Source organism: Thioclava sp. F1Mire-8, assembly GCF_002213165.1.
Taxonomy (GTDB): domain Bacteria; phylum Pseudomonadota; class Alphaproteobacteria; order Rhodobacterales; family Rhodobacteraceae; genus Thioclava; species Thioclava nitratireducens.
The window spans coordinates 1-54,274 of the sequence record NZ_NBNY01000008.1; the positions used below are offsets into that span (position 1 = coordinate 1).

49 protein-coding genes and 3 pseudogenes are annotated in these 54,274 nt (G+C 60.0%); 24 read left to right on the plus strand and 28 right to left on the minus strand.

The genetic code is table 11. The annotated features are described in order from the left end of the window. From B6V75_RS18895 to B6V75_RS18020, 4 genes and pseudogenes are all read left to right on the plus strand, one after another. Positions 1-105: pseudogene (locus tag B6V75_RS18895) on the plus strand (sugar ABC transporter ATP-binding protein); the annotation flags it as partial. 3 nt (positions 106-108) lie between these two features. Then, complete coding sequence (locus tag B6V75_RS18010) at positions 109-753, plus strand: uridine kinase (protein WP_088720616.1); 645 nt, start codon at positions 109-111, stop codon at positions 751-753. Positions 754-788: 35 nt separating this feature from the next. Beyond that, positions 789-1,445: a fructose-6-phosphate aldolase gene (gene fsa, locus B6V75_RS18015; protein ID WP_088720617.1), complete on the plus strand. Its 657-nt coding sequence runs from the start codon at positions 789-791 to the stop codon at positions 1,443-1,445. Between the two features lie 392 nt (positions 1,446-1,837). After that, positions 1,838-2,257, plus strand: a complete 420-nt coding sequence (locus B6V75_RS18020; RefSeq protein ID WP_088720618.1) for a CBS domain-containing protein — start codon at positions 1,838-1,840, stop codon at positions 2,255-2,257. A gap of 41 nt (positions 2,258-2,298) precedes the next feature. Here the strand turns inward: B6V75_RS18020 and B6V75_RS18025 are convergent, their stop codons facing one another. Then, complete coding sequence (locus B6V75_RS18025; protein ID WP_088720619.1) at positions 2,299-2,580, minus strand: glucose-6-phosphate isomerase; 282 nt, start codon at positions 2,578-2,580, stop codon at positions 2,299-2,301. Between the two features lie 401 nt (positions 2,581-2,981). Here B6V75_RS18025 and B6V75_RS18030 point away from each other — a divergent pair, with 401 nt between their 5' ends. Both B6V75_RS18030 and B6V75_RS18760 read left to right on the plus strand, forming a co-directional pair. Beyond that, positions 2,982-3,728: a redoxin domain-containing protein gene (locus B6V75_RS18030; protein ID WP_088728323.1), complete on the plus strand. Its 747-nt coding sequence runs from the start codon at positions 2,982-2,984 to the stop codon at positions 3,726-3,728. A gap of 318 nt (positions 3,729-4,046) precedes the next feature. Beyond that, positions 4,047-4,472, plus strand: a complete 426-nt coding sequence (locus tag B6V75_RS18760; RefSeq protein WP_168174513.1) for a BLUF domain-containing protein — start codon at positions 4,047-4,049, stop codon at positions 4,470-4,472. Positions 4,473-4,491: 19 nt separating this feature from the next. Here the strand turns inward: B6V75_RS18760 and B6V75_RS18040 are convergent, their stop codons facing one another. The 9 genes from B6V75_RS18040 to B6V75_RS18080 form a co-directional block, all read right to left on the minus strand. Further along, on the minus strand, positions 4,492-6,942 hold the full coding sequence (locus B6V75_RS18040; protein ID WP_088720622.1) for a PAS domain-containing sensor histidine kinase: 2,451 nt from the start codon (positions 6,940-6,942) through the stop codon (positions 4,492-4,494). Positions 6,943-7,206: 264 nt separating this feature from the next. Further along, a complete protein-coding gene (locus tag B6V75_RS18045) occupies positions 7,207-7,926 on the minus strand; it encodes a response regulator transcription factor (protein WP_146735152.1) in 720 nt (239 codons plus the stop codon). 309 nt (positions 7,927-8,235) lie between these two features. After that, positions 8,236-9,684 (minus strand): aldehyde dehydrogenase, encoded by a 1,449-nt coding sequence (locus tag B6V75_RS18050; RefSeq protein ID WP_088720624.1) that lies wholly within the window; start codon positions 9,682-9,684, stop codon positions 8,236-8,238. 81 nt (positions 9,685-9,765) lie between these two features. Next, positions 9,766-11,064 (minus strand): TRAP transporter large permease, encoded by a 1,299-nt coding sequence (locus B6V75_RS18055; protein WP_075777396.1) that lies wholly within the window; start codon positions 11,062-11,064, stop codon positions 9,766-9,768. After that, positions 11,061-11,573, minus strand: a complete 513-nt coding sequence (locus B6V75_RS18060) for a TRAP transporter small permease (RefSeq protein WP_088720625.1) — start codon at positions 11,571-11,573, stop codon at positions 11,061-11,063. The genes B6V75_RS18055 and B6V75_RS18060 overlap by 4 nt, the downstream gene beginning before the upstream one ends. Further along, positions 11,573-12,562, minus strand: coding sequence for a TRAP transporter substrate-binding protein (locus tag B6V75_RS18065; protein ID WP_075777398.1), 990 nt, complete (start codon positions 12,560-12,562; stop codon positions 11,573-11,575). The genes B6V75_RS18060 and B6V75_RS18065 overlap by 1 nt, the downstream gene beginning before the upstream one ends. A 63-nt stretch (positions 12,563-12,625) precedes the next feature. Then, the gene (locus B6V75_RS18070) at positions 12,626-13,801 is read right to left on the minus strand and encodes an FAD-dependent oxidoreductase (protein ID WP_088720626.1); all 1,176 of its coding nucleotides are present in this window, start codon (positions 13,799-13,801) and stop codon (positions 12,626-12,628) included. After that, a complete protein-coding gene (locus B6V75_RS18075) occupies positions 13,798-14,121 on the minus strand; it encodes a 2Fe-2S iron-sulfur cluster-binding protein (protein ID WP_075777400.1) in 324 nt (107 codons plus the stop codon). The genes B6V75_RS18070 and B6V75_RS18075 overlap by 4 nt, the downstream gene beginning before the upstream one ends. Before the next feature lie 37 nt (positions 14,122-14,158). Next, on the minus strand, positions 14,159-15,334 hold the full coding sequence (locus B6V75_RS18080) for a cytochrome P450 (RefSeq protein WP_088720627.1): 1,176 nt from the start codon (positions 15,332-15,334) through the stop codon (positions 14,159-14,161). Positions 15,335-15,438: 104 nt separating this feature from the next. Between B6V75_RS18080 and B6V75_RS18085 the strand changes: the two genes are divergently transcribed. The 3 genes from B6V75_RS18085 (at position 15,439) to B6V75_RS18095 (ending at position 19,506) form a co-directional block, all read left to right on the plus strand. After that, entirely contained in the window at positions 15,439-16,338 is a 900-nt protein-coding gene (locus tag B6V75_RS18085) for a LysR family transcriptional regulator (RefSeq protein ID WP_088720628.1), read from the plus strand. 63 nt (positions 16,339-16,401) lie between these two features. Beyond that, positions 16,402-17,814 (plus strand): amidase family protein, encoded by a 1,413-nt coding sequence (locus B6V75_RS18090; protein ID WP_088720629.1) that lies wholly within the window; start codon positions 16,402-16,404, stop codon positions 17,812-17,814. Between the two features lie 630 nt (positions 17,815-18,444). Continuing rightward, positions 18,445-19,506 (plus strand): dipeptidase, encoded by a 1,062-nt coding sequence (locus B6V75_RS18095; RefSeq protein WP_088720630.1) that lies wholly within the window; start codon positions 18,445-18,447, stop codon positions 19,504-19,506. A 195-nt stretch (positions 19,507-19,701) separates the two neighbouring features. Here B6V75_RS18095 and B6V75_RS18100 read toward each other — a convergent pair whose 3' ends face one another. Then, positions 19,702-20,244, minus strand: coding sequence for a phosphatase PAP2 family protein (locus tag B6V75_RS18100; RefSeq protein WP_088720631.1), 543 nt, complete (start codon positions 20,242-20,244; stop codon positions 19,702-19,704). A gap of 112 nt (positions 20,245-20,356) precedes the next feature. Between B6V75_RS18100 and B6V75_RS18105 the strand changes: the two genes are divergently transcribed. From B6V75_RS18105 to B6V75_RS18115, 3 genes are all read left to right on the plus strand, one after another. Then, complete coding sequence (locus B6V75_RS18105) at positions 20,357-20,617, plus strand: hypothetical protein (protein ID WP_146735153.1); 261 nt, start codon at positions 20,357-20,359, stop codon at positions 20,615-20,617. 206 nt (positions 20,618-20,823) lie between these two features. Then, on the plus strand, positions 20,824-22,266 hold the full coding sequence (locus tag B6V75_RS18110; RefSeq protein ID WP_088720633.1) for an ATPase domain-containing protein: 1,443 nt from the start codon (positions 20,824-20,826) through the stop codon (positions 22,264-22,266). A gap of 4 nt (positions 22,267-22,270) precedes the next feature. Continuing rightward, complete coding sequence (locus B6V75_RS18115) at positions 22,271-23,350, plus strand: sensor histidine kinase (protein ID WP_168174514.1); 1,080 nt, start codon at positions 22,271-22,273, stop codon at positions 23,348-23,350. A 243-nt stretch (positions 23,351-23,593) separates the two neighbouring features. On the opposite strand, the gene B6V75_RS18120 is transcribed toward B6V75_RS18115, so the two are convergent. Continuing rightward, a complete protein-coding gene (locus B6V75_RS18120; protein WP_088720635.1) occupies positions 23,594-24,082 on the minus strand; it encodes a hypothetical protein in 489 nt (162 codons plus the stop codon). Positions 24,083-24,283: 201 nt separating this feature from the next. On the opposite strand from B6V75_RS18120, the gene B6V75_RS18125 reads away from it, so the two are divergent. From B6V75_RS18125 to B6V75_RS18165, 9 genes are all read left to right on the plus strand, one after another. Beyond that, complete coding sequence (locus B6V75_RS18125; protein ID WP_240497004.1) at positions 24,284-25,678, plus strand: alginate export family protein; 1,395 nt, start codon at positions 24,284-24,286, stop codon at positions 25,676-25,678. After that, positions 25,659-26,996: a serine hydrolase gene (locus tag B6V75_RS18130; RefSeq protein WP_088720637.1), complete on the plus strand. Its 1,338-nt coding sequence runs from the start codon at positions 25,659-25,661 to the stop codon at positions 26,994-26,996. Before B6V75_RS18125 ends, B6V75_RS18130 begins: the two co-directional genes overlap by 20 nt. A 410-nt stretch (positions 26,997-27,406) precedes the next feature. Beyond that, positions 27,407-28,288, plus strand: a complete 882-nt coding sequence (locus B6V75_RS18135) for a LysR family transcriptional regulator (RefSeq protein ID WP_075777411.1) — start codon at positions 27,407-27,409, stop codon at positions 28,286-28,288. Positions 28,289-28,375: 87 nt separating this feature from the next. Further along, complete coding sequence (locus B6V75_RS18140) at positions 28,376-29,191, plus strand: putative hydro-lyase (RefSeq protein WP_088720638.1); 816 nt, start codon at positions 28,376-28,378, stop codon at positions 29,189-29,191. Positions 29,192-29,235: 44 nt separating this feature from the next. Continuing rightward, positions 29,236-30,279: a TRAP transporter substrate-binding protein gene (locus B6V75_RS18145; protein WP_088720639.1), complete on the plus strand. Its 1,044-nt coding sequence runs from the start codon at positions 29,236-29,238 to the stop codon at positions 30,277-30,279. Positions 30,280-30,290: 11 nt separating this feature from the next. After that, complete coding sequence (locus B6V75_RS18150) at positions 30,291-30,842, plus strand: TRAP transporter small permease (RefSeq protein ID WP_088720640.1); 552 nt, start codon at positions 30,291-30,293, stop codon at positions 30,840-30,842. Continuing rightward, positions 30,839-32,122, plus strand: coding sequence for a TRAP transporter large permease (locus B6V75_RS18155; RefSeq protein WP_075777415.1), 1,284 nt, complete (start codon positions 30,839-30,841; stop codon positions 32,120-32,122). Before B6V75_RS18150 ends, B6V75_RS18155 begins: the two co-directional genes overlap by 4 nt. Before the next feature lie 11 nt (positions 32,123-32,133). Next, a complete protein-coding gene (locus tag B6V75_RS18160; protein WP_088720641.1) occupies positions 32,134-32,808 on the plus strand; it encodes a DUF2848 domain-containing protein in 675 nt (224 codons plus the stop codon). Further along, the gene (locus tag B6V75_RS18165) at positions 32,805-34,067 is read left to right on the plus strand and encodes an amidase family protein (protein WP_088720642.1); all 1,263 of its coding nucleotides are present in this window, start codon (positions 32,805-32,807) and stop codon (positions 34,065-34,067) included. The genes B6V75_RS18160 and B6V75_RS18165 overlap by 4 nt, the downstream gene beginning before the upstream one ends. A gap of 863 nt (positions 34,068-34,930) precedes the next feature. Here the strand turns inward: B6V75_RS18165 and B6V75_RS18520 are convergent. The 5 genes from B6V75_RS18520 to B6V75_RS18530 form a co-directional block, all read right to left on the minus strand. Continuing rightward, complete coding sequence (locus tag B6V75_RS18520; protein ID WP_146194503.1) at positions 34,931-35,833, minus strand: hypothetical protein; 903 nt, start codon at positions 35,831-35,833, stop codon at positions 34,931-34,933. 44 nt (positions 35,834-35,877) lie between these two features. After that, positions 35,878-36,669: a glycosyltransferase family 25 protein gene (locus B6V75_RS18180; RefSeq protein ID WP_088720644.1), complete on the minus strand. Its 792-nt coding sequence runs from the start codon at positions 36,667-36,669 to the stop codon at positions 35,878-35,880. Then, positions 36,659-37,636, minus strand: a complete 978-nt coding sequence (locus B6V75_RS18185; protein ID WP_146735156.1) for a glycosyltransferase — start codon at positions 37,634-37,636, stop codon at positions 36,659-36,661. The genes B6V75_RS18180 and B6V75_RS18185 overlap by 11 nt, the downstream gene beginning before the upstream one ends. A 1,307-nt stretch (positions 37,637-38,943) precedes the next feature. Then, positions 38,944-39,744 carry an FkbM family methyltransferase gene (locus tag B6V75_RS18195; protein ID WP_088720647.1) on the minus strand — a complete coding sequence of 267 codons (801 nt, stop codon included), beginning with the start codon at positions 39,742-39,744 and terminating at the stop codon, positions 38,944-38,946. A 35-nt stretch (positions 39,745-39,779) separates the two neighbouring features. Continuing rightward, entirely contained in the window at positions 39,780-40,532 is a 753-nt protein-coding gene (locus tag B6V75_RS18530) for a hypothetical protein (protein WP_146735157.1), read from the minus strand. Positions 40,533-40,754: 222 nt separating this feature from the next. Between B6V75_RS18530 and B6V75_RS18900 the strand changes: the two are divergent. Beyond that, positions 40,755-41,195, plus strand: a pseudogene (locus B6V75_RS18900) (transposase); the annotation flags it as partial. Between the two features lie 247 nt (positions 41,196-41,442). Here the strand turns inward: B6V75_RS18900 and B6V75_RS18205 are convergent. Next, a pseudogene (locus tag B6V75_RS18205) lies at positions 41,443-41,661 on the minus strand (transposase); the annotation flags it as partial. A gap of 444 nt (positions 41,662-42,105) precedes the next feature. On the opposite strand from B6V75_RS18205, the gene B6V75_RS18210 reads away from it, so the two are divergent. Next, positions 42,106-43,374, plus strand: coding sequence for a DUF6538 domain-containing protein (locus B6V75_RS18210; RefSeq protein WP_088720648.1), 1,269 nt, complete (start codon positions 42,106-42,108; stop codon positions 43,372-43,374). Between the two features lie 13 nt (positions 43,375-43,387). On the opposite strand, the gene B6V75_RS18215 is transcribed toward B6V75_RS18210, so the two are convergent. Next, on the minus strand, positions 43,388-43,624 hold the full coding sequence (locus tag B6V75_RS18215; protein WP_088720660.1) for a helix-turn-helix transcriptional regulator: 237 nt from the start codon (positions 43,622-43,624) through the stop codon (positions 43,388-43,390). A gap of 93 nt (positions 43,625-43,717) precedes the next feature. Between B6V75_RS18215 and B6V75_RS18220 the strand changes: the two genes are divergently transcribed. After that, positions 43,718-44,368, plus strand: coding sequence for a hypothetical protein (locus B6V75_RS18220; protein ID WP_146735159.1), 651 nt, complete (start codon positions 43,718-43,720; stop codon positions 44,366-44,368). A 189-nt stretch (positions 44,369-44,557) separates the two neighbouring features. On the opposite strand, the gene B6V75_RS18225 is transcribed toward B6V75_RS18220, so the two are convergent. From B6V75_RS18225 to B6V75_RS18260, 9 genes are all read right to left on the minus strand, one after another. After that, positions 44,558-46,006 carry a mannose-1-phosphate guanylyltransferase/mannose-6-phosphate isomerase gene (locus B6V75_RS18225; protein WP_088720650.1) on the minus strand — a complete coding sequence of 483 codons (1,449 nt, stop codon included), beginning with the start codon at positions 46,004-46,006 and terminating at the stop codon, positions 44,558-44,560. 9 nt (positions 46,007-46,015) lie between these two features. Beyond that, positions 46,016-46,987, minus strand: coding sequence for a GDP-L-fucose synthase (locus tag B6V75_RS18230; protein ID WP_088720651.1), 972 nt, complete (start codon positions 46,985-46,987; stop codon positions 46,016-46,018). Between the two features lie 8 nt (positions 46,988-46,995). After that, positions 46,996-48,111: a GDP-mannose 4,6-dehydratase gene (gene gmd / locus B6V75_RS18235; RefSeq protein WP_088720652.1), complete on the minus strand. Its 1,116-nt coding sequence runs from the start codon at positions 48,109-48,111 to the stop codon at positions 46,996-46,998. Between the two features lie 237 nt (positions 48,112-48,348). Then, entirely contained in the window at positions 48,349-49,263 is a 915-nt protein-coding gene (locus B6V75_RS18240) for a glycosyltransferase family 2 protein (protein ID WP_088720653.1), read from the minus strand. A gap of 18 nt (positions 49,264-49,281) precedes the next feature. Next, a complete protein-coding gene (locus B6V75_RS18540; RefSeq protein ID WP_146735160.1) occupies positions 49,282-50,376 on the minus strand; it encodes a hypothetical protein in 1,095 nt (364 codons plus the stop codon). Between the two features lie 62 nt (positions 50,377-50,438). Beyond that, positions 50,439-50,999, minus strand: a complete 561-nt coding sequence (locus tag B6V75_RS18245; RefSeq protein WP_088720654.1) for a hypothetical protein — start codon at positions 50,997-50,999, stop codon at positions 50,439-50,441. Beyond that, positions 50,996-52,147 carry a glycosyltransferase gene (locus B6V75_RS18250; RefSeq protein ID WP_088720655.1) on the minus strand — a complete coding sequence of 384 codons (1,152 nt, stop codon included), beginning with the start codon at positions 52,145-52,147 and terminating at the stop codon, positions 50,996-50,998. The genes B6V75_RS18245 and B6V75_RS18250 overlap by 4 nt, the downstream gene beginning before the upstream one ends. Before the next feature lie 7 nt (positions 52,148-52,154). Next, a complete protein-coding gene (locus B6V75_RS18255; RefSeq protein WP_168174515.1) occupies positions 52,155-52,559 on the minus strand; it encodes an acyltransferase in 405 nt (134 codons plus the stop codon). A 239-nt stretch (positions 52,560-52,798) separates the two neighbouring features. Then, positions 52,799-54,031: a glycosyltransferase family 4 protein gene (locus B6V75_RS18260; RefSeq protein ID WP_088720657.1), complete on the minus strand. Its 1,233-nt coding sequence runs from the start codon at positions 54,029-54,031 to the stop codon at positions 52,799-52,801. Positions 54,032-54,274 lie beyond the last annotated feature (243 nt).

A 54,274-nucleotide genomic window follows, 5' to 3' on the forward strand; every position in this document is an offset into this window, starting at 1 on the left:
GGCAAACGGCTCTGCGTCATCGACCCGAAGCAACACTCGATGTCGGACGCCGTCGCCTTCATGACAGGCGCCAAAACACCCGACGGCGCGACAGAGGCGGCCTGAGCGATGAGCACGACCGAGGCACAGCTGGAGGCCATTCTCGATCTGGTGGACAGGCAGCCCCGCGACCACGGGCGAGTTCTGATTGGCATCGCGGGGCCGCCCGGTTCGGGGAAATCGACGATGGCCGAAGCCGTGACCGCGGCGCTGAACGCCCGCGGGCGGGCGGCGGATGCGGCGGCGCTGGTGCCGATGGACGGGTTCCATCTCGACAATGAAGAACTCGACAGACGGAACTTGCGCGCGGTGAAAGGCGCGCCCGAGACCTTCGATGTCGCCGGGTTCAAGGCATTGGTGCGCCGGTTGCGCGATGACGGGAGGGAGATCCGCTACCCGCTGTTCAGCCGCGCGCAGGACCGGACGCTTCCGGAGGCCGGCGTGTTGAGCCCGGACCGGCGGATCGTGATCGTCGAGGGGAATTACCTGCTGTTCGGCGGCGGCGACTGGGCCGGGCTCGCGCCGTTGTTCGACGCGACGGTGATGCTCGCGCCGCCCATGGAGGTGCTCAAGGCCCGGCTCGTCGCGCGCTGGATCGAGCACGGGCTATCCCCCGAGGACGCGCTTGCCCGGGCGAGCCGGAACGACCTCGAAAACGCGCGCCGCGTGCTTGAGCAGAGCGTCGAGGCCGACCTCATCCTCACCGGTCACTGAACCGTCCAGCCGAGTTGACGACGAAAGGAAACGACATGAAGATTTTCGCTGACACCGCCGATATCGAGGCGATCCGCGCGCTTGCGGAGGCGCATCTGATCGACGGGGTGACCACCAATCCGAGCCTGATCGCCAAGAGCGGTGCGCATATCCGCGACGCGATCGCCGAGATCGCCGCGATGGTCGACGGCCCGGTTTCCGCCGAAGTCGCGGGCACCGATTACGAGACGATGATGCGCGAGGCGGAAGTGCTCGGGAAGATTGCGCCCAATGTCTGCATCAAGGTGCCGCTCACGATGGCGGGGCTCCGGGCTTGCCGCACGCTGCGGGAAGAGGGCCGTGAGACCAACGTGACGCTGTGCTTCTCGGTGAACCAGGCGCTCCTCGCGGCGAAGGCAGGCGCGACCTATGTCTCGCCCTTCGTCGGGCGCCTCGACGACATCAACCTCGACGGCACCCAGCTGCTGCGCGATATCCGGCAGGTCTTCGATGCCTACCCCACGCTCGATACGCAGATACTGGCGGCGTCCCTGCGATCCGCAAACCACGTCACCGGCGCCTTGCTGGCCGGGGCGGATGCCGGTACGATGCCGCCCGGCTTGATCGGGGCGCTCGTCAAGCATCCGCTGACCGACAAGGGGCTCGAAACCTTCACCGCGGACTGGGCTGCGACGGGGCAGAGCATCCTCTGATCCGGGTCGGGGTTATCGCGACGCAAGCGCGGCTGCTACCAGACGTCTCCCGTGAGCGACGCCCGGCTTCGCGCGCCGACAATGACGAAGGACCATCCCGCAAACTGCGAGCTCCGCACGTGGGCGCCTGAGTTCGCATAGCCGAGATGGCCCTTCGATCGACAGATCTCCTTGTGTCCACGGATCGACCATCTGCGGTTTGCATCTCTCGATGCCTCTCCCGGATGGCGTTCCGTTTCCACTCCTCCCATCGATGTCTTCACTCTCGCGGATTCGCGGCGCCCCGGCATTGACGCTCGACAAGGCGCGGGGCTGTGGAGTGCTGATCGCGGTCAATGCGCGCCGCCCCGGGTGGGGCAAGCTGCGGGTCTGACTCGGTTCAGGAGGATGCCATGAAAATCAGTGACGCGATGCACGAGCCCGCCGCATGGGCCGATGCCGACACCCCGGTCAAGGAAATCGCCCTGCAGATGGAGAAGGACGATATTGGCGCCGTGCCGATCGGCAAGGACGACAAGCTCATCGGCATGATCACCGATCGGGATCTCGCGCTGCGCGTGGTCGCGAAGGGGCTCGACCCGGCGAAGACCCGTGCCGAAGAGGTGATGACGCCCGGGGTCGTCTATTGCCGCACCGACGAGACGATCGAGGACGCGGTGCACCTGATGGATCAGCGCAAGATCCGCAGGCTGCCGGTGCTGGACGACAAGAAGCGGCTGGTCGGGATGTTGAGCCTCGGAGACGTGGCGCACGGGACGTCGTTGCAGATCGTGGGCGAGATGACCCGCGCCGTCGCCAATCACCACAAGTGAGTGCGACAGGGCGGCCTGAACGCCGTGCCCCTTGGCCTGTCTCAGCGCGGGCAATCGGCGACGTAATAGGTGTCGTCGCCGTTCGAATAGGCGCAGCGATCGGTGACGCTGTTCTGCGCCACCAGAACACCGGCCGCGGCTCCCGCAAGCGCCGCGATGATCCGCCAGTCCCGGTTCGCCTCCAGCGCGTCGGCGGTGATCAACCCGGCCGCGGCCCCCGCGGTCAGCCCGACCGCCGTGCGCTGCTGCGGCGTCAAGGTTTCGCAGCCCGGCAAAAGCGTCAGAACGACCAGCGTGGCGGGCAGAAATCTACGGCACGTCATCGGAGATGTCCTTTCGTTGCAAACAAGCCCCGCGAGGGTCGCGTGCCGCCGCGCGCCGGTCATTGTCGAGCGTCAAGCCTTCGCGGGCGGTGCGGGCCCCGTGTCGAAAGGCCGCTGCTCGGGCGTCGTCAATGCTTGCCTCCGCCCAGATCGGAAGCCGGAGCCTTCACGAGCGGTCCGCGGTGGGCCGCCTCTTGCGTTCACGGGATCGAAGATCACCTGAGCGTCTGCCGCGACCGCCCAGCCGGTCGAAAAAGCGAACGTTTTCCAATTTTTCGCCACAATCTGCAAAAAATCACAAGTTTCCGAAAACGCGACGCAAACCCCGGCCTCAACCACCGGAGATACCGGGTGACGTCGTGGTGAAGACCGGCTGCGACGTTGAACGAGGAGGAGGTTCGATGAGTCAGCAATTCTTCGCCCCCAAGGACAGCACCGGACGACCGATCAGGCTACCTGTCGCCTACCGGAGAACGGTCAAATGGCTGCCCAAAATTGGCGACATCTTCCCGAATTTCACGCTTCCGAGCACGCAGGGAGACATCGATTTCTGGCCCTGGGCGGAAGGCAACTGGGTGCTGCTCTTCGGTCATCCCGCTGCGAATACGGCTGTGTGCACTACGGAAATCGGCGCGCTGGCGCAGAACGAGAAAGCGTTCAGACGGCTCGGCGCGAAGGTGCTCGGGCTGACGGGATCGAGCGTGGACGAGCAACTGTCTTGGCACGCCGACATCGAAAAGCTGTATGACGCGCGGGTCTGGTTCCCGACCGCTGCCGACATCGGTGGAGATTTCGCGTCGCTCTTCGGGATGGTCCATGAAAAGGAGCACCAATCCTGGCCGGTCCGCAAATCCTTCCTTTTGGACCCGCAAATGAAGATCCGGATGATTTTCGAATATCCGATCTATGTCGGCAGAAGCGTCGAGGAGACGCTCCGCGTGATCGAAGCCGTGAAACTCCATAGCTCCACCGGGCTCGCGACGCCCTCCGACTGGTTCGAGGGCGACCCGGTGATCATACCCGACACAATGGAGGAAGCCGAGGTCCAGCGTCTCGTCGGCAGCAGGTGGGGATATGTCCTGCCCTATCTCCGGGTGGCGCCGCGGCTGGAAAATCCGCGACAGAAAACGCGGTGGTGCGAGCTCTGATGTCGGTGGGGTATATTTTCATCGGCAGCTTCGTGGGTCATGTCTGCCTCGTGCTCACGCTTCTGCAGGGCGGTTCGATCTGGCTCTCGCTGGTCGTCGACGTCGTCGCGGGTCTGGCAGCGGTTCTCATCTTGCTCGCCGTCCAATCGGCGTCGCGATGGTGGCAAGATCGACGCAGGCGAGCGCGCAAAGCAAAAACGGCTTGTCGCGGCGGCCAAGCTATGCACTGACAGACATGCATGTCTCCCGTGCAAGCTCAGTCTCCAGACTGAAGAAAGGCGGGACCAAAACTCTCCAGACAAGAGCAAGAGATTGGTCATGACGGAACTGCTAACCATCACCTATCGAAGCTTTTCCTGCCTTCGGAAGCCCATCGAGGGGATAAGCGCGATCCTTTCCGAAAGCCTCGATCGAAACCAGAGACTTGGCATCACCGGTCTGCTTCTGTTCGACGGGGCCTACTTCCTGCAAACCATCGAAGGCCCTTCGGCGGAAACCCGAAGCGTTTATACGAAAATCGTCTCCGACGCGCGCCACACCGACGTCACGCCGCTTAGAATTCGGTTGCTCCGGGCGCGCGTCTTTCCCACGTGGCGGATGAAATTGATCGGTCCGGCAGCGACGGCCCGGATCGTTCCCGACATGGACGGCTTGGACTTCGCCTATAAGCGCCTCGACGAAATTCATCTGGCGGCAAAACAGGTCGCGAGGCCGGAGCCTGAACAGAGCTACCTGCTCCATTGAAACCCGGTGCCCGCGTCTTTCACTCTTTCCCGGGCGACGGCAAGTTGCGCACCAATGCGTCGGCAAGTTCTTCCCGCGAATAGGGTTTCATCAGGACCGAGGCCATGTCCGTCCCGCTGGCCGGGTCTTCGGGGTCGTAGCCGGTCACTATGACCACCGGCAGCGCGGGGCGCAGCCGCGCCAGCTCCCTGACCAGCGCCCGCCCCGACAGGCCCGGCATGACAAGATCGGTGAGCACGATGTCGATCTTCCGATCGCTCCGGGCATAGTCCAGCGCCTCCCGCCCGTGACGAGCCACAAGCGGCGAGAACCCGAGATTTTGCAGCATCAGCACCGTTTTCTCGCGAACGAGGAGGTTATCCTCAACGTAGAGCACGACCTCATCATTCCCCGCCGGGGCGGCCGCCTCGGCCTCCTTGCCATCGGCCTCGGTGGCAAGCGGCAGCAGGATCTGGAACTCCGCCCCGTCGTCGTCGCCGGGCCCGAGCCTGAGATCGCCGCCGATCTGGCGCACCGTATCGAGCACGGTCGGCAGGCCGAGACCGGTTCCTTCGCCGATACCTTTCGTGGTGAAGAACGGCTCGAATATCTTTTCCCGGTGGCTGGCCGGAACGCCGGGGCCGTTATCGCGCACGTTCACGGCCACGTATTCCTCCTGCGGAAGTTCGAAACCGTCATGCGAGGGATAGAAACCCGTCCCGGAAACGACGTTCGCTGTGATCGACAGCGTGCCATCTCCCGTCATCGCGTGGCGCGCATTGGTGACGAGGTTGATCAGCGCCGACGTCAAGGCCGAGGTGTCGGCCCAGCAATTCGCCACGTCGTCGCCGATATCGATGTCCAGCCGGTTGGCGTCGCCCAAAGCCGCGATCAGGAGCGGTCTGATCTCCTGCACGAAGGCCCCGATCTGGAGCATTCTCAGCTTCGTCGGTGTCCGGCGCGAATAGGCGAGGAGCTGGCTCGTCAGGCGCCCCGCCTCCTCCGCGGCGCGCACCGCGCTCTGGACGAGATTGAGGTTGCTGTCCTGCTCGGGCAGACCTTCCTCGAGCGCATCGAGGCTGCCAAGCACGACGGTCAGCAGGTTATTGAAGTCATGCGCCACCGCGCGGGTCAAGCTGGCGAGAGCCTCCGTGCGCATGCGCTCGTCGCGCTCCCGGTCCCGTGACGTTCGATTGGCGAGATCGCGAATGATGGTGACGGACCGCCGCTCGCCCTTCGCCAGTTCGACGATATTCGACGTGACCTCCACCGGAACCGGGCTGCCGTCCTTCGCCCGGAAAGTCAGGTCGCCGACGAAGACGTCGTTCCGGTTCCGCTCCTGAAGGGCCAGAGCCAAATCCCGATCCTCCGGAAAAAAGAAAGCGTCGCGATGCATGCCGATCGCCTCTTCCGCGTCGTAGCCGAGCATTTCGCAAGCCCGGGTGTTGAGGGCGAGGACGAACTCGTCATCCTCCGGCCTCCCGCTCGTCGCCGTGTAGATCGCCCCGTCGCGGATGTTTTCGAAAAGGAATTGATACATCGCCGACTGCTCGGTCATCTGCTCGCGCGCCCGGAGCAGGTCCTGTTCCAGAAGCTCGGCCGAATGGAGTGAGGCGTGAACGCGTTGCGACAGCTGGGTCGCGAAGGGGGCGAGGCTCCGGTCGATCGGCACCAAGGCGTGCGGCACCAGCACAAGCGCCGCGATGAGCTGCGCGCGCCCATCCGCGATCGGGATCACGATCCCCCGATCCGAGAGTTCCGGCCTCTGCGCGTCGCGCGGCAGGTTGAAAATCCGCTCGCTTTTCCCCGACAGCGCGGCGGCGACGACGGGGCGCAGGGCGCCCGTGAACTGCGGATCCGCGCGAATGGTCCATTCCGCCTCGAGCGGCATGCCGTTCTCGGGCGACAGGCGAAACAGGATTCCGGCCCGGCAGTCCATGTCGTTGTCGGACAGCACCGCATGCAGCGCGCCGGAAAAGGCGGGGACACCGCCGCCGGCATGGGAGGTGGCGGTGATCTCCGACATTGCTTGCCGCCGCCGAGCGACGACCGTGTCCGTGGTCTCGACAGCGATCGACATGACGCCGAGCACCCGCCCGCCCAGATCCTTGATCGCACTGTAGGAGAAATCGAAGTAGCATTCCTCCGGGCGGCCCGTCTTCGCCAGCGGCAACATCGTGTCCTGAAACAGAAGCGGCTCGCCGCTTCTTTGAACGTGGCCCAGATTGTCGCGGACGAATGGCCAGATTTCGGGCCAGGTGTCTCGCAGCGGCGCCCCGAAAGAGGCGGGATGCTTGTCGCCGAAAATCGCGTTGTAGGCATCGTTGTAGATCTGGATCGTGTCGTCGCCCCAGCCCGTGCAGACGGGAAAATCGGACGCCATGATCGCCGCGATCACCCCGCGCATCTCCGGCGGCCAATCCTCGACCGGACCCAGCGACGTCTCGTGCCAGGGATGGGTTTCGAGCAGGGCGAGATTCGAGCGGGCCATGTCTTCCTTTCGGCATTGCGCGTTGAGTGCCCGATTTCAGATCGACGGGCGCGCAGGTTTGGCGCGCCGAGGTGTCACAGGTGAGCCGAACATCGAAGTCTCCGCGGCAACATGGCGCCTGCTGGAGAGCAACGCCCGAAATCAAAAATACGATGCGCGGGACGTTCCCAAGCCGGTCGATTGCCTTTTTAACTTCATCTTCTGAAACGTCTCCCTGGCTAAGGGGTTCCGGCCACGCCGCCCGACCGGCTTCCGGGCCGCAGGTCAGGTCTCGCTGGTGAAGACGTAGCCGACGTTGCGGATGGTCTTGATCGCGCCATGCGAGACGTCGGCTTTCTCCAGTTTGGAGCGAATGCGGCTTATCACCCCGTCGACGGTGCGATCGAAGGCTGCCCAGTCGGGCCCCCTGACCCGGTCCATGATCTGATCGCGAGACAGCACGGTGTCCGGCTGCGTCGCGAGTGCGAGGAGAACATCGTATTCCAGCGTCGTAAGCGGGATCTTAACATCCTGAAGGGGGCGCACCCATCGCGCGCGGCGGTTGAACCGCAAGCCCGAGATTTCGAAGACATCCGCCGGGCTGTCCTGCGCCGCTTTCTGCGCGAACTTACGGTCCGCCGTCCGTCGCAGCACGGCCTTGACCCGGGCGCGCAATTCCCGCGCCCGGAAGGGCTTGCAGACGTAGTCGTCCGCGCCAAGCTCGAGGCCGAGAACCGTATCGATTTCGTCGGTGCGCCCGCTCAGAACGATGATGCCCGCCCCGGGATTTTTGCTGCGGATCGCCCGTAGGACGTCGAATCCGGAGCCGTCGGGGAGGGTTATGTCGACGAGAAAGCAATCGGCTCTCGTCAGGGCGTCTCCGGCGAACAATGCGCCAAGCGTGCCGAAGGATTTCGAGGGGTATCCTTCAGAGGCGATGGCCCGTTCGATGACGGTTCGGACATCGGCATCGTCTTCAAGGATCACGACGGAACTTGAGGTCAAGAGCTTGCTCTCTCCGGTGTGGCCAGCATCATCTTTGCGGAAGGTCTGATACTCGAGGCCTAGGGGTCTTAATCGAGTTGAAAAAAACGGCTGCGTCAGGTGGGGCGGCAACCACAGTGCCGACAGTTTTACTGTGCGTCAGGTTCCCTAAAGGGCTTTTCTGATAGTTTCAATCGGATAATTGGCGGCACGTTCACGTTCGCGCGATTGGGTTTTGGGGGCGCTTCGGATGAGCCGCCCGATGGGTCGAACGCCAAGGGAGCCGCCCCGGGGGGCGGCTCCCTCTCATCGTGTATCGCAGAATCCAGATCAGATTGGGTAATGCTGTTTCGGATCTTCCACGGTGATCCAGCGCAGGTCGGTGAATTCGGCGATCGCCGCACGTCCGCCGAAGCGCCCGTAGCCCGAGGCCTTGACCCCGCCGAAGGGCATCTGCGGCTCATCGCCGACCGTCGGGCCGTTGATGTGGCAGATCCCGGTTTCGAGCCGGTTCGCCAGCGCCATCGCGCGGGAGACGTCGGCGCTGAAGATCGCGCTCGAGAGGCCGTATTCGGTGTCGTTGGCGACTTTCAGCGCCTCGTCCTCGCCCTTCACGCGGATGATCGATTTGACCGGGCCGAAGCTTTCCTCGGCATAGATGCGCATGCCTTCCGCGACGCCGTCGAGTAGCGTCGCCGCGACGATGGTCCCCTCGCGGGAGCCCCCGGCGACCAGCTTTGCGCCTTTCTCGGTGGCGTCGGCGATCAGCGCGTCCATCTTCTCTGCGGCGGCTTCAGAGACAAGCGCGCCAAGCGCCACTTCGCCGCGCGGATCCCCTGCGGGTAGAGCGTTGGCGCGGGCGGCGAGTTTCTCGACGAAGGCATCGGCCACTTTCGCGTCGACGATGATCCGCTCGGTCGACATGCAGATCTGGCCCTGGTTCATGAAGGCGCCGAAGATCGCCGCGTTCACCGCACCGTCGAGATCGGCATCGTCGAGCACGATCAGCGGCGCCTTGCCGCCCAGCTCCAGCAGCGAGGGTTTCAGATGCTCGCCCGCGAGCCGCCCGATGATCCGGCCGACGGCGGAGGAGCCGGTGAAGTTCACATGCTTGACCGCGGGATGCGCGATCAGCGCCTCGACGACATCGGCGGCGTCCTCGGGGGCATTGGTCACCACGTTGAGCGCCCCTTCGGGGAGCCCGGCCTCGGCGAAACACTCGCCGATCAGGCGATGCGTCGCGGGGCACATTTCCGAGGCCTTCAGCACCACCGTATTGCCGCAGGCGAGCGCCATTGCGACCGCGCGGGTGCCGAGGATGACAGGCGCGTTCCACGGCGCGATGCCAAGGCAGACGCCCTTGGCGCGCGCAACGCCCATCGCCATCGTGCCGGGCTTGTCGGAGGGGATGATCTCGCCGCCGATCTGTGTCGTCATCGCCGCCGCTTCGCGGATCATGCCTGCCGCGAGATGGACGTTGAACCCGGCCCAAGGACCGGTCGCGCCGGTCTCGGCGATCACCGCCTGGATGAAGTCATCGGCGCGGGCTTCCATCACGTCGGCGGCTTTCGACAGGATCTTGCGCCGCCCGTTCGGCCCGGTCGCGGACCAGCCGGGAAAAGCGCGCGCGGCAGACGCGACCACCGCCTCGACATCGTCGCGGCCCGCCGCGGCGGCGCGGGTGGCGACCTCTCCGGTCACGGGATCGATCCGGTCGAAAGTCGCGCCCGAGGCGGCTGGGGCGGAGACTCCGTCCAGCAGCATTCCGATCTCTTTCATAATATCCTCCCTTTGAGACTTCGATCTTGCGTCACGCGGCACGGCGATTGCCGGGCCGGCGCCCTCTGAAACCTTTGTGCCTCACATCATCCCGGGCAGCCACAGCGATATTCCCGGCACAGCGACCAGGATTGCAAGGGTCACCAGCATCGCGAACCAGAAGGGCAGCACGCCGCGGAAGATCTCAATCAGAGGCACGTTTTGCGCGACCGATTTCACGATGAAGACGTTGATCCCCACCGGGGGCGAGATCAGCCCCATCTCGAGCGTCAGCACCACCAGCACGCCGAACCAGATCGGGTCGATCCCGAGATCGAGGATAACCGGCAGGAAGATCGGCAAGGTCAGCACCAGCATCGCGAGCCCTTCGAGGAAGCAGCCCAGAACCATGTAGATCGCGAGGATCAGGACCAGCGTCCCGACCCGGCCCAGATCGAGGGAGACCAGAAGGTCGCTCACCTCGGCGGGCAGATGGCTCAGGGCGACGAAGGGGTTGATCAGATGCGCCGCGATCAGGATCAGCATCACCGAGGCCGTGGTCACGATGCTGTCCTGCGCCGCGCGCCAGAAGCTGCGCAGGCTCAGCGTGCCGCTGAAGGCCCCGATCGCGATCACGAAGGCGGCGCCGACGCCCGCCGCTTCGGTGGGGGAGAACAGGCCCGAATAGATGCCGCCGATGGTCAGCACGATCACCAGCAGGATCGGGATCGCGCCGAGGAAGGCGCGGCCCTTCTCGGCGGCGCTGGTCGCGGGGCCTTTCGGTCCCATCTCGGCACGCAGCAGGCAGAGGATCGCGATGGTCAGGATGAAGGCGCTCAGCAACAGAAGCCCGGGCAGGATGCCCGCCATGAAGAGCCGTCCGATGCTTTGCTGCGTGAGGATCGCGTAGATCACGAAGCCGGTCGAGGGGGGGATCAGGATGCCCAGCGTGCCGCCCGCGGCCACGACGCCGGTCGAGAGGCGCGGGCTGTAGGCGTAGCGGTCCATCTCTGCCAGCGCGGTGCGGCCCATCGTCAGCGCCGAGGCGACCGAGGAGCCCGACAGCGCCGCGAACCCACCGCAGCCCACGACCGTCGCCAGCGCCAGACCGCCGCGCACCTGGCCGACGGTGGCGTAGGCCGCGTCATAGAGCTTGCGGCTCATACCCGTCACGCTCGCGACATTTCCCATCAGAATGAAGAGTGGCACCACGATCAGCTCGGAATTGGAGGCCAGCGAGAAGGTTTCCGACGCCAGAAGTCCGGTCGCGGCCTGCAGCCCGTTCAGGATCCAGATGCCGACGAAGCCCACCGCGAACATCGCGAAGGCCACCGGCACACGCATCAGCAGCATGCCGAGCAACAGCGCGAGCCCGAGCGATCCGGTGAGCGCGGGGGTCATAGCACGTCCCTTTCGGAATGATGTTCATAGCCGTGGCGCGACATGAGCCGCAGCGCGCGCAGGCACATCGTCAGCGCGCCCACTAGCGACAGCGCGACCAGCGCATATTGAAACCACGCATTGGGCAGGTTCAGAAGATTGGTCGAGAGGTTGAGCATCTGGCTCAGCTGCGCGCTCTTGTAGACCGTCACCGCGATCAGCACGAAGATCGCGACGCCGAGGAGCGCCGAGAAGATATCGATCGCGCGGTTCAGGGCACGGGGGAAGGCGCTCTCGAAGATGTCGACGACGATATGGCCGTCGCGTCGGTCGCACAGCGCCATGCCGCCGAAGACGATCAGCACCATCGTCATCGTTATCAGGTCCTGCGAGCCGTAGAGCGGCATGCCGAAATTGCGCCCGATAACGTCGATGACGATCACGGCCACGACGAAGATCAACCCCGTCGTGCCGATGATCGCGGATAGGCCGATCAGCCTGTCCGCCAGTTTCTTCGCGCGCGCGAGCATCACTCGCTCCGCATCGCCGCGAGCGTATCCTCGCCGCCGACCTTGCTCACGTAGGTGTCGGTCACGTCGGCGAGCGCGTCATTGAAGGCTTTCGAGCCGTCGGCGTCGAGGTCGATCACCGTGGTGGCGTCGGAGGCGCGCGCGGCTTCCAGCGCCTTGTTCGCTGTGGCGATCCACGCCTCTTCGGTCATCTTCGAGATCTTCTCGCCCTTCATCGCGTCGAGCGCGGATTTCGCTTCGGGCGAGAGACCGTCATAGGCCGCCTTGTTCATCACCGTGTAGAAGGCGAGGCGTCCGAGGTTCGGGCCCGTGGTCACGCTGCCCACGACCTCGTTGAGCTTGAAATCTGACAGCACCGAGGCGCCGCTGACCACGCCGTCGATCAGCCCGGTCTGCAGCCCGTTATAGACCTGCGTCATCGGAATCTGCACTGGCGTCGCGCCGAGCGCTTCCATCGCGGCAGCCGAGATCGACCCCGCGACGCGGATCTTCAGGCCCTTGAGATCGGCGGGCGTGCGCACGTCCTTGTCGTGCATCATCAGGATGTTGGGCTCCGACCCCCAGAGCGCGATCACCTCGGTCTGCGGATATTCGCCCTTGATCGTGTCGAAGGCCTGCCAGAGCGCCTTGTAGCCCGGCGCGTCGAGCGGCAGCGCACCCGGCAGTTCCGCGATCAGGCTCTTGGGGAATTGCGACGAGGTATAGCCCTGCAGCCCCCAGCCCATATCGGCGGTGCCCTGCAGCACGCGCACGTATTGATCGGCCGGGCCCGCGCCCAGTTCGCCGCCGTGATAGCCGCGCAGCGTTACCGCCCCGTCGGTGCCTTCCGAGAGCGCCTTGGCCAGGGGCTCGATCTGGGCTGCGTTGATCGTATGGGTCGGCGGCGCCCAGTTCGCGTATTTCAGTTCCTGCGCGCCGGCGGCGGTCGCGATGCTGATGGTTGCCCCGACCGCGATTGCGGTGGCGACGCTAAGGGTCGTGTGTTTCATGGTCTCTCCTCCCGTTGGACCGTTTGAGCCCCTCCTCCCGGGGCCTGTCGTTCATGTGCCGCGCTAGGCGGCGATCTCCTCCAGATCCGCGCGCGTCACCGGCTCGGGCGACGCGATGAGCTTGCGCGCCCGCATATGGGCCCGCGCGTTGTCGATGGTCTCGATCGCGGCAAGCCCGCGTTCGTCGAAACGGCCCACGATCCCCGCGGCGATCTCCTCCTCCGCCGCGTCGGGCGTCGCGTAGCCCGCGATCTGCAGCTTGCACGCGCCCTGATCCGACCAGAACCACGGCAGCGCGCCGTAGGGACCGGTGTCGCCCTTCGCGAGGCGTTTCGCGATCAGCCGCGCGTGATCCGTGGCAGCCTGCACGCTCTCGAGCCGGATATGCCCGCGGCCCCGCGGATCGGGGAAGCTCGCGCAGTCGCCGAGTGCCGAAATCGCGGGATCCGAGGTCTGCAGCCGGGCATCGGTTTTCACGCCATTGTCGATGGCGAGCCCCGCCGCCTCGGCCAGTTCCACGTTCGGGCGAACGCCCGCCGCGACCAGCACGAAATCCGCGGTGACCCCCGTGCCATCGGCCAGCGTCACGCCCGCGGGCTCCACCGCCACGGCAGGCTGGCCCAGATGAAGCGCATTGCCCCAGCCGCGATGCAGGTCGGCGAAATGGTCCGACATCCGCTGCGAGACCGCGCGGGCCATCAGGCGCGGAGCGGCCTCGATGACCGCGACCTCATGGCCGAGCTTGCGTGCGACGGCCGCGAATTCCAGCCCGATGAAGCCGCCGCCGATCACCGCGATCCGGGTCGGTTGGTCCAGCTTCTCGCGCAGGCGCTGCGCGTCGGTCAGCGTGCGCAGATCGCAGGCATGGGCGATCCCCTCGATCGGCGGGCGCAGATTGCGGGTGCCGGTGGCGAGGATCAGGTGGTCATAGGGCAGGGATTTCTCGGACCCGTCGCGCAGGATAGTGAGGCGCTGCGCCGCGCGGTCGATGGCCTCCACGCGCGTTCCGGGGAGGTAGTCGATGCGCTTGGCCTCGAAGAAGCTTTCGGGGCGCAGGTAGAGCGCCTCTGCCTTGCCGTCCTGCAGATAGACCTTCGAGAGCGGGGGGCGCTGATAGGGCAAGCCCGGCTCGTCGCCGATCAGCGTGATCGCGCCCTCGAAGCCGTTCTGCCGCAGGCTGATCGCAGCTTGCAAGCCGCCTTGGCCCGCGCCGATTATGGTGACGGTCCCGGAGGTCAAAACTGTTCCTCGGGCAGATGGACCACGAGCCCGTCGAGCTCGGGCGTCAGCTTGATCTGGCACGACAGACGCGAGCGCTCGGTCACTTCGGATGCCGCGCCTTCGAGCATGTCGTCCTCCCCCGCGCTGCGCGGTCCGACCTTCTCCGCCCATGCGTCGTCGACATAGCAATGGCAGGTCGCGCACATCATCGAGCCGCCGCATTCGCCGACGATCCCGTCGACATCGTTCGAGACCGCCGCATGCATCACGCTATCGCCCTCATCAGCGTCGATATTCGTTCGCGTGCCGTCCTGTGCGACGTAAGTCACTTTAATCATTTAAATTCCTCCTCTCTCCGGTCCGCGTAACCGCGGATCAGTTCAGCTCCACCGGCAGGTTGATCGGGCCGCGAAACCCGAAGCCGCGCCAGATCACCGCGTCGGGATCGTGCAGGCGCATGTCGGGGAAGCGGTCGAACAGCAGCGGCAGGATGATCTTGCCCACCGTGCGCCGCGCGATATGGGCGCCTGCGCAGTGATGGGGGCCGTTGCCGAAAGCCTGATGGGGGTTCTTGTCGCGAAAGACGAAATACTCCTCGCCATTCTCGTAGATGCTCTCGTCGCGATTGGCCGAGGCCTGGATCGTCATCACCGTGTCGCCCTTCGGGATCTCGAAGCCGCCAAGCTCGGTATCCTCGGTCACCAGCCGTGAGCTGGCCTGAATCGGGGCGACCCAGCGCACGCCTTCCTCGAAGGCCTTGCTCCACGCGCCCTCGGCGCGGACCTGCTCCAGTTGGTCGGGATTGGTCAGCAACCCGTAAATGATGGTGGCCAGCGCGTCGCGCGGCTCGTTGATTCCGCCGCCGATTGCGATCTTGATATTGGCCCAGATCTGACTCATCGGGATCGGGTTTTCGGCGTTGAGCATCACCGAATAGGCCGAGCCGTCCGGCTCCGCGATCCGCTTTTCGCGCAGCTCGGTGAATAGCGCGTCCATCTCGTCATTGGCCTTGTCCGAGATGGCGAAAGGCTCGGGCAGCCAGCCGAAATTCCCCGCTCCGTCTATCAGGTGCTGCGACCAGCGCTGCATCTGCGCGTCGCTCGCCTCCGGGATGCCCAGCACATGGGCGAGGATGCGCGCGGCCAGCGGTCCGCATAGCTCGGAGAACAGATCGACCGTCTCGCCGCGCGGCAACCGACCGACATATTCCTCGGCGAATTTCTCGTAGAGCGGCCCCCAATCGGTCTGGATCCGCTTCGGCGTGAGCGCCGGGGCCATCGCCATGCGTTCGCGCAGATGTTCTTCGCCGTCCTTGCGCATCAGGGTATGGGCGCGGAATGCGGGCTTCATCGGGGTGTTGGGATCGTCGCTGCTGAACAGCTCCGGATTGTCCTTCACCTTCTTGGTCAGCTCCGCCGTCGTCAGGAACGTGCGACCCGCCGAGGCGACCCGCAGAACCGGGCTCTCGGCGCGCAATCGGCGATAGATCGGATAGGGATCCGTCGTCAGTTGCGCGAGCGTAATCTCCTCGTCCAGCGGTGCGAGCGCCATGATGTCCTCCCGAAATCTCCTCCGGGGACATGCGTAAGGCGCGGTCTTTCTTGTAACAATAAGATGAATCTTGTATATACCATCAAATAATTTGATGGAATGTCATGCCGCAATCGACCGCATCCCCCGGCAGGCTCGACATCGCCGCGCTCGAGACGCTGCGGCTGGTCCATGAACTGGGCTCCTTCACGGCGGCGGCCGAAAAGCTCGACGTGAACCAGTCGGCGGTGAGCTACACGATCGCCAAGCTGCGCGCCTATTTTCAGGATCCGCTTTTCGTGCGCGAGGGCGGGCGGCAGGTCTCGACGGAGCGCTGCGAACATATCCTCCAGCAAGTAATCGAGATCCTCGAGAAGCTCGACGACGTCGCGCAGCCTGAAGAGTTCGATCCCGCGCAGTCTCGCGCCAAGGTCACCATCGCCTGCAACTATTACGAGCGCATCCTGATGATCCCGAAGATCGTCTCCGAGCTGCGCAAACAGGCCCCGCATCTCGAGGTCGAGGTGGTGAATGCGTTGGGCGACGGCCATTTGCGCCTTCTGCGCCGGGAAGCCGACGTTCTCGTCGGCCCTTTCGCGCGCAGCGAATCCGGCTTTCATTCGCGCCGCCTTTATACCGAAGAGTATGCCTGTTTCATGGACCCGCGGCATCCGATGGCGGGGCGGCCGCTCGATGTCGACAGCTATCTGGCGCTCAACCATGTCTACATCAATTACGGCGGCGGCTGGAAATCGGCCTATGTCAACGAGATCGAAGCTGCGGGCCATTCTCTGCGCCCCACGATCACGGTGCCGAGCCCGGCAGGACTCGCCTCGCTTCTCGGACAGTCCGACCTCGTGGCGACGATGCCAAGTCGATTGGGGCGCACGATGGAGGGGCTGGTTCTCAACGAATGCCCGTTCCGCGGCCCGTTCGACCTGTCGGTCGTCTGGACCGCCCGCAAGAACGACTCTGCGATGCATCGCTGGCTGCGCGAGGTGATCGTGGAGACCTGCCGCGGCTAGGCCCGAAGGGCGCGCGCCCCGATCGGTCGGCGCAACCTCAATTTCCACGATGGAGTTACCGACATGAACGACACCGCAGAACCCGCTCTCTGGTCCTTGGGGGCCACGCAAATCGCGGCGCTTGTGCGCTCGCGTCAGGTGAGCGCGCGCGAGGTGGCGCAGGCGGGGCTTTCGCGGCTCGAGGCGGTGAACCCTGCGATCAACGCGGTTGTCGAGTGCCGGCCCGAGGAGACGCTGGCCGCGGCGGAGGCGGTCGATGCCCGCATCGCGCGCGGCGAGGATCCGGGGTCGCTGGCCGGGGTGCCGGTGACGATCAAAGTGATCGTGGACCAGCGCGGCTATGCGACGACGAACGGGCTGACCTCGCAGAAGGATCTCATCTCGAAGACCGACAACCCGGTGGTCGCGAACCTGCTGGGCGCGGGGGCGGTCAGCCTCGGGCGCTCGAACACGCCCGCCTTCAGCTACCGCTGGTTCACCAACAACCTGCTGCATGGCCACACCTACAACCCGCGGCGAAAGGATTTGACGCCGGGCGGGTCGTCGGGCGGTGCTAGCGCTGCGGTGGCGGCCGGGATCGGGGCGATTGCGCATGGCACGGATATCGCGGGCTCGGTTCGCTACCCGGCCTATGCCTGCGGCGTGCATGGGTTGCGTCCCAGTTTCGGGCGGATTGCGGCGCATAACTCCACCGGGGCGGAGCGCGATATCGGCGGGCAGCTGATGGCGACTTCCGGGCCGCTCGCGCGCTCTGTCGGGGATCTGCGGCTCGCTTTCACCGCGATGGCCAAGCCCGATCCGCGCGACATCTGGTCGGTGCCTGCCCCGCTGCACGGACCTGCGGTGGACCGACGCGCGGCGCTGTGTCTTCGGCCCGATGGCGCGCAGACCGATCCCGCGCTGCAACAGAGCCTTCTGCAATCCGCCGAGAAGCTTCGCGCCGCCGGTTGGATCGTCGAAGAACTCGACGCGCTGCCGCCGATCGCCGAGGCCGCGCGGGTGCAGATCACGCTCTGGCTGGGCCATGACTATCCCGGCAAGCTCGCCGCGGCGCAGGCCGAGGGCGATCCGGGCGCGCTGCGGGTGCTGGAGGGGCAGGCGGAGTTCATTCGCTCCCTCGCCCCCGATGCGATTCCGCGCGCGCTGATCCGCCGGGCCGAAATCGCGCGGGAATGGGCGCTCTTCCTCGAGCGCTACCCGCTGGTGCTGCTGCCGCCGAGTTCGGAATTGCCCTTCGCCGACAATCTCGACCTGGGGAGCGATGCTGATTACCGCCGCGTCTGGGAAGCACAGAACGCAATGGTCGGTCTGCCGATCACCGGGCTGCCGGCGCTTTCGCTGGCAACCGGGGCCACGCCCGAAGGCGCGCCGCTGGGTATCCAGATGATGGCGGGGCGGTTCCGTGAAGACGTGCTCTTCGACGCCGCGGCAGAGATCGAGGCGCGCTCCGCCCCGGTCGAGATCGCAATGCGGTAAGTGGGGCGAGTAGTGCCCCATGAGAGGATCGCTGCCTTGCATCCGCGCCTGATCGGGGTCGTTCGGTCCTCGATCTTCATGACCCCGGCGCCGAGCACACCAAGCTGATAGGTCGCGATCTCGGTGCCGGTGACGAAGCGCGCCTCGTCGGAGGAGAGGAAGAGCGCGGTATTCGCGGCTATATCGGTAAGGGTATCGACCTAGACCTATCATCGGGCGTGTCTGCGCGGAAACTCGGGTGCCGCCAGTCAGTGCCCCAGATCGTTCGGTTCGGGTAAAGCTCGACCAGCTTCGCGGCGAAGGGCGTCGCACCCGCGTAAGGAAGATCGAGTTCGGAACTGCTCTCGGAGCCGGAGACCTTCAGCCAGATATGCGCGTTCTCGCCCAGCCGGATCGCCTCGTGGAATGGACCCTGCCAATTCCCGGCATCGCGGCGTGCGCGCCTGCGCCTTCGGACAACAATTCGACTTGCTTACATCTTCCATGAATGGAGAACTGGCCGGCGACAGATCAACAGGCGCGTCGAGGAAGAACTCCCAGGTGCCGATCTTCGCAGCCTCCGTGCCGCAAAATATGCCACTGTGAACCACCGGAAGCGTTCACAGGCCAAATGAAAGAGGATGAGTTCACATGAGCGCCCCGGTTCCGGTCTTCGACGGCCATAACGATTTTCTTCTGCGCCTGCTGCGCGCCCCGGAGGCCCGCGAGACGACTTGGCTAAGCGATACCGGAGAGGGCCATCTCGACCTGCCGCGGATGCGTGCGGGTGGTTTCGCGGGCGGGTTCTTCGCGGTCTACATTCCGTCGCCCATCGCCCATGACGATCCCGATTTGGACGCCATCATGCGAAATCCCCCCTTTTCGCTGCCTTTGCCGAAGGAGATTCCGCTCGAGGACGCACTGCCCGTTGCGATGAAGATGGTCGGCCACCTCATGTGGATGGAGCGGGAGGGGAGCCTGAAAATCTGCCGTTCTGTCGCCGATATCCGTAACGCGATGGCCGCAAAGAAGATCGCCGCGATCCTGCATTTCGAAGGCGCGGAGGCGATCGGGCCCGATCTCGATCTGCTGCATGTCTGGCACGCGATGGGGCTGCGCTCGCTCGGGCCGGTCTGGTCGCGCCCGACGGCTTTCGGCAACGGTGTGCCCTTTGCGTTTCCGTCCTCGCCCGATACCGGGGACGGGCTGACCGAGGCGGGCAAACGGCTGGTGACGGAATGCAACCGGCTGAAGATCATGATCGACCTGAGCCATCTGAACGAGAAAGGCTTTGACGATGTCGCAGCGCTTTCCGATGCGCCCTTGGTCGCGACCCATTCCAATGTGCATGCGATCTGTCCCTCGTCGCGCAACCTCACGGACCGACAGCTTGCCATGATCCGCGAGAGCGACGGCATTGTCGGCCTCAACTACGCGCTGGGGTTTCTGCGCGAAGACGGCAAGGGTGAGCCTTTCGCGGGGTTCGACCCGATGCTGCGCCATCTCGATCACCTGATCGAAACCTTGGGCGAGAGCCGTGTCGGGCTCGGTTCGGATTTCGACGGAGCGGCGATTCCGCCCGATCTGGGCGATGCGGCAGGGCTGCCGCGCTTGATCGAAGCGATGCGCGCGCATGGCTATGATGCGCCGCTGATCGAGAGGCTCGCCCATGGCAATTGGCTGGCGCTGCTCGAGAGGACCTGGGGCGGCTGAGAGCTGACTTTATCCATGCGTGGAAATGTCTGAAAACATCGTATCTCGCAGATGCCCAAAAGCGTCATCATCATGGTGAACGTCAGACGAGAACCGACATTAGAGAATGATACGGAGAAAGCCGCTACCGGGCGGAAAGCGGGCTTTCGCTTCGCCACAGGTGAACGACTTCTCTGCAGAAAGCAGTGTTTCCCGCTAGAGGATGCTTTTCGCGAAACGATCGAATTTGCTGTTTTCTCGATAAAGCGCCCGGACGACGATTGCCGCCACGATCCCGGTGGCGGCGCCTCCCAGAACGTCGGTGACGTAGTGGGTGCCGACGTAAACGCGCGACAGACAGATGAGGAAAGCCATCGCGAAGAATGCCAGCGCCCGTCGCGGAAGCTTCTGAAGCGCAAATGCCATGGCCACTGACATCGAGGCAGTGGCGTGGTCGGACGGAAAAGACCAGTCGGCGCTCTTGGCGATAAGAAGGTTGGAGACTCCGGCGTCATATGGGCGCACGCGGTGGATGAAGAGCAGGATGCCCTGATTGATCGCAAGCCCCAGAAGGAACGCAAGTCCGGCGCAGATTGCGACATGACGCAGATGCTGCCGGTTTTCCCGGCTCCACCATTGCAGGACGACGACGAGCACGATGAAGGGCACGCCCGTTTGAGTGATTGCGATCATTGCTTGATCGACAAAGGCGTTGTGGCCCGCGAAGGAATTGATCCAGTGAGTAATCGCTGCGTCCATTGCGTGCCTTTCATCGAAAAGGTCAGGTCGCGGGTCCGCAAGTCCGTGACACCGCGTTCATCAAGCATTCAGGCTTAGTGCCACGCACCGAGGATTGCACGCGCTGACCGAGATGGCTGGCGAACTTGTGTTCTACTTCGTCTCGGGGCCGGCCATCCTCAATTGGGTCGAAATGCTGGCCCGAGAAGAGATCAAGGAAGCGCCGTGGGTGTCAGCGCACCTCCTCGGGCTGATCTTGCTGACGGTGTTTAACCTCATCACGATCGTCCTCCTCTGGCACGAAGGGCGGCGGCTGAGGACGTATGGCTGTGGACCGAACCTCCGAGGTGGGCGGGACCGCAGCAGAAACCGGCCGTCAGTTGCGGCTGAATGAAGCTCCGGCATCAGGCTGGTCTCCGTCGGGCTGCGCAGGAGTCTCGGAGGGCGAGTCCCGGACGCCAAACGGGGCCGTTTCATTGCCAAACGCGATTTTTTGATCCAGCATGGAAACCTTAATGTCTTGAAACAATTTATATCAGGCGACGTCGGCCTTGGCCGGCCCACCTGAATTGGCGTTGGATCTGCGGGTTAGGGGGTAAAGTGGTTGATCAAGACGGCAGAGTGTCCACGGGGATTGTCGGCCTCGACGAAGTTCTGAGGGGAGGCTACCCCGCTGGGCGGATCATGCTCGTCGAGGGGGCTCCCGGCACCGGCAAGACCACCCTCGCGCTACATTTCCTTGCCGAAGGGGTTGCCGACGGGAAGCGCGCGCTCTTTATCAGCGTGGCGCAATCCCGGCCTGAAATCGAGATGATCGCGAAGTCCCACGGGTTCGATCTGTCCGGCGTCAAGGTCTACACGCCCGAACTCGGCGGAGGCGAGCGGAGCATCTCGGTCGAGAGCGACGAGGCCGATCTTGTCGAATTGATGGAGGGGGTGCGCGGCGAACTTGAAAACTCCGACCCCGAAATTGTCGTGTTCGACTCCCTGCTGGAGTTGCGAATGCTTTCCTCGACCGATTCAGCTTACCGGCGCGAGCTTCTCACACTCCGCAGCGACTTGCGCGAGCGCGGTTGCACGGCGTTGCTGATTGACCATCTCGATCATCCGGATGGGGAACGTCACGCCGAGGGCGTGGTCCACGGCGTCATCAAACTCGACAGCACGACGCCGCCCATCGGGATCACGCAACGGCGGCTGACAATCGTCAAGCTGCGCGGCGCCCCGTTCCGGGAGGGCTGGCATGATTTCCGTATTAACACTGGCGGGCTCGAGGTTTTCCCGCGTGTCATCCCGCATGAGGCGCAACCTGCCACCCTTGAGGACCGGCTTGAGCCGCCGCACGAACCGCTCGCTCAACTTTTGGGCGGGGGGCTGGAATTCGGCACCACCACGCTGATCTCGGGGCAGTCCGGCACCGGCAAGTCGACCATCGCCACCCTGTTGGCGCGCGCGGCATCCGAGCGTGGACTGCTTGCGGCCATGTTCCTTTTCGAGGAGCGCCCCGAAGTGCTGCGCAACCGCTCCGCAGGCGTCGGGCTTGAGGTGGAGGGTTACGAGGACACCGACCACCTCAGGTTACGCCACTTCGATCCCGCCGAGGTCTCACCGGGCGAGTTCGCCAATGCGGTGCTGAGCGCTGTGGATGACGGCGCCCGCGTCGTGGTCATCGATAGTCTCAGCGGTTACCTCGAGGCACTGCCGGAGCGCAGCCATGTGATGACGCATATGCAGGCGCTGCTGCAGCATCTTACCCGCCGTGAAGTTCTGGTCATCATCACCATGACCCAGCACGGCCTCTTGGGCGAGCCGCCTAGGACGACCATTGATGCCAGTTTTCTCGCCGATTCCATTATCCTTCTGCGCCAATACGAGGCGCACTCGGAAATCCGACGGTCCATCGCCGTGCTCAAGAAACGTCACAGCGAACACCGGCGCAATATCGAACAGCTGATCATCCGGTCCGGCGCTGTGGAAATCATTCCCCTTTCCGAAGAAGCCGAGCAGCGTGCCAGAGATGCATCCGATCTCAGCGCAGAGTGAAGCGATGTCCGAGCCCTGTTCCGAGATGCCGCCGGTCCTGATCCTCGCGCCGCTCAAGGACGACGCCCGAGCCCTGGCGCGGGTTGTCGAGCGGTGCGGCTTTACCGCCCGGACCTGCATCACCGCGCGCGCCTTCGCCGCCGCCTTAAATGCGCAGGGCCCTGATGGCGTTCTTTTCGTCGTCATCAGCCAGGAGGGCGCGGGCCGTGAGACCGGTGAGGCTCTGAACGCCACTTTCGCGGCCGAACCCGCGTGGGCGCGGCTGCCGTCGGTGTTTCTTCTCAGTCAGATCAGCCGCCCTCCGCCCGCGATTCAGATCATCAACCGCAAGGAAAACGCGCCTCCGCCGATACTTCTCGAGCGCCCGGTCAAGGCCGCCGTGTTGCAAAGCGTATTCGAAGCTCAGGCCGAAGCGCGTCAGCGGCAGTTCGAGACCCGCGACCTGATCGACCGGCTTTATCAGGAAGAGGAACGGGGCCGCTTTCTGCTCAGCGAGCTACGCCACCGAACGCGCAACAGCCTGTCGGTTCTGCAGTCGCTATTCTCGATGACGGTGCGCCGCGCCGCCGATCTTGAAAGCTTTTCGAAGACCTTTTCGGGCCGGCTCCGCGCCCTCACCGATGCGCATGTCAAACTCGCGCAGGAAGGGACCACGGCCCGTCCGCTCGATGCCTTGGTGAGAGATCACGTGACGCCCTACACCAGCGCTGCCGGACAACTCGTGACCGAGGGGCCTCCGGTGCTCGTGGCTGAAAAGCCCTCCTTCGACCTTGCGCTGGTGATCCATGAACTGGCCACCAATGCGGATAAATACGGTGCGCTCTCGATTCCCGACGGCCGGGTCGCGGTGCGCTGGCGCGTGGTTCCGGACAGCGGAGCGCTCGCGTTCTCCTGGGAGGAGCGCGATGGTCCGCCGGTCGAGCCGCCCTCGCGTCAGGGGCTCGGCACCCAGGTCATCGAAAATTTCCTGCGCGGTGAGGCAGAGACCGAACTGCGTCACGATCCCGACGGGGTCACTTGGCATGCCAAACTCAGCCCCCGCCACTTCACGCTTTTGAGCGAAACCGTTCGGGTTGACGACTAGGGAGAGCGCCCGTTGTCCTGTCGATGGCCTTGCCTACCTTCGAACCTCGTCACGACCGCATCCGGCGATCGCACGGTTGAGACGCCAAGGTCGGGAGGGTGACGAGGTAGGCGTGTTGGACTGGGAGACCCACCATACAAACCTCTGAAGCCGTTGAAATCTGATCTACCATGCCGCTACGAAGGTCTGGTCGGCGCTTGCGTGCGGTCGGAGGCCACTCGCGTCCCCCCTGTGCGGCGGGGCTCACTCGATAGCGGCCGCTCCATTTCCAGTATCGCGCGCGTTTTCGAATGCGCAGAAGATTTTTTGGAGATAGGCGATCGTATCCCCGGTGGCATCCGCGAGGTCCGGGGCGGCATCCGCTGAAATCGATAGTTTCCCGTCGTCGCTCCGATGCACCCACCCCTTTCTCTGCAAGACGAGAACTTTTCGGCGCACGGTTTCTCTTGGGATGCCGCTGTAATCCGCGATAGACTGGATGTTGATTGCATATTGAGATCGCCGATCCTCAGCGCGCGTCGCGAGATCTTCCAAAGACACGAGTTGCGGATTCCAGTTCTCGGGCCGGGTCCGCTCTCCGATGACCGCCAGCACGAGGAGCAGATCGAGATCGCCATCGAAACGTGCGCGAAACTGCGTCAGAAGACGTGTGAAGGCTGAGACATGCACCGGCCAGATTTCCCCGAAATTCTCCCGAATGAAATCGCGTTCCTTGCGTGATCCGGTCTGCATCTGCGCATCCTCATCGCTGCCTCGCCCATTTTGGGCACTGTTCCTCTTGAAGGATAACGCGATCACGGTAGCGTGAGTACTGAGCGGTGTGATCTTTGTTCCGCGGGTATGAGTTGGTGCGCAATGAAGGCTGATATCCAGGTCTCTTCTGCTCGTGCTCGACGCGGAGTTGCGTCGGCCCTGACGGCGACATCTATCGCCTTGGCGTCCATCACAGCAGCCAGCGCACAGGAACGCGATCCGACGATACTCTACGAGGGTAACGGCACAACGGTGCGCACGCATCTGCAAGCAGGTGTGAACGCGGTCAGCGAGCAGAACCTTTTCTGGGATTTCGCCGACAGCTTCGCGCCGGGTGCAGGTTTCAACGCGGACAAGAATTGGCTCGAGTTCTACATCAAGCCCGGTGTGAGCTTTGAAAAGACGCTCGACTCCGGACAAGTCTTCTATGGAAAGCTCTCGGCGGTCGCGTCTTACACTCTCGGCACCGACGCCTATGACTATGGAGATACCGGGCGGACGACGATCGAGGAAGCCTATCTCGGCCTGCGTATGCAGCAAACCGAGGGTATGGGCTTCGATTTTTCGCTTGGCCCGCGTGAATTGAAGCTCGGCACCGGCATGCTCATCGCCAACGGTGGCTCGAGCGGTTTCGAGCGTGGTGCACTGAAGTTCGGGCCGCGCAAGGCCTGGGAAATGGCCGCGATCGGAAAGATCACGCAAGGCGCGCTCGCGGCAACCGCGTTCTATATCGACCCGAACGAACGCCCCGCGAGCGACGGGCATAACAGGCTCGCCGGTCTGGATATGCGCTTTGACGATCCGCGCGGGGGGTATCTCGGGCTTACCTATGTCAATGTGCTCAATTCCGACTCCGCCTATATCCAGGCGGCCCCCGGAGGTCTTGGCGCGCCGGTGATCCTGCCCGGTGCCCGCGACGGAACGAATGCTCTCAACCTGTATGCACGCACCAATCCGTTTTCCGGTGCTTTCGAGAACTGGGTCGCCTCGGCAGATTTTGCCTATGAGTGGAATGACCGGATTGATCTGGCCGCCTGGGCCGGGCGCGTCCAGCTTGGCTATACCTTCGCGGATTTGCCCTGGTCGCCGACGCTGACCTATTCCTACCAGAGTTTCTCCGGGGACGATCCGAACACGGCCCGGCTCGAACGCTTCGATCCGCTTTATTACGAGGGCTCTCCAAGCGCCTGGGCGACCGGGTCGAAATCCTCGATGGTGTTCATTAATTCCAACGTTCAGGCGCATGGGCTCTCGCTGAAGCTTCAGCCGACCCGTGAGGACAGCGTGACGCTGCGCTATGCACATATCCGGGCGAACGAGTTGAACAGCCCGATCCAGTTCGGACAGGCGACCCGGCTCGATACGACAGGTGCGACGGCGAATGTGCTCTCGGGCGTCACGAACGCGCATCTCTCCGATGACGTCTTTCTTGAATACAGCCGCATCATCAACCGAAACACCTTCCTGACCGCAGGGGGCAGCGTCTCGATCCCGGGCAAGGGGATCAAGAACGCCGTGCCGGGCAAGGTGCCCAATTGGACCGGAGGCTTCCTCAATGTCGTCGTTAATTTCTAAACGGATCGTGCAGACTGCCACCCTGGTCACGACGCTCTGTCTGGGATCTGCGGTCTTCGCCCAATCGACGCCGCTTTCCGCGCAGGATTCCGCCCCACGTGTCATGGGCTGGATGCAGGGCTTTCCGCCGCCCGCCGACAAGCTGATCACACAGCCGGATTCCAACTTCTTCAGCTTTCCGAAACTGCGCTGGTCGGTCTGCCACCTACGAGAATTTCTTCCGACCGAGGAGATCAGCCGCGGCCTCGGGGCACCGTCCACCCTGCGCTATCCCTCTCCGCCGCGTTTCGCCGATCTGCGCCAGGAGATCGACGCACTGAGCTTCACGCCCCTGAACTCGGACACGGCGATGACATGGGAGCAGTCGCTCTATGCCAATTACACCGACGGGATTTTGATCCTCCATGAAGGGGAGGTCGTCTACGAACGTTATTTCGGCTGCCTCGACGAGACCGGGAAACACGCGGCGATGTCGATGACGAAATCCGTCACCGGGCTTCTGGGCGAAATTCTGGTGGCCGAGGGCAAGCTCGACGATACGCTGCTGGTGCGCGACATCATCCCCGAGATCGGTGACAGCGCCTTTGCCACCGCCACCGTCCGGCAGGTGATGGATATGACGACCGGGGTGAAATACTCCGAGGATTACTCCGATCCGAATGCCGATATCTGGCAATACTCCGCCGCGGCGAGCCCACTGCCCAAACCCGAAGGCTACACCGGCCCCAACGGCTACTGGGAATATCTCCAGCAGGTGAAACCTGACGGCGAACATGGCGCGGCGTTCCACTACAAGACGATCAATTCCGACATGTTGGGCTGGATCATCAGCCGGGTTACGAACACCTCGGTGACAGAGCTTGCCTCGGAACGACTCTGGCAGCCCATGGGGGCGGAACAGGACGCCTATCAGACGGTCGACGCCAAGGGCGTGCCTTTCGCGGGGGGCGGCATTTCGGCAAGCTTGCGCGACTTAGGCCGACTCGGGCAGGTCATGCTCGACGCGGGCGAGTTCAACGGCAAACGGCTCTTCCCCGCTTCGGTGGTGGAGCACATTCGCATGGGCGGAGACCCCGCGAAGTTCAGCGGCTTCCCGACGATCCCGAACGGCAGCTACACGAGCCAGTGGTGGGTCTTTCACAACGATCACGGCGCGTTTGCGGCGCGAGGGGTTCATGGCCAGACGATCTATGTCGATCCGACGGCCAAGATGGTCCTGGTGCGGTTTGCCTCCTATCCGCAGGCCCAGAACGGCTTCATCGACCCCACATCGCTTCCCGCCTACCAGGCCGTCGCGGAGTATCTGATGACACGGTGATGCAGCTCGTCGCGCTCACGACACAGAACTATGCGCTCTCTTCGCGCTGCGGACCTTCGTGGCTCGCTCGTCGAATGACGGCTAGCCGCCCAATAAGCGGCATGTCAGCCGATTTAGCCACCAGCTCGATCAGCGGACTGCTAGTGCGCGTGACACCGCGCCGCTGGTCGAAAGTGCGCCGGTGGCGGGTCGTGCGCTCTCGGATCCCGAACAAGGATAGGCGGAACTGCACAATCCGTTGTGGCCGCGGAAGGCTACGCCCTTCCAGAGCGCTGCCAATGCACCACCGAGATTTATCGCGAGCCGCCCTCACCACTGACCGAAATCCGCGAGATCAGCGGGTCGCCTGCTGACACGCGTTCGACCGATGCGCTTGACAGTCGCGCCAGGGCACCGCTTAGCATCGCGTCATGTTCGGTTTTCGCGACATCGAGATCATCCGCTCCGTGGTGCGCTACGGCGGCTTCCGCGCGGCGTCCGATGCAACGGGACTCGCGCAATCGGCGATTTCGCGGCGGATCCGGCATCTCGAGGACCGAATGGGGATCACCATCTTCGAGCGCGACGGACGCGGCGTGCGGCTCAGCGCGACGGGGCGGCGGCTTGTCGACGAGGCGGAGGTTCTGATCGCGCAGCGCGATCGGATCCTGAGTGAGCTGACCCATGGCGTGATGGCGGGGGTCGTGCGACTCGGCGTAGCGGAGACGATGACCCATACGATCCTGCCCCGGATGCTGACGTCGTTGCGGCAGGATCACCCGCTGCTGCGCTTCGAGATTTCGGTCGATACATCGGACCAGATGGGGCAGGCGCTGCGCGACGATGCGCTCGACGTGGTGATCATGCTGCGCGATCAAGCGCCCCGGGGGATCGCGCTGACGCCGCTGCCGCCGGTCACGATGGGCTGGTTCGTCTCTCCTGCGCATTTCACCCTGCCGCAGCCCGCGGAGATCGATGACCTGACCGCCTTGCCGATCGTGTCCTTCCCGAAGACGACGAGCCCGCACCGGCAGGTGATTGAGACCCTCAGCCCCGGGCGGCGCAAGCCCGCGACTGTGCATGGATCGGCCTCGCTGGCGACGGTGCTGCACCTGGTGCAACAGGGATTCGGGATCGGCACGATTCCGCACTCCATCGTCGAGGCGTGGCCGCACGCGATGCTGCGTGAGATCGACGTCACCCCCGAGGCGCGTCTGCCGTCATTGGAGTTCGTGATCTGCTATGATGCTGAACGCAATGAGGAAATCGGTCGTGCCGTGACGCAGGCGGCGGTAGCAGCCGGGCGGGAATGATCCTGTGAGAGCATCAATAATGAAGAAAATTGAACTATTGATCTAATCGGTCGTGGCGCGGGATCATCATCCAAACCGGAGGACCAGATGAACGCACCGAAATCCGTGATCGCTTCGCCAGCCGCGTTGCGTGCCGAAATTCGCGCTGGGCGGTTCACCGCGCCGACGGCCGGACAGGGGGGCGAGGCGCTGCAGGCGAACCTGGTCATGCTGCGCGGAACCGATGCGGCGGAATTCCTTCGCTATTGTCAGGCCAACCCGCGCCCCTGTCCTCTGCTGGCTGTGGGCGAGCCGGGCGATCCGTCGCTCCCCAGCCTCGGCGATATCGATCTGCGCCACGATGTGCCGCGCTACCGGGTCTGGCGCGACGGCGAATTGGTGGACGAGCCGAGCGATATTGCCGATCTGTGGACCGAGGACATGGTCTCCTTCGCGCTTGGCTGCTCGTTCAGTTTCGAGGATGCGCTGATCCGCGCGGGGCTTCCGGTGCGCCACATCACCGCCGATCGTAACGTGCCGATGTATCGCACGTCATTGCCCACTCGCCCCGCGGGGCAGTTCTCGGGACCGCTTGTGGTCAGCATGCGGGCGATGCCTGCGGCGGACGCGATCGAGGCGATCTCGATCTGCCAGCGGTTCCCGCTCGCCCATGGCGCGCCGGTGCATCTGGGCGATCCGAGCCAAATCGGGATCGCGGATATCGACACGCCCGATTATGGTGATCCGCCTGTTATCGAGCCCGGCGATATCCCCGTCTTCTGGGCCTGTGGCGTTACCCCGCAAGCCGCGATCGCGACCGCGAAACCCGGTCTCGCGATCACCCACGCGCCGGGCCACATGCTGGTCACGGACATCCCCGCAAGCCACGCGGAACGGCGTCTGACAGGAGTCTATCCGGTCTGACGCGCCGACCGAAAACCAAAAGAAAACCCAACAGGAGTTAAACAATGAAAAAGATCATGATGACCGCGATGACGGCCGCGCTGCTGGCCGGGCCCGCCCTCGCCGAGGAACAGCTTGCCGTGGTCGGGAGCTGGTCGAGCCTGCCGCTCTACAAGCAGTTCACCACGCCGTTCTGGACCGAGGAACTGCCGAAGCTGACCAATGGCGATTTCTCGGCCCAGCTGACCAGCTTCGACCAGATGGGGATCGCCGGCGGCGACGTCTACCGGATGCTGGGCGATGGCGTGTTCGACGTGGGCCAGACGGTCGCCGATTACACCGTGGGCGATGCGCCCGAGCTGGAAGGGCTCGACGTGCCGCTGGTCGCCACGACCGCCGACGAGGCCAAGGCGATGGTCGATGCGGCCCGCCCGATGGTCGTCGACATCATGCATGACCGCTTCAACTCCGAGCTTCTGGGCATCGCGCCCTATCCGCCGCAGGTCGTGTTCTGCAAAGGCGAGATCAATTCGCTCGCCGATCTCAAGGGCAAGAAGGTGCGCGGCTCGGGCCGGATGACCACCAAGCTTCTCGAGGCGCTTGGTGCAGAGGGCGTTAACATCGCCTTCTCCGAAGTTCCCGGTTCGTTGCAGCGTGGCGTGATCGATTGTGCCGTCACTGGAGCAGGTTCGGGCTATTCGGCCGGCTGGTGGGAAGTGTCCGACCATCTCATGACATTGCCGCTGGGTGGCTGGGATCCGGTCGTGATCGCGATGAACAAGGATCGTTACGACGAACTGTCCCCCGAGATGCAGACCGAGCTGAAGGATGCGGTGAAAACCGGTCTGGAAGACAAGGCTTGGGCCGCGGCGGAAGGCGGTCTCGCCAATGACATCGCCTGCCTCACGGGCGACGGTGAATGCAAATCGGGCGATCCGGCGTCGATGACGCTGGTCGAGGCGACCGATGCCGACATGAAGACCGCCCGTGACGCGCTCGAGAAGCAGGTGTTGCCCGATTGGGCCGAGCGTGCCGGTCCTGAATGGGCCAAGCGCTGGAACGATACCGTCGGCAAGACCGTGGGCGTGACCGTCCCGGTCGCGAACTGAGAGCGCCCGACGTGAAATTCCTCGCAACACTGGAAGGCGCGCTCAGGCGCGCCAACCGCCTCGTCGCGCTGATCCTTGGTGCGGCGCTGGTGGCGACCGTGCTCTTTGTGCTGGTCGACGGGGTCGGTCGCAAGACCGGCTGGGGCAGCCTGGGCGGCTCCGACGAGATTTCCGGCTACGTGATGGCCGCGGTCGCCAGCTGGGGGCTTGGCTGCGCGCTTCTCGACCGCGCCCATGTGCGCATCGACCTGATCCGTCAACGGCTTGCGCCGGTGGGGCAAGGACTGATGGACCTGTTCGCGATGATCGTCACCAACGGGGTCGTCCTGCTGATCGCCTGGTATTGCTGGCCGGTCCTGCAAAAGACGATCGAGCGCGGCTCGCGCGCCAATACGCCCCTCGAGACCCCGCTGTGGATTCCGCAGGGCATCTGGTTCGCGGGCTGGGCGTGGTTCGCGCTCAGCGCCACCGCCCTGAGCCTGATCGGCATTGCCTATCTCGCCTCCGGGCACCGCACGGAACTGGCCAATGCGATCGGCCTCGGATCGGAGCTTGACCAATGATCTGGACCGTCGCTTTCTCTCTTCTGGGGCTGATGGCCCTGTCGATCCCCGTTGGCATCGTGCTGTTCATCCTCGGCATCGGTGTGGGTGAGTTCTATTCCGCATTCCCGCTGCTGCGCGGGCTGGGGCAGGTGATCTGGTCGGCCTCCTCCTCCTCGACCCTGATCGCGATTCCGCTCTTCGTGCTCCTGGGCGAAATCCTCGTCCGGGGCGGCGTGGCCGCGCGCACCTATGCTGCGCTCGACAAATGGCTGAGCTGGCTGCCCGGCGGGCTGATCCACGCCAATATCGCCACCGCGACGATGTTCTCGGCCACCTCGGGCTCATCGGTCGCAACCGCCGCAACAGTGGCGACCGTCGCCATGCCGCAGGCCGACAAGCTGGGCTATGATCCGAAGCTGTTTTCAGGCGCGATCGCCGCGGGCGGCACCTTGGGCATTCTGATCCCGCCCTCGATCAACCTGATCGTCTACGGCTTCCTCACCGAGACCTCGATCCCGCAGCTTTTTTCCGCCGGGCTTCTGCCGGGCCTCCTGATGGCTCTCGCATTCGTCGTCGTCACCGCGCTGATCTGCCGGGCGCGCCCCGCGCTTGGCGGCCCGTCGCGCAGCTTCACCTGGGGTGAGCGCCTTCGCAGCCTGATCCAGCTGATCCCGATCATCATTCTCTTCACCGTCGTCATCGGCTCGATCTACGCGGGCTGGGCGACGCCCACGGAATCCGCGGCCATCGGCGTGGTGATCGCGAGCCTCATCGCAATCACGCTGGGCAACGGGCTGGGACTCGCGACCATCGGCGAGGCCCTGCATGGCACGATCCGGATTTCGGCGATGATCATGCTGGTGATCACCGGCGCCTATTTCCTGAACTTCGCGATGACCTCCGCCGGGCTCGGGCGACAACTGACCGACCTGCTGGAAAACACCGGCCTTCCGCCGCTTGGCACGCTGTTGCTCGTGGTTCTGCTCTATCTCGTGCTGGGCTTCTTCATCGAGACGCTTTCCCTGATGGTCGCGACGATCCCGATCATCGTGCCGATCATCGCGGGTCTGGGCTATGACAAGGTCTGGTTCGGTGTGCTGATGATCGTGCTGATCGAGATGGCGCTGATCACGCCGCCGGTCGGTCTCAACCTCTTCGTGGTGCAGAGCACACGCGGCAAGGGCTCAATGAACGAGGTGATCCTCGGCGTCATTCCTTACGTGCTGGTGATGCTCGCGATGATTGCATTGCTGATTGCGGTTCCCGGGCTCGCGCTCTGGCTGCCGTCCATTCTCTGACAGGAGTTCCCATGACCCTCAATTTTCGCGCTGAAGGCGCGCCGCTTTCGCTGGACCTCTCGCATCTCATCGTCGCTGGCTGGACCGGGCGCGACGCCGATGCCATCGCCCACCACATCGAGGAACTGGCGGCGCTTGGTGTCCCCGCGCCTTCGGCCACACCGCTTTACTATCGCGTGGCGGCGCAGCTTCTGACGCAAGCCCCGGTGCTTGAGGCGGTAGGGAACGAGACTTCGGGCGAGGTCGAACCGCTGATCGTCGCTGTCGAGGGCCGCACCTATCTCGGGCTGGCCTCGGACCATACTGACCGCGCGCTTGAAGCGCATTCGGTAGCGCTGTCGAAACAGGTCTGCGCCAAGCCCTGCGCGTCCGAGCTGTGGTCGTGGGAGAGTGTCTCCGACCACCTCGAAGAGATCGTGCTGCGCAGCTGGATCGAAGAGGGGGGCGAGTGGGTGCCGTATCAGGAAGGCACGCTCGCCGCGATCCGCCCTCTGACCGATCTGATTGCCGGTGCCGGTCTTGCCGATCTGGCCGATGACGGCCCTGTCGCGATGCTCTGCGGCACGTTCGGCGCGAAGGGAGGGGTGCGCCCGGCGGCCCGTTTTCGTATGCAGATGGAAGATCCGCGCAGCGGGCGCGTGATCACCCATGAATACGAGACGCGCAATCTGCCGGAGGTCGCATGACATCACCATTTCTAATCAAGGTCGAAACTGCCATCTCCAAGGTCGAGGCTTTGCCAGAGTCGGAGCGACGCGCGATCTTCACCGAGTTCGCCCCGGCGCGCATCCGTGCCGAGGCGGAGGCGCTAGAGGCGCGTCACGAAGCGTGCGAGGAGATGCCGCTTTTTGGCACGCTGGTTTCGGTGAAAGATCTCTATGACGAGGCCGGGCAGGTCACGAGCGCAGGCTCGCGTCTGATGCAGGACCGCGCGCCGGCAGAGGCGGATGCGGTCTCGGTCGCGCGGCTCAAGGCGGCGGGGGCGCTGATGTTCGGGCGGTCTTCGATGTCCGAATTCGCCTATTCCGGGGTGGGTCTCAACCCGCATCACGGCACCCCCTCGGGCGCGCTGGTGCCGGGCGGGATGCCCGGAGGCTCAAGCTCGGGTGCGGCGGTCTGCGTGGGCCTCGGGATCACCGATGCCGCGATCGGCACGGATACCGGCGGCTCGCTGCGCATCCCGGCGGCGGCGAACGGCATCTGGGGCTATAAGCCCAGCCAAGGGCTCATCGACGATACCGGGGTGCATCCGCTCGCCCCGACCTATGACGTGGCGGGCCCGATGGCGCGCGATCTTGGCTTGCTGCGGCAGATGATGGATGTGATGGCAGGCGCGCCGCTTCCCGCGGCAGAAGACGGCCCGCTGCGCTTCGTGGTGCCCGAAGGCGCCTTCACCAATGGACTGTCCGACGAGGTCGCGGCGCTGTTCGAGGCGGAGAAAGCCCGGATCGCAGGTCTGGGCCACGAGATCGTGCCGGTCGACATGACGGAAATCGCAAAGGCGGTCGTGCTCAACAAGATTATCGTCGCCGTCGAAGCGCTCGAGATTTACCGCGACGATTTGGAAAAGCTCGAAGTGGTGGGTGATCCGCGCGTGCTGTCGCGCATCCGTTTCGCGCTCACGCTTACGCCTGAGGAAATCGAGAAAGCCTATGCCGCGCGCGCTGATATCGTCACGCTTTTCGAACGGCTGATGGAGCCTTTCGATGCGCTGCTGAGCCCGACGCTGATGCGTCTGCCGCCCAGCATTGCCGAGGTCGAAGCCGAATTCGACCGCCTCAATGTCGAGATGCTGCGCAACACCTCGTTGATCAACCTCGTGGATGGCTGCGCGATCGCGATGCCTACGCCGGGCTTGAACCCGGCTTATGCGATGACGATGCTCGCTGCGCCTAAAGGGGCGGATGCGCGTGTGCTTGCCATCGCGGAGAAGGTGGCGGGATGAGTGAGGCGCTCCGCGCGTCGTTTCGCGGACCGGCTGGAGGCTGACCCGCCCTGGGGGGCGCGGAAATCGCTGCGGCGCGGGTCTCCGTTCTGCTGCGCTTCGATCCGCTGGGTGTAGACCGCGAGCAGCTAGGGGTCGTTGAAGCGGCTCGCAGATGAGATCGCGCAGGGTCCGCTGGAAATGCCGGACCCCGCCCGGCGTTGGACGATCCCGGTCGCTTTTGAGGGCGACGACCGCCCGCAACTAAGAGATTTCGCAAGGGCGACGGGCCAGAGCGAAGCTGCGGCGATCCGAGAGAATTGCGACAGCGGCCTGAGGGGGCTCACCATCGGTTTCGCTCCTGGCCAGCCGTTTATCGGGCTGCTTGTCAGAGGGGGGGCAATTTGTTCTTGTTGATCCAAGAAGGTTTCATGGCGATTTCCTGTGGAGTTCTCGCTTCAAAGATGTTCGGTCCCGTGCTTTTATCGGCTGGAGGACTGCGACGAATGACGACACGTAGCCCGTAGAACCCACGGACACACCGTCTTCCTCGAAAGCTTCGATAGTCGGCTATGCATGCCTTGGCGCTCAACGGTTCACGAGCATTGCGGATGCTGCGGAAAAGCTGGAGGAACGGCGTAGACACTACAACGATGATCTACCCCATAGCGCCATCGGATATAACATCCCGAGCGCACTGCATTTTTCTGATTGCGCAACAAGCCCGCCGTCGTGACAGTGGCCAGAAATTCCGACGCCCGGCGGTCCAGAGGAGGAAGGCAGAGCAACATCAACCCGGCTCCCGCCGCTTATGGATGAAATATCCGCGAACGTTAGTCATGTAAGTCAAATAATCAAAAAAGTCTAACCACTATCCGCAACAGTTAACTGTTAATCGCCCTCACCAACGGAAGCGAAGCAACCGCTCTAACTAAAAGGCTTCTTTCAGATTTTTCCTTCGATAAACGTCGCTCGCCGGCTCTAAAGTTTCTTAAATTAATGAATTCTTCATTGTTCATTTCGCGAATTTCAAGTGGCGCGGTCAAGTCCCTTATCTGATCAGAAGTTGCGCACCATTTTCTTATAGGCATCCAATAAAATTTGTACTCTTTACGGTCACTAGGAAGAAACCAAGCGTCAGGCCGTTGCGCAGGATTGAACATACCGTAGACAGGGAAGTGAATCGATCTGGCTTCAGAGAGCCAGGCAGCAAGCCAAGAGAATGTGCTCACGCTAATAACGAGATGCTTCGCCAGTCTGAGAGATGTAAAATCTTCCAAAATTCCTTGCGAGGCAATAAATTTAGCATTGGGGAAATTGTCTATAAGTAACTTGGAGTAATAATCAGAGCCAATTTGACCTAAGAATACGGCATTGAGGCCAGATTCTTCTAAAACTCTCTTGTAAAAATGAAGCGGCATCGGGCCATAGTCTTCGTGAACATTGCTCAATATTTCCCCTCCCCTAACGTTTATTATTATCTCGTCCTCGCGTGGGCGGTAGGCAGTGTTACTGTGCCGCGAAAAATAGTCATGATGAAGGCTTTGGGGGCCGAGTGATGAAACGTCGAGTGGTACTCTTCTTATTTTGGCGCAATGCAGGAGGCCTCTTTTATATAACCCCGCAATAAACTGCACGTCGGGGTCAGATTGACGCAGCGATGGTACAAAGCTGGGAAGTCTCATCGCGCCAACCTGAGACAATTCCCAGACGGGCATGTTGTAGCCAATGATTTCAAGTGCAGGAAAATGGTTCTGCAGATTCCTGGCAAACATGAGTTGAAGCATTTGATTTCCTAAATTGCCACGTGGCATTATTAGGAGTTTGGGCATTATGGTTTCGCCTTGTTGATCGCGAATTTATTTCTGCTGGTCCGCCATGAGAAGCATGCGAATAAAGCTCTAATCTTTTCGCGAAGAATTCTCCTCTGTTTTAAAATAAAATACAGGCGACTCCGATTCTGCGCTGAACGGCGCGTCGACAGATTCATTGCTTCAATATCGCTTGAGGCGCCCGACGTCGAGATTAACGGTGGCGCGATGGAAAACGCTCTGTTGGTGCCGCTGAACAAGAATCTCAGGAAGTTATCAAATGGCATGTAGATTGGTTCTTCTTGGGACAAGAATTCTAGTGCGCCGCGGCGCGTCCAGATAATCCCTGTAGCCAGCATGGGGAAGCGGTGTGCGCACTTTAATTTTCGCCCCATGACGTCACAAAAGTCTGTGCTGTATTTGAAATCCGTCGCGCCTATATTAATTGCAAAAATGTCATCTCGAAGATGGTGCAAAGTAGAGCATACTTCCTCAACTGTACTTACAAAATCGGACGCCGGAACAGCGTCATCTTCGAGAACAACCACGTAGTCGAAAGTGGAAGCGATGAAATGTTCTAAAGCTTTCTTATGACTAAGGTAGCAGCCAACCTCTCCGGGTTGTATGCTTCTGCCCATCTCTTTCCTACACCGCTCGTCGTCAGTAAACTGATCGATACCAAGGCAAGATCCATCCACTCCAGGTATACGCTCAACTTTGCATGAAAAGGGGCTGAATTTATTTGAAAACTCGGCAAACCGATTTTGGCTTTTGTTGAGATTTATAACGTAAAATGCAATTTTAGGAGACATGAGGTTTCCCTCTGAATATGTCTATATAAGCATCGACCACGGCTTCCTTGGAAAAGAACTCAGAAAGCCGTAGGGTTGCGTTTTTCACAAAACTCTCGGCGGCTAGTTTGTTGGTTCGTATGAATTCAATTGCCTCAGCGATCTGAGCATCGTCGTCGATGTCAGTTAATATACCATCCACCTGATCTCGCATGTACCAACTTGGTCCCTCTGAGCGAGTTGAGATCGTGGGGATACGCATTTCCCAAGCTTCGAGAAGAGCATTGCCTAAAGGCTCGTGGCGCGATGGCATTACGAACACGTCGGCTAGTGCTATGTAATTCATCGGCTCCTCGACCCAACCCAAAAAAACAACACGCTGACTGATGCCAAGTTCGGCTGCAATAGCCTCAAGTCGCGCCCTTTCTTCACCGTCTCCCATTAACCAGAGAGTACAGTTTTCCAATCTAGCTACTGCTTTAATAAGTACGTCGAACCCCTTTCTGGCTACGAGACGGCCGCTTGCTGCGATTACGAAGTCATTCTTGCTTGTCCTCTTTATGTTTAAATGCGACATGGATGCGGAAGCTTCCCGCGTAAAGTTTGAAACTGTCACCACAGGTTTCGTCCAGCCTAGCTCTATGCATCGGTTCGAAATTCCAGGTAAGTTACCAACCAAAATATCGCATTTTTGGAAGTGCTTCAGATTTGCAGGGAAATCCCCCATGCGTGCCAGTTTTACAGTGTTAGGCCATCTGTGGATGAGCCGCCCCGCGCGCGGCATCCACGCCATAACTGCGTTTGGCTTCCATCGTCTGACGAGCATCTCAGCCTGTAGATGAGCAAGTAACGTCAACGGTGATAAATTGCTGAAATTGTTTCTAAAAACGGGACCAAGCGCAGCGACATCGCCATCCCATGAGCGGTTCGGTCGGATGAAGAACTGTTGCTCAACACCGCGTTCGTGTAGGGCTCTCGCAAGGTTCACGAAAAAGCGTTCCGCCCCCCCTCTTTACCAAAGTGAAAGTGAACAACGCGTAATGACACCCAGGCGGCTCCCGAAAAGTTGATTATATCTTAAATGTTAGAACTTTTCGCGCAGAGAGTCTACAACGAGTCGGTAAAAGTGGTCTGCTACCGGACGTAGATTCCATATGTTTTATCCGATTGATAATAACCGTTTTAGTCCAGGACGCTGCCCCTGGTGTCGGCTTTAACTGGTACTGTTGTGCCCCCTCCCCACCACCAAATTCGTACACCGACATAAGCTACGAATTGCGGTCTGCTGATCTGGCAGCAGTGCAAGCTTTTCACGATCGCACGCTCATCCTATTACCACGAGCCGAAGGGCGAGGCCGAACAGAACCTCGACCTGATGCGGCAGATCGACCAGCAGTTCCTGAAGACCCCGTTCTTCGGTGTCCGCCAGATGACTTGGCACCTGCGCAGTCCGAGGGGCCGTGCCGCTGTGGGGCCGCGTAAGCCAGCAGGATGGACACTTCGTGAACGAGAAGCGGATAAGCGGCTGTTGCGCCTTATGGGGCTGATGCCGATTTACCTGAAGCCTAACACAAGCAGGCCGGAGAAGGGGCGCAAGACCTATCCCTAGCTGCTACGAGGTCTGCGGGTGGATCGCCCGAACCAAGTCTGGTGTGCGGACATCACCTACCTGCGCATAAGGCGCGGGTTTCTATACCTCGTCGCGATCACGGCCTGGCAGATGCGAAAGGTCTTTGCCAAGCGAATCTCGAACACGCTGGAGGCCGACTTCTGGGTCGAAGCCCCGAACGAAGCCGCCGCCACTTTGGCCCGCCCGAGATCATGCATAACGAGACGCGAAAGCGGTCATTCGGAAAGGGATGACGTTCTACAACTACCAGCGCCCTCACTCAACCCTCGGCGGCAAGCCACCGGCGCTGGTCTATTGACAGAGAAATGATACCAACCAACGCGGTTAGCAGGTGCTACGAGTAGCTTAATTTACATCAGATCCTGTCCAAGAGATGGGGAGTAGCTCACATCGCCACAGCTGGCGCTTCTAGTGGAAGCGCCGCGCGTGACGTCCGGTCGGCATCTTCTTCCAGGTATCGCGGACGGCCTTCAGTTCGATGATCACGGAGTGGTCTCGCTTCGGGGGGGGGGGGGGGCTCCGAAGATTGGCTGATTTCTCCTTGCCGGAAGCGACTATGCTATAGCGCAGCCGCGACCTTCGCGAGGCAGCAGGCTTAGCATATCCGAAAGCCTTTTTTTGTCAGGATAATAGGGGTTCTAAATATATACTCCGCAATCGGAAGGTTATTTCCGCAGAAAAACCACATCACGTTGACCGCTAAGTTTTTCAAGGTCGTCAATTTCCAAATCATGTTCTGATGTGTTCAAGTCTGACATTTTTGTAAAGCCCGCGCTTCGAACTAATTCAATCATAGCCAATCTTTCCTCACGGCTATGCAGTTGACCGTTCCATTCAAGCGCGAACAAATTGCAATTTCTCATGCTGCTAGTGGCTCCGCGCAATACTTCAATTTCCCATCCTTCAACATCCATGAATAAATCAAACGGCTCGTTGTCAGCGATAAAATCATCTAGCCGAACGATCGAAACATCAATTGCCCCAAGGCCAAAGTCCGTTTTAAAAGAGTGTCGACCAACGCTTAGAGGATTGAGGTTAAGTGAGAGCTGACCATTCTCCGCACCCACAGCTACGTTGTGCAGGGAAACTGCGTTGTTATTCAAGAAGTTCGCTTGTAATAATCTAAAATTGTTTGGATCTGGCTCAAAGCAATAAATTTTTTGATATTTTTCAGAGCAGGCTATCATCCGTGCGCTCGTGCCCACGTTGGCCCCTATATTGAGCAATCGGCGGGACTTTGTTTTATGGTTTAGGAAAGACTGCAGCGCCACAGAGCCGAAATACTCGCCCGCAAGAAATGACTCGATGATCGAACGGGAATTTACAGGAATAGCGATATGGCCGTATTTTGTATCGAAGCCTGCGCTCATTATTTTATTTGCTCGCAAAAGTCGAACCAGCTCCCGGTGTTCGCTAGATATCAAACCAAGGGCGGCCCGGATAGATAGTTTTTTAAAAATATTCATGGCGCTCTTTCCTTTTCAAAAAAACTTTAAATCCATCACTCGCCGCTCCACGTGCTCTTTCCGCCAATTATATATTTCTTTATACCAAACTCTTTCCGAAAGCTACGACCGATATCGCTTATCAAGAACTCTGGCCCATTTGAAACTAGTTTATTTTTGAATTTTTTCGTAAATTCTCTCAGCTCCGGATTGTAATCGTTGTAAAGTTGCTTTTCTGGGTCATAAGATGTATTCATAAGTGATGCAGATTGCGCCGCAAAGTTACGCTCGAGAAACGATGGGCTGGTTGTAAAGACTGGTTCCTCTCGCAGAAAAATTCTGCCAAAATTCAATCCTAAAATGCGCCGCCGCTTCCATTTGCAATGGTAAGGCTCACCGATTGGCCAATTTTTTTCTGCTGTCAGGATCGAGACCTGCCGTACGCTCCCGGTAAAATTTGGAAAAATCATTTCTGCAGTAATCTCAGAATTTGCTACCCAGTCATCTTCTAGGTGAAGACAAAAAGGCGAGCGGACAGAACCCCAAAGCCACATAACTGCCCGAGTGAATGATGGAGTGTCAGGTTTTCGAAGAACTGCGTTCGGGAAATACTGTAATATTATTTCTTCTACTTGACGAACCTCAGATTCACCGCCTTGGAACTTGTCGATGTTTGCAAAAACATTCGCAATTTTGAAATTCGAGAAAACGTTTTCCGAAAAGCTCTGCAAGGTTATTTCTAAGAGCGGCGGGCGTGCCCCGCATAACAATAGTAAATCAATCTCCGTAGTCTGACCGGGCTGCTGCATTCGTTATCCTTCATCGCCTTGCGTTCAAAGAGCATGAGGCGGTGGGAAAGTCTACGAAGACATCAATCGCGAAAACCTCACCTCCGTGTGAAGCTCGATAGAGACCGCCAATCTGAGAGGGATTAGCATTGGAGATAGCTCTTGAGCAAGAATTAGCGCACGGGGAAGAATGGCCCTTTGGTTCGTGGACGCCTTCTTCCCTAATTTTGAGCCAAGGAGGCCATGATTGGCAAAGGCAACTTCAGCGATGGGTTCAAGCAGAACGCGGTCGCGCAGATCACCGAGCGGGGTTACGCTGTTGCGGATGTTGTGCAACGGCTCGGGGTGAGCCAACACTCTCTCTATACATGGAAGCGGGAGCTGACACGGATGACGGAGGAGCGCGATGTCCTAAAATAGGGTCGTCATTGGGAGTGCCATTATTCCGGGCGACAATCACGACGCTTATCTCGCCAGAGATGCAAAGTGAGAGACGCGTTCGTGGTCGAGTGTCACGGGCAATTCTCGGTGCGGGCGATGTGCCGGTGCCTGCGCCTCCAGCCGAGCAGCTTCTGAGGCTGGCTGAAGGCTCCGCTGCGCGGGCGGGCCTAAGAAGACAAGCGTCAGACTGAGTCGATCCGGCAAGCCTAGGCCGACAGCTGCAAGGTCTATGGCTATCTCGAGTAGCATGACGATCTGCTCGATCAGGGCGAGTGCATCTGCCAGAAGCGTGTTGCGGGGCTGGCCAACTCGTTCTGGATGCGAGTTCCGTCCGTGAACAAGCTAATTGGGACCGGAGCGTGCGCGTCTCATCATGGCCAGGCTGGAAAACAGCCCACTCGCGAGAGACCAGATACATTTATGCACCCTGAACGTCCTCAGGAGAAACCTTGCAAAGGCGGGGCGAACCTTACATTTTGGCGGATGACGTCTGCAACATCTCGCGGTCGAGCGTCAGGCCGTCTACTATCCTCTTCAGATGGGCGCTCTCGTCCTCGAGTTGCTTCAGCTGCCGCATCTCATCCGGCAGCAACCCGCCGTTTCGCTTCTTCCAGTTGAAGTAGGTCGCGTGGCAGATTCCGGCCTTGCGGCAAATCTCCGCGACCGGCGTGTCTTCTTCCCTCCGTGAATTTGGGTGCCTTCCTGCGATTTCGCTCCTCTCCCAGCCATTAAAGCATCGCAGAAAACTCTAGCTTCAAAAGCTCCAGTTCTCAGGGAGCAGAGCAACTTGAGGGCGGACAATGAAGCTAATGAAGTTCACGGACAAGCTGACCATAGGCATCTTGGTCTTGTCGTTGATCGGACCGATGGCGGGAATAGTGGTCGGCAACTGATAGTCTGGCAGGTCGGATGACGCTCGACCGCCCGGGCCTCGAACTCGTCGTGCTGACGGACAAGGTTTCTGCCTTCGGCAAGGAGTAGGCGGAGGATGCGAACGGAGTCGGAATTCCTCTCCGACATATCCACCTCGATTTTCAAGTAGAGTTCGTGTCTAAATGAAGATAAATCAATTATTTAAGTCGAATTTGATTCCCTAGGGAAGGCGTTCGTGCTACACATTGTGATACACAAGGCTCTTTCCCGGAGGTGTGCGATGAATATCACCAAGCGCGGCGAAATTTGGCATCTGCGTCGGCGGGTTCCCAAGGGGTATGCCTCCGTCGATCCGCGCCGCGAAGTGGTGATCAGCCTTCGGACGGGGTCAGAGGAGGTGGCGCGACAGAAGGCCCCGGTGCTCTGGGCCGAGCAGGTCGAGGTCTGGGAGGCGATGCTCGATGGCGACACGGAAGACGCGGAGGCGCGGTTTGCTGCGGTCAAGCGGTTTGCGAAGGCGCGAGGCTATCGGTTTCTCGAGGCGCGCAAGGTGGCGCGTCTGCCCGTGCAAGAGTTGCTCGCGCGTATCGATCTGGTTGCCAGTGACGAGATGCGCGATCCGATCGGGGCAGACTCCCTTTTGGGTGGGGCGGAACTGCCGTTGATCACCGTATCGCGGGCGCTTGAGCTATTCTGGGGGCTCGCGCGTGATAAGACCTTGGGCAAGAGTGCGGATCAGGTTCGGCGCTGGCGTTACCCGCATATAAAGGCGGTGCAGAATTTCGTCTCGGTTGTCGGTGACAAGCCGCTTGATGATCTGACGCGCGATGATTTCCTCGATTTCCGCGACTGGTGGGCAGAGCGGATGGCGTGCGAAGGGCTCACGGCGAATTCCGCGAACAAGGATCTGACGCATCTCAGTGCGGTCTTGAAGCGCGTGAACCGCGACAAGCGGCTCGGGCTCGAGCTGCCGCTCGAGGATCTAGGCTTCCGGCAAGGGAAAGCGGCGCGGCGGCCGTCCTTCTCGGACGACTGGACACGGGACCGCTTGCTGGCGCCGGGTGCGCTTGATGGGCTGGAGCCGCAGGCGAGGGCGATCTTGCTGGTGATGGTGAATACCGGGCTGCGTCCGAGCGAAATCGCGGCGCTACGGCCCGAGGAGATCCGGCTCGAGGATCCGATCCCGCATCTGCTCCTTCAGCCGATCGGACGGGTTTTAAAGACGCAGAATGCGGAGCGCGTCATGCCGCTGCACGGGGTGTCGCTCGAGGCGATGCGCGCGTTCCCGAATGGGTTTTCGCGTTACCGCGAAAGCTCGGCCACGCTGAGTGCCACCGTGAACACCTATCTGCGGGATGCTGATCTCCTCGAGAGCGACAGGCATTCTCTCTACAGTCTGCGGCATGCGTTTGAGGATCGGATGCTTGCCGCCGGGATCGATGAGCGGATCCGGCGTGATGTGATGGGACATGCTCTGGGGCGCGAGCGCTATGGGGAGGGTGGCCGGTTGGCGACGATTGCGGAACTGCTCGAGCCCATCGCGTTCTGAGCCGAGTGAGCGATCAGCTCCGCAGTTTCACCTTGAGCAGATTAGCGGGGTCGATTTCGAGTGCCTGCGCGAGGCGCCAGACATTGTCGATGGAGATATTCTGCTCGCTACGCTCCACGGCGCTCAAATAGGTTCTGTTGAGACCAGATTCGAGCGCTAGACGTTCCTGCGACCATCCACGCTCTGCGCGAAGTGATCTGAGGTTGCTTGCGAGCGTGTCGCGCAGAGGGCTTTTCGGCGTCCGTTTCACCCCCTTGCAATCGCGCAATGTTGGTTTTAGCTCTACCTGTTATAAGAGACATTCGTGCGCTCGCTGATACATTCTTGCAAAGGGACCACCTCGATGACCGCAACTGAAATCGACCCGAGTTTTCTGCTCATTTCCGATCGCGAGATGTATGTTCATCGTGATCTCAGTCTTGCAGGGTCACTCGGCGATGGGTTTGTCTATCGCCGTATCAAGAACATGCTGGCGGACCCCTTGCTACGTCCGCTCCTCGAGCTGTTGGAGAATGGTGCGACGAGCTACGAAGGCGCGCTCAAACTCAAAGGGCGCGGTTTCCTCGAGACCCGGTCGATGACCGCGCGGCGAGGCCCGTTCAAGGAAAAAGAGTTGCAGTATGTCGTGCTGACGGATGAGGCTTGCAGCTATGCCCATCGCTGGCTCTTCGGGAGGGCGGAGGGGCCTGAGCCGGATCTCGATCCGGCGGAGTCCCTGCTGAAGGCAATTCGGCGCTATCTCGTTGTCGACGCCGGTTCTGGTATCGTGGTGGGGCGAGATGTGCTGGAGGTCGCGATCGATCTCGATGATATGAAAATCTTGGGGCGCCTTGTGCATCTGGACTATGGACTTCGTCAACTTTCGGATCCTGGTTTCAGTGACCCGGTTTCCGAGGCGGATTGGATGGAAGCTCGCGCGTATTGGTCCGGGGCGGATAGTGACGACCGGGTTGGGGCCGCTATCGTATCCTTCGAATCGTCCGAACTCCCGTGAGTGTTCTCGCGAGGGGGGCAGCAGGACTTCATCTACAGACAGAGTGTCAGTTTTTCTTTCCTTCTGTCGCGTTGCGATAGAAAGATATTCCAACAAAAAAGCCGCGACTATGATGGTCGCGGCTCTTGCTTTTTTGTTCAAGAATTTCGAAGCGTTGATGCTACCTTGCCCTCGGAAGCGGCGCCACCGTTACCCCTTCGCGCCCTGCCCGCGTGCATAGACATCCTCATAGCGGATGATGTCATCTTCGCCGAGATAGCTGCCGGTCTGCACTTCGATCAGGGTCAGGGGCACCTTTCCCGGGTTCTCCATACGATGGACGGCACCGAGCGGGATATAGACGGACTGGTTCTCGGTCACGAGCTTCACCTCGTCATCAATCGTCACCTTCGCCGTCCCCTCCACGACAATCCAGTGTTCGGCGCGGTGATGATGGCTTTGCAGACTCAGTGCCGCGCCGGGGTGGACGTGGATCCGCTTCACCTGGAAACGCTGGCCGACGACGAGGCTTTCATACCAACCCCAGGGGCGGAAGTCGCGGGGCAGGGTCTCTGCTTGTGTGGCTCCCTTGGCCTTCAGCTCGGCGACAGCTTTCTTCACGTCCTGCGCGCGATCCTTGTGGGCGACAAGAACCGCATCGGGCATGGCGACCGCAATGATATCCTCGAGCCCGATCCCGACCAGTTCCTGCGCGTTATCCGTCGAATGCAGGAGCGTATCGCGGCAGTCGATGGCGGTGGCGGGGCCGGTCGCGACGATACCATACTCGTCCGGCTCTTGCTCACGCCAGACAGCCTGCCAGTCGCCCAAGTCCGACCACGCGCCACCATAGGGCACGACGGTCAGATTGTCGGCGCGCTCCATCACCGCGTAGTCGATCGAGATGTCTTCAAGCTTCGCCCAGGGCTCGCGCGAGAGCCGGGTAAAGGCGAGATCGCGCTCGGCGGCGTCGACGGCAGCCTTGGTCAGCGTGAGAGTCTCGGGCGCGTGTTTGGCAAAGGCTTCAAGGATCACCGAGGTCGAGAACAGGAAGATGCCCGCATTCCAGAGATGCATGCCACCCTCGAGCAGCGTCTCGGCCTTGGCCAGATCGGGCTTTTCGACGAAGGATTTCAGCGGTTGTGGGGTTGCGGAGAATTCCGGGTCCGGGGCTTCGCTCAACTCCAACCATCCGTAGCCGGTCTCGGGGCGATCGGGGCGGATGCCGAAGGTGACCAACTGTCCGGCCGCTACCGCGCCCGCGGCCGCTTCGACCGCCGCACGGAAGCGCGCAGGATCAGGGATGACGTGATCGGATGGCGCTATCAGCATGAGCGCCCCCGGCTCCCGAGCTTCCAGCACCAGCGCACCCGCGCAGATCGCCGCGGCGGTGTTCCGCGCGGATGGCTCGATGAGAATATCGGCGGGTGCGATTTCGAGTGCGGCCAGTTGCTCGATCACGACGAAGCGGAAATCTGCGCCGGTAATCACCGAAGGGGCTGCGAAGCCGTCACCCGCGAGCCGCTTGGCCGAGGCCTGGAACAGGCTTTCCTCGCCCATCAGGTTGACGAATTGCTTGGGGTAGCTCTTGCGCGAGAGCGGCCAGAGCCGCGTGCCCGAGCCGCCGCAGAGGAGGACGGGGTGGATCGTCTTGCTCATAAATCCCTCTCAGGTTCTGGCTTTGTCGGCATTGTCGAGGAACCAGCGATAGGTCTCGGCGATCCCGTCTTCGAGGCCGATGCGCGCCTGCCAGCCCATCGCTTTCAGGCGGCTGACATCCATCAGCTTGCGCATCGTGCCATCGGGCTTCGACGGGTCGGTCGCGACCCGTCCCTCGAAGCCGGTCACCGTCGCAACCATCTGCGCCAGCTCCAGGATCGAGATATCGGTGCCCGAGCCCACGTTGATATGGCTCAGCATTGGATCGGTATTCGCGTCGTAGTCGCCCTTGGGAAGGTCGAGCACGAAGAGCGAGGCCTCGGCCATGTCGTCGACATGCAGGAACTCACGCCGCGGCGTGCCGGTGCCCCAGATCGTGACCTCCTCGAGCCCATCGCGCGCCGCTTCGTGGAAGCGCCGGATCAGGGCAGGGAGCACGTGGCTGTTCTGCGGGTGGAAGTTGTCGCCCGGCCCGTAGAGGTTCGTGGGCATCACGGAGCGGTAATCGACGCCATGCTGCCGGTTGTAGCTCTCGCAGAGTTTGATCCCGGCGATCTTGGCTATCGCATAGGGCTCGTTCGTGGGCTCGAGCGGACCGGTCAGTAGCGCATCCTCTGCCATCGGCTGCGGGGCGGACTTGGGGTAGATGCAGGAGGAGCCGAGCTGCAGGAGCTTCGTGACCCCGGCCGCGAAGGCCTGGTGGATCACGTTGGCCTCGATCATCAGGTTTTCGTAGATGAACTCGGCCGGGTAGGTGTTGTTCGCATGGATCCCACCCACCTTGGCGGCAGCAAGGATCACCACATCGGGACGCTCCGTCTGTATGAAGTCGCGCACCGCTCCCTGATCGGTCAGGTCGAGTTCAGAATGCGTGCGGGTGATCAGCTCGAGCGCCTCACCCTTGGCCTTGCGCGCCTCCAGCTGGCGCAGTATCGCGCCGCCCACCATGCCGCGATGGCCTGCGATGTAGATCTTGGTCATGGCGCGCCTCATTCCACCGAGACCGGCAGGTCCAGCCCGTGTTCTTTCAGAAGCGCATAGCGCCGCGCAGCCTTATGGTCCTCTGCGACCATCTCGGCACACATCTCCTGCGCGGTGATTTCGGGCACCCAACCGAGCTTCTCCTTGGCTTTGGTCGGGTCACCCAGCAGCGTGTCCACCTCGGCGGGACGAAAGTAACGCGGATCGATCCGCATAACGACATCGCCGGGCTTTAAAGCGGGTGCCTTGTCACCTTTGATGGAGGCAACTGTCGCGATCTCTTCAGTGCCAGTGCCCGAGAATTCCAGCGCGATCCCCAATTCCCGCGCACTCCAGGTGATGAATTCACGCACAGAATACTGCTTTCCGGTGGCGATCACGAAATCCTCCGGCGTGTCCTGTTGCAGCATCATCCACTGCATCCGGACGTAATCCTTCGCGTGGCCCCAGTCGCGCAAGGAGTCAATGTTGCCCATGTAGAGGCACGGCTCGAGTCCCATGGCGATGTTCGACAGGCCGCGGGTGATCTTGCGGGTGACGAAGGTTTCGCCGCGGCGGGGCGACTCGTGGTTAAACAGGATCCCGTTGCAGGCATACATTCCATAGGCCTCGCGGTAGTTCACCGCGATCCAGTAGGCGTAAAGTTTGGCGACCGCGTAGGGCGAGCGCGGGTGGAAAGGCGTGGTCTCCTTTTGCGGGGTTTCTTGGACTAGGCCGTAGAGTTCGGAGGTCGAAGCTTGGTAAAATCGGGTTTTCTTCTCGAGCCCAAGGAAACGGATTGCTTCGAGCAATCGTAATGTGCCGATTGCATCGACATCGGCCGTATATTCCGGCGCTTCGAAAGAAACCGCAACGTGGCTCTGCGCCCCAAGGTTATAAACCTCGTCCGGCTCGATATCACGGATCAGGCGGGTGAGGTTCGAGGTGTCCGACAGGTCGCCGTAGTGAAGCTTCATCTGCGCGTGGTTGCTGTGCGGATCCTCGTAGATGTGATCGATTCGCTGGGTATTGAAAAGAGAAGCGCGGCGCTTGATGCCGTGAACTTCGTAGCCTTTCTCCAACAGAAATTCTGCAAGATAAGAACCATCTTGGCCGGTGATTCCCGTTATCAGAGCTTTTTTCATTTCGGATCCTCGAAGCCGGAATTTTAGAGAGTGGTGTGCGCGGTTTTTTTTGCTGCAAGGCACAGATGTTCAATACCAAAAAATCGAACCGAAGCCCTGGCTTTGGGAAATTATGGTTGTCGTAATGCAGCCTAGTCAGAAAGAATTAAGTGTCGGGTGAGCGGAGAAATGATAGAAATATTGATTGCATATAAGAGATTCAAAACCGCTTCGTTTCCGCAAGACTCGAATGGACGCTCAATTAGAGGCGCCGCGCTCGGAGACGTCAATGCCTAAGATATCCTCGATCGCATCCGATGGTGAGCACCTACAGGTCTCAATCTTCTTGCAGACTTCTGTCATCTTTGCGTCAACAAGAAAGCGGTACCAGAAGCCCTGCAAAAAGTGAAAGGCGAGGCCCTCAAATCCATCTAGGAAACCCAGCCTAAACAGATAACGGTAGAAAAAATAAATCGCGGCTCGAAATCCAATTGGGAAGTTTAAATATATTTTCTCCTTGAGCCACCGCTTAATTCCAGCCTGCCCTCTCCCGAGGCTTAGTTTTTCCTCGCTCTTTAGGCCGAACTTCGAATGTACTAAGTCGACTACCTCCCGACTCGAGTATGTGTTGTGTTTCTGCGTCCACCAACTAAGAGAATTCAAGTTGTCGTCAAGAATTTCTCCTGTAAGGTTATGAACGTTGCCGGAAACCACGATGTGCTCATCCATCCATCGATCTTCACAAGTTCCGTATCCATAGCGAAAAATTCTTAAAACTTTAACAGGGAAAACGCCGCCATGTCGAATAATGCGACCAAGAAAAGTCATTCGGCGATTAACAGTGAAACCCTTAAAATCATGATGAGGCGCGGATAAGAGTTGGACAATCTGTTCCCTGAGCGAGGGGGAAACAATCTCATCCGCGTCAAGTCGAAAGACCCAATCTGTATCGCTTGGAAGTTGCGAGAGCGCCCAATTGAATTGCTTGGCTTGAGTAACGAAAGGATGACATAGAATGGTCGCCCCAAGATCCTCGGCTATCTGTCGAGTTCGATCAGTTGATTCTGAATCGACAACAAGAACTTTATCCGCAATCCCATGTAAGGAATTGATCGCACGGGCAATGTGTCTCTCTTCGTTAAAGGTCAGTATGATTGCTGTTAATTTAAGCACTCAATCCTCTCCCCCACGCTAACGCGATGAGCGATACGAAAAATCGCAAAAAATCGCAAACAGAAAAATAGAGTTTATGTAGATAGTCGAATTAACAAGTGACGCCACGAGTAAGGCCGATCGAATTTCATTTGAGCGAACAGATTTAAGCGTTGCGGTCCAAATCAAGACGGAGCCGATAATTCCAAAGTTCACAAAAACCCGCAAAAAGTCATTGTGAAATGCCAATCCAGTGAATCCATCGGACGCTCGAGAGCTGAGGAGCCAGGCAACCACCGATGCGTGTTTTGGGAAATATTCATAAATTTCACTTAGAGGCTGACCAACTCCGTATCCGAAAAGAAAATCCGACGCATCTGCGGTTGAAAATATGTAGTTGATCCCTGCGAATGTAAGCTGGAAACGATCAATGCTATAAATATCGAGTAAATCCCTGCCTCGGAAATCGAGCGCATAAAAATAAAGCGAAATCACGAAAATTAGAGAAATGGGAAGGACGAGGATGACACGTCGTAGAGAAGGAAGGCCGTTCTTGCTGACGTATCGCGTGATCAGTCCCGCCATCAGTGAGGCAATGCCGGTCGAGCTTCCTAACCATAAAATGAATCCTAGAATTATAGCGCGACGAGTCTTGTTTGTGTCTATAATGAAGATGAATGAAAGAACGACCGACATGTATATTGAAATCATTCCAGTCCAACTAATCTTATCGATAAATCGGAATGACCCTTGTGCCGCAATCAATAGCACAAAGTTCAAAGCTATCATGGTAAGGGATAGTGCCTTGATATTTGGTATGATTCTATTCGATCGAGTTATCGCGTTGAGAGCTATGAGAGAAAGCAAAAGAATCGATATCTTGGCTTCAGCAAAAAAAATCAGATCGTTCGCACGATTGCTCCAGGAATCAACGCTCATGATCAATGCCCAAATCGACGCAGCAATAGCCCACAGATCTCTGGAAGTAACGCGAAGATGACTTTCAAAACGAAATAGGGTGATCAAGAAGCCGAGAAGAAGAAGCACGGCTAGGCTCGCCAATCCAATTACTTGAGGCGGAACACAGATGGCAACTATTGCCAGAAGTAGTGCGCTGTATTTCGAATTACTCAACTTGAGTCCCCCGAAACCTGCTTGCCTGCGATTCTCCAGAACGGAAGTTGTCGGCCATTTGTTCAAGAGGTTGTTCCAATTTTTCGAGCAGGATTTCCTGCCACAATCACTTGCTCAGGAACATTTCTAACAACGACGGCACGTGCACCAACTACTGAATGCCTTCCTACTGAAACATCCGGCCCAATGAAGGCATCCGCGCAGATCCATGCATCATCATCGATTTTAATTTTGGATTTAATTAAGGGACGATCTGCTTTGCTGATATCGTGCGTTCCGGCACAGAGGTGGGCGCCTTGCGACACGGTGGCGCGAGCTCCAATATTAATTGGTCCTAAAGCATATAGGATAACACCATCCCCGACGGCACAATATTCGCCAAACGTGAGATTCCATGGAATAATAATTTTCACACTCGGATAAATATGAGAGCCTTTGCCAACTTTGGCGCCGAATGCTTTCAAAATCCAACGACGCCAAAACCAAAATATGCGAGGGCTCAGCCGAAAAGCTGGCCAAGCAAGGGCCCACAGTAATCTCAGGAGTTTTTGTCTCGGACTCCACTTTGTTGCGTCGCGATTTCCTGCAACATCAATAGAAGGCGCTTTTCTTTCAGAATTCATAAGTAGACAAATTCAGGTTTTTCTGCGTCGCCACGGCACCAGTCATAGACGGCAGCCATGTCCGCGGCGACATTATTCCACGAAAAATCCCTTTCCATCCATTTCCTTCCTTTCATCCCCATTTCGGAAAGCTTCTGAATAGGATGATCCATCGCTTCGGTCAGCGCAGCTGCAATATCGTTAGGGTTGTGATCGACCCACCAACCGCACCCCTCTCTCTCCATTCCTTCCCAGGGTGCTCCTTTCGTGCATATTACTGGTGTTCCGTGGGCAAGTGCCTCTGCAACCACCATGCCGAAGTTCTCATGACGCGTAGGCAGCACGAACAGATCGGCTGAGGCGTAGGCGTCTTGCTTCTCATTACCATAGATAGCGCCTTTAAAAAAAACTCGAGACAGGCCGAGCGAAGCGACAACAGATTTGAGTTCTTCTGTATGTCCCTTCTCGGACGGGCCCACGATATGAAGCTGCCAATCAACATTCTCAGCCTCAATCTTTGCCCAAGCATGTATAAGGCGCTCTATACCCTTTTTGGGATGAATGCGCCCGAGGCACAAAACGGTGCGGCGCGCGCGGTCTCCATTTTTTAATTGAAATGGTGGAATGTCTATCCCATTTGGGATGATCGCCACTGGCGCTGTCAAACCAGCCGACCTGATATCATCAAGTTCGGCGTATGAGGTTGCGTGAAAACAACTTGTCGGCTTGAGAGCATCGGCTTGACGGAGTGTCCAAAAAAATTTCTTTGAATACGCCGAAAAGCTGAGTGCAGCATCCCCGAGCATACCTCGCGGAGAGATAACCAATGGCGAACGGGCGCGACGGGCGGCATGCCCGGGATAAATATTGGGCATTCGCCAAAGACCGTGCACATGAAGAACAGCGCCTCTTTCTGCAGCTAAAATCATGGCTTTCTTAAAATCTTTTGAGTATCCAAGTTTGCTCAAGGCCGGGATCCGAGAGTAATCTCTTTTGAATGTGGTATTGAGCGAAGAAACGCTCGAGTCTACCTCTCGCGCATTTGAAAGGCTAAAAATTTTTGAATCTTGGCCAGCGTCCGAAAGAGCCTCAGCTAGGCGTTTTACCGAATAGCTGGGACCAGCAGCCTCTTCAACTATAGATTCGACAATTTGAATGACTTCTGCCACGATAGCCTCAGATTTCCTTAGTTAGATGATTTTTTGCGCGCTCGCTGCGGATGTACAGGATTTTTGCAGGGATTCCTGCAACAACGGCCCCTGCTGGAATGTTTCGTGTAACAACTGACCCTGCGGCGATTACGGCACCTTTTCCGATCTCGGTGCAGCTGGCCATGATTATTGAGCGAGCGCCGATCCAAACATTTTCGCCTATTGTCTTATCACACAGTGTTGGGCTAGATCTCGGGTCTAGTCCGTGATCGTGAGTATATATAAGCGCACCTTCTGAAATTAACGTATGATTTCCAATTGAAAGCATGCCTGAATGATCCAAGTGAACGCCAGAGTTCACTTGAACATTGTTTCCAAAAAACAGGGCGCGTCCAGTTCCGTCTGCAGTAAAATCAGCACCAGAAGACACTAAGCAATTCTCTCCGAAATTTATTCGAATCGGTTCTCGAATATATGCGCCGAACTGGATTCGGGTGCCTGAACCAAAGGAGTTGCAGGAAAATCTATATGCTAGGGTTGTTAATATAGATCCTATGCGACGTCCAAAAGCGCGAAGTATTCTTAAGGGTGCTAGGATAGGGCCGCCGAGCCGAGGTGGTAGCATTGGTTGAGTCCTCGCTTTTCAGTATAAACTACCTGTCGAAAAAACTATGAGAATAGGCACTGAAAAAGTCGCTCCTCGAACATTTTCCAGTCCATAGACTGCGCAAGGAGCCTTGCGGCCTCGGACATCCTTCGACGTTTTTCTCTATCCTCAATTATTTCCTCAATCGCGTTTGCGAGTGCGGTTGGGCTTCGAGATTCTATTAACCTTCCTTCAACCCCATCTCGAATTACGGAGCCTGACTCAAATGTCGTCACGACAGGAACTCCCGCGCCAATAGCTTCGTATGTTACACCCGCAGAGCCTTCAACCAAACTTGGAAACGCAAATACGTCCGCCTCCGAAAATAGCTTTCGCATTTCGGTAGTGTTTTTTCTCCCAAGATAACGGACATTGGGTGGTATAGTATTCTTTTGCACTGCTTCAGATGCACTGCCTGCCACGAAGAAATCATAGGCGCGCCCACGCTTGTTTAAAATATCTGCAGCAGCGCTAAGTGTATGTATTCCTTTTCGCAGATCGGCCTTCCCTGCAAAAAAAACTCTTCCCTTTACGGGGTTTGGAGTGATTGAGAGCCACTTGGGGTTCACGGCATATGGCAAGAGACGAATTTTTACTGGATCGACGCCAAAGTTGTGAACAAGATCGTCTCGAACGAAATGCGAAGGACAAAGGAATATATCGGTGGCGCCAACAACGGATTCCATAACTGAGTGTAAATTGAAATTCGTCAAAGGTTGAGGGGATTCCATATACGACGTATCCCAATGGGGGTTGCTAAGTTTTTCTTGGCGAACGATTCGTTCTACCGACGGAGCAATATTTACGTCCGTGACCGTCGTAAGACCTTTCTTCTTCGCAGCAACTTGAAGATCTATTCCTTCGCCGAGCTGAACTAACAAATGGGTTGCGGCTCCAAAGCCGCGTCTTGCCATCTTTTTACTTGCATTCTTGTGCGCAAAGAAAATTCTTCGAACTCGCTCCGGGTCACTTTCACTCCGATCCAGGGCGCGTTTCATTTCTAAAAACCAGGAAGTGAAAACATGAGTTTTTTGAAGAACTTCTGGAGGAGGCGTTCGGACCGATAGATCCATCTGACGCACAGATCTCGAAACTTTTTTCAACGGTGTAAGCAATCGGCCGGGACCTCGTCCAATGCACATATCCGTATAGAAAGCTTCTAGACGTCCACGCCGTGCAAGGGCGGCAGGAATTGCATATTGGCGTCTGCCACCATGCTGTACCACAAGAACTTTAGCGTCGTGTACTTCTACCATTCTGCTTCTTTCAATTCCCAACCTTTATTCTTCGTGACGAGAAGCGATACACAGAAAGCATTGCGCTTCGAGTGTGCAAAAAATGACTTCAGGAAATTAAGATTCCGCTTCAAGAATATCGATATTTTATGCCGTCAGGCCTTACCGCCCGACCGCCACGTAATCCTCGAAGCCCGCCTTCCTGACGTCCTTCTCGGAGTAGATGTTGCGCAGGTCGGCCATGCGCGCGGTCTCCATCGTCGC

Coding starts and splice junctions, on each gene's coding strand:
- B6V75_RS18115 (WP_168174514.1), top strand. CDS start 22,271: ATGTCCGAGCCCTGTTCCGAGATGCCGCCGGTCCTGATCCTCGCGCCG.
- B6V75_RS18080 (WP_088720627.1), bottom strand. CDS start 15,334: ATGGCGCTCGCACCGCTGGACGAGGAGATTACGCTCGCGCAACTGACG.
- B6V75_RS18225 (WP_088720650.1), bottom strand. CDS start 46,006: ATGAGCAAGACGATCCACCCCGTCCTCCTCTGCGGCGGCTCGGGCACG.
- B6V75_RS18020 (WP_088720618.1), top strand. CDS start 1,838: ATGAAAATCAGTGACGCGATGCACGAGCCCGCCGCATGGGCCGATGCC.
- B6V75_RS18130 (WP_088720637.1), top strand. CDS start 25,659: ATGTCGTCGTTAATTTCTAAACGGATCGTGCAGACTGCCACCCTGGTC.
- B6V75_RS18030 (WP_088728323.1), top strand. CDS start 2,982: ATGAGTCAGCAATTCTTCGCCCCCAAGGACAGCACCGGACGACCGATC.
- B6V75_RS18760 (WP_168174513.1), top strand. CDS start 4,047: ATGACGGAACTGCTAACCATCACCTATCGAAGCTTTTCCTGCCTTCGG.
- B6V75_RS18120 (WP_088720635.1), bottom strand. CDS start 24,082: ATGCAGACCGGATCACGCAAGGAACGCGATTTCATTCGGGAGAATTTC.
- B6V75_RS18530 (WP_146735157.1), bottom strand. CDS start 40,532: ATGCAGCAGCCCGGTCAGACTACGGAGATTGATTTACTATTGTTATGC.
- B6V75_RS18060 (WP_088720625.1), bottom strand. CDS start 11,573: ATGCTCGCGCGCGCGAAGAAACTGGCGGACAGGCTGATCGGCCTATCC.
- B6V75_RS18105 (WP_146735153.1), top strand. CDS start 20,357: ATGGCTGGCGAACTTGTGTTCTACTTCGTCTCGGGGCCGGCCATCCTC.
- B6V75_RS18520 (WP_146194503.1), bottom strand. CDS start 35,833: ATGCTTCAACTCATGTTTGCCAGGAATCTGCAGAACCATTTTCCTGCA.
- gmd (WP_088720652.1), bottom strand. CDS start 48,111: ATGAAAAAAGCTCTGATAACGGGAATCACCGGCCAAGATGGTTCTTAT.
- B6V75_RS18010 (WP_088720616.1), top strand. CDS start 109: ATGAGCACGACCGAGGCACAGCTGGAGGCCATTCTCGATCTGGTGGAC.
- B6V75_RS18075 (WP_075777400.1), bottom strand. CDS start 14,121: ATGATTAAAGTGACTTACGTCGCACAGGACGGCACGCGAACGAATATC.
- B6V75_RS18040 (WP_088720622.1), bottom strand. CDS start 6,942: ATGGCCCGCTCGAATCTCGCCCTGCTCGAAACCCATCCCTGGCACGAG.
- B6V75_RS18195 (WP_088720647.1), bottom strand. CDS start 39,744: ATGAATATTTTTAAAAAACTATCTATCCGGGCCGCCCTTGGTTTGATA.
- B6V75_RS18210 (WP_088720648.1), top strand. CDS start 42,106: ATGAATATCACCAAGCGCGGCGAAATTTGGCATCTGCGTCGGCGGGTT.
- B6V75_RS18065 (WP_075777398.1), bottom strand. CDS start 12,562: ATGAAACACACGACCCTTAGCGTCGCCACCGCAATCGCGGTCGGGGCA.
- B6V75_RS18055 (WP_075777396.1), bottom strand. CDS start 11,064: ATGACCCCCGCGCTCACCGGATCGCTCGGGCTCGCGCTGTTGCTCGGC.
- fsa (WP_088720617.1), top strand. CDS start 789: ATGAAGATTTTCGCTGACACCGCCGATATCGAGGCGATCCGCGCGCTT.
- B6V75_RS18155 (WP_075777415.1), top strand. CDS start 30,839: ATGATCTGGACCGTCGCTTTCTCTCTTCTGGGGCTGATGGCCCTGTCG.
- B6V75_RS18165 (WP_088720642.1), top strand. CDS start 32,805: ATGACATCACCATTTCTAATCAAGGTCGAAACTGCCATCTCCAAGGTC.
- B6V75_RS18260 (WP_088720657.1), bottom strand. CDS start 54,031: ATGGTAGAAGTACACGACGCTAAAGTTCTTGTGGTACAGCATGGTGGC.
- B6V75_RS18230 (WP_088720651.1), bottom strand. CDS start 46,987: ATGACCAAGATCTACATCGCAGGCCATCGCGGCATGGTGGGCGGCGCG.
- B6V75_RS18245 (WP_088720654.1), bottom strand. CDS start 50,999: ATGAATTCTGAAAGAAAAGCGCCTTCTATTGATGTTGCAGGAAATCGC.
- B6V75_RS18220 (WP_146735159.1), top strand. CDS start 43,718: ATGACCGCAACTGAAATCGACCCGAGTTTTCTGCTCATTTCCGATCGC.
- B6V75_RS18180 (WP_088720644.1), bottom strand. CDS start 36,669: ATGTCTCCTAAAATTGCATTTTACGTTATAAATCTCAACAAAAGCCAA.
- B6V75_RS18160 (WP_088720641.1), top strand. CDS start 32,134: ATGACCCTCAATTTTCGCGCTGAAGGCGCGCCGCTTTCGCTGGACCTC.
- B6V75_RS18145 (WP_088720639.1), top strand. CDS start 29,236: ATGAAAAAGATCATGATGACCGCGATGACGGCCGCGCTGCTGGCCGGG.
- B6V75_RS18025 (WP_088720619.1), bottom strand. CDS start 2,580: ATGACGTGCCGTAGATTTCTGCCCGCCACGCTGGTCGTTCTGACGCTT.
- B6V75_RS18095 (WP_088720630.1), top strand. CDS start 18,445: ATGAGCGCCCCGGTTCCGGTCTTCGACGGCCATAACGATTTTCTTCTG.
- B6V75_RS18100 (WP_088720631.1), bottom strand. CDS start 20,244: ATGGACGCAGCGATTACTCACTGGATCAATTCCTTCGCGGGCCACAAC.
- B6V75_RS18050 (WP_088720624.1), bottom strand. CDS start 9,684: ATGAAAGAGATCGGAATGCTGCTGGACGGAGTCTCCGCCCCAGCCGCC.
- B6V75_RS18090 (WP_088720629.1), top strand. CDS start 16,402: ATGAACGACACCGCAGAACCCGCTCTCTGGTCCTTGGGGGCCACGCAA.
- B6V75_RS18135 (WP_075777411.1), top strand. CDS start 27,407: ATGTTCGGTTTTCGCGACATCGAGATCATCCGCTCCGTGGTGCGCTAC.
- B6V75_RS18140 (WP_088720638.1), top strand. CDS start 28,376: ATGAACGCACCGAAATCCGTGATCGCTTCGCCAGCCGCGTTGCGTGCC.
- B6V75_RS18085 (WP_088720628.1), top strand. CDS start 15,439: ATGCCGCAATCGACCGCATCCCCCGGCAGGCTCGACATCGCCGCGCTC.